Genomic DNA, 57,671 nt, shown 5'->3' on the forward strand with positions numbered 1-57,671 from the left:
CCCCAACTGGTCCCACGTGGCGCTGCCCACCAAGCCGCGCGGCCGGACCCGCCACCACCTCGGGTGGGCTCCCGACCAGACCGTCGTCCTGCACTCCGGGAACATGGGGCTCAAGCAGGGGCTGGAGGTCCTCGTCGGCGCCGCCCGGCTGGACCCGAGCGTCCGATTCGTGCTGATGGGCGACGGAAGCCAGCGCTCCGCCCTCGCCGACCTGGCGGCCGATGTTCCCAATCTCGACATCATCCCCCCTGCCGCGGACGGCGAGTTCCCGGATATCCTCGCCGCGGCGGACGTGCTCGCGGTCACGCAGCACGCCGCCGTGATGGACATGAGCGTGCCGTCCAAGCTGACCTCGTACTTCCAGGCCGGCCGTCCCGTCGTCGCCTCCGTCGCGGCCCTGGGCGGGACCGCCCAGGAAGTGGAGCGCTCGGGCGCCGGGGTGCTCGTACCGCCGGAAAACCCGGAGGCCCTGCTGAAGGCCGTGCGGGCGCTGGCCGAGGACCCCGCGGGAGCGGACGCGCTGGGGGCGGCCGGGCCGCGCCACGTGGCGGCGCACCTGAGCCGTGAGGCGGGCCTCGCCCGCATCGACGCACTGATGGACGAAGCACTTGGGGGTCCCCGGCCGTGATCGAGACCAACCGCCCGGCAGCGGCTCCGGCCGAGGACGAACCGGACCTGCTCCGGGACCAGTTCCGCCAGCTCCTGCGCTACCGCCGGCTCATCGGCGCGGGCGTGGGCATCGGCCTGCTCGGCGGGGTCTACCTCGGCGTCTCCACGGCGGACACCTACGTGGCCACCGCCGACATCGTGCTGCGCGCCCCCACCGACGACCCCTTCAACCCGAGCCTCGCCCCCGACAAGGCGATCAACATCGGCTCGGAGCGGCAGGTCGCGCTCTCCAGCTCCATAGCCAACGAGGCCGCGAAGAAGCTCGGGGTCTCGTCCGCCGACTTCTCGGCCCTGCGCGCCGGTCTGCAGGTGACCAACCCCCCGCAGACGATGGTGCTGCGCTTCACCTACACCGCCTCCTCCCCCGCCGAGGCCGCCAAGCGCGCCAACGCGATGACCGAGGCCTACCTGCTCAAGCGGCAGGAAGCCCTCGACGTCACCCGCGACAAGATGGTCAAGGGCTACCAGGAGCAGCGCGATCCGGTGGTCAAGCAGCTCGAGGAGCTGTCCAAGCAGATCACCGGCATGCCGGCCGGTCCGGCGCGGGACGCCGCGTACTCCGCCAAGACCGACCAGCAGGGCAAGATCAACACCCTCAACGGCAACATCGCCAAGCTCCAGGCCCTGGACATGACCCCGGGCCGGGTCACCAGCACCGCCGTCCCGCCGCACGGGGCCGACGGCCCCGGACTGCCCATGTCGCTCGCGCTCGGCGCGGCCGTGGGCCTCGCCCTCGGCCTGCTCGGCGCCTGGGTGCGCCTCGTCTTCGACCCGGCTCCGCGCTCCGAGGGCGACGTCGCCCGGGCCCTGCGGGCGCCCGTCCTGGGATCCCTGCCGCGGAGCAAGGCCGACGGCGGGCCGCTGCTCGCCGCGGGCGAGGAAGACCCCCGGCTGGCCGAGGAGTTCCGCTCGGTGGCCTTCCGGCTCGCCTACGACTCCCGCTTCGCGGACCGGCGCCGCCTCCTCGTGGTCGCCCCGCGCGGCAGCAGCGAGATCGCCGCCGCCGTGGCGGTGAACCTGGCCGCCTCCTTCGCGGAGACCGGCAAGGACGTGCTCCTCATCGAGGCCGACCTGCGCACCCCGGTACTGGCCAGCCAGCTGCCCACCGACGCCGCCGGCCGGCCGCGCTGGAGCCAGTCGCAGGGCGCCCCCGGCGCGCAGCACGGGGACACCGAGTGGCCCGACGGCCGCCAGCTCCTCGTGGACGCCGGGGAATCGGGCAGTTTCGACCTGATCCCGGGCGAGCGGGTGCGCAACGTGCCCCGCGCGCTGACCTCGCAGCGGGCCTCCCGGCTGATCTCCGAGGCCGACTCCCCCAACTCCACCGTCGTGGTGCTCGCCCCGCCCGTGCTCTCGTACGCCGACGCCCTCGCGCTCGTCGACCGCGTCGACGGGGTCCTGGTGGTCTGCAACCCCGGCGCGGTGCGCCGCACCGACCTCTCCCGCATCCGCGAACTGATCAGCGGGGCCGGCGGCACGGTGCTGGGCACCGTCCTGCACGCACCGCTGCCGGGCGAGAAGAAGCGCGGCCTCGGCCGGGCCCCCAAGGGCGGCGACCCCGCCGCCGAGGAGCCCCGGCCCGCGCAGCCCGCGCCCGCGCCCCCGCCCGGTGCGCGGGAGCCGCAGCCGATCCCGTACGAGGTCGCTGCCGCCGACGCCGCTCAGCACATCCCGGGCGACGGCACCGACACGGTCGCCCTGCGTACGGTCCGCACGGGCCGGCGGTGAGCCGGCGCGGCCTCGCGGCGGTCGCCTCGGTACTGGACCAGGCCGCGTCCAGCGCCACGAACATCCTGGTCCTGGTGCTGGCCGCCCGGCTCTCCTCGGCGGCCGGCTTCGCCGACTTCACGATGGTCTACGTGGCCTTCACCGTGCTGCTCGGCCTGAACATGGCCTACGTCGGCCAGACCCTGGTGCTGGAGAAGGAACCCGCCCGCCTCGCCGCGGCCTGCCGCTCGGGGCTCTCCTTCACCGGGGCCGCCTCGACGGTGGTCGGCGCCGTGGTGGCCCTCGTGGGCCTGCTGCTGCCCGGGGCCACCGGCCGGGCGTTCCTCGCGCTGGGACTCGTCCTGCCCCTGGTACTGCTCCAGGACGGGCTGCGCTACTGCTTCTCCGCGCTGCGGGCGCCCCAGCGGGCGCTGGCCGCCGACGCACTGCGCCTCGCCTGCGTGGTGCCCGCACTGCTGCTCCAGCCCGAGGGCGCGTCGGCCGGGCGCCTGGTCCTGGTGTGGGGGGCCTCGGCGCTGCCCGCGCTCGTGCTGGGCCTGTGGCTGCTGCGGCCCTCGGTGCGCGGCGCCGCCGCCGACCTGCGGCCGTACCTGCGGCGCGGGCACCTCGGGCAGCGGTTCGTGGTCGAGTTCGCCGTGGGCAACGGCTCCAGCCAGCTCGCCGTCCTGGGACTCGGCGTCTTCGCGACCCCGCTGGCCGTGGGCGCGCTGCGCGGCGCGACCACCCTCTTCGGGCCGCTCAACGTGCTGTTCAACTCCGCGAACTCCTTCGGCCCGCCGATCGTCGGCCGGGCGTCGGGGAAGCGGGGCGTGGTCCGGCTGACCGCACTGATGGGCGGCGCGCTCGCGGTGACCGGCGCCGCGTGGGGGGCCGTGCTGTACGCGCTGCCGGAGCGGGCCGGCCGCGAACTGCTCGGCGACACCTGGCAGGCGGCGGCCGCGCTGCTGCCCGCGACCGGCGCCCAGTACGCCGTCATGGGGCTCGGCACCTGTGCGCTGCTGACCCTGCGGGTGCTGAACCCGAAGGCCACCCTCTCGCTCCAGGTGGTCTTCTCGCTGCTCTCGGTCGGGCTGCTGCTGGGCGGGTACGCCGTCTGGGGCGTGGCCGGGGCCGCCTGGGGCCTCGCCCTAGGCTCCGCCTCGAAGGCCGCGGCGGGCTGGCTGCGCGTGGCCCGGCTGCCCGCCCCCGCACCGGACCCGGAACCGGCCTCCGCGGGCCCCTCGGACCAGGTCCGGGCGGCCTGAGGCCGGACTCCCCCCGGGGGGGGGCAGGCCGAGGCGTCGCCGTCGGGGCGGGGTGTCTTCGTCAGGCCGAGGTGTCGCCGAAGCCCGCTTCGATCAGGGCGAACAGCTCCCGCATGGCCTGGCGCTGGTCCTCCTGACCGCGGATCAGGCTCGCGGTGTCCATCACGAAGCGGGCCAGCGCGGCGGACCTGAGGTCTCCTTCGGGAGCGCCGGTCTCCTCCGCGATGGCGGCGGCGAGCGCGAACTCGTGGCGCCGCCACATCCGGTCCCGTCGCACACCCGCAGGTCAGCGCAGGGCGGTGGCCCTGTCCTGCCGGTACGTGGCCACGAGCGCCAGGCACATCGCCGCGATGGCGATCCGGCCCGAGGCCTGGAGCAGTGGCCCGCGCAGCAGGATGAAGGAGTACCCCGCGACCAGCGGGACCACCGTGGAGATCAGACTGCCGGGCGGCGAGCTGCGCCGCGCGCGCTTCGCGTAACGCCGGTCGACGCGGGCGGAGGCGTACCCCATCCCCAGGAGCCCCGCCCCCATGCCCAGCGGCCCGAAGTCGATCCACAGCTCGGCCCAGATCGGCGAGGAGAGGTTGGTGTTGACCGTGCCCATCCACTGGCCGACCATCACGCCGGTGTCGCGCGGCTTGCCCGACCACACCGAGCGCGGCACCGCGAAGAAGACCGATCCCGCGAGCTGGCGCCCGTAGGAATGGCCGGGGCCCGATTCGGCGAAGGTGATGGTGTTCGCGAACATGCCGATCTGGTCGTAGTCCTTGAGCGCCATCGGCTCCAGGAACGAGGTCGTCTCGACCGGCTTGTAGTTCTTCTCGTCGTAGCGGAAGCGGTCCGCGAACGGGAAGATCAGCAGGGCGATCACCACGGCCATGGACAGCGCCACCCGGTACATCGCGGCGCTCACCGGGAAGACGGTGAACAGCATCGCGAACATGACCGTGAGGAACCAGTAGCGCGGGTTCGAGATCGGGTTGTTGACGATCAGGTTGAGGACCATGAGCGCCGACCAGGTGACGATGATCGACATCTTGCGGCGGGCGAACTTCGAGGTGATCAGCCAGCGCGTGTACAGCAGCAGGGCCAACAGCGCGGGGACCGTGCCGAATCCGCGCAGCAGGGCCTGCCCGGCCTGGCCGTCCTGGGAGACGCCCGCCTCCTCGATGCCCGCGATGATCTCCTGGCGGCTGGAGAAGAACACCGCCGGACCGCCGAGCTTCACGATCAGGGCCGCCCCGCCCAGGAACGCCACGGCGGTCAGCACGTAGAGGCGCCTGCGGTGCGCCATGACCGGGCGCGGCTCCTTCAGCGAACCGCCCGCGCGGCCGGCCGGCCGGTGCCGGGCCAGCAGGACGCCCACGTCGAAGACGGCGCAGCCGAGCAGCACCAGGCCGATGGCGGCGGTGAGGTCGGAGCGCGGGCCGACGACGGGGGTCGGGACCTGGCCGAGCACGGCCTGCGCGAGGGGGGCCACGCCCATGGCCATGTAGACGAAGAGCCAGAAGGAGCCCTGGAGCAGCTTGCGGCGGCTGGTCAGGACCATCGCCGAGAGCCGGGCGCCCGCGTACATGGTGAGCAGGAGCTGGAGCCAGAAGGCGGCATCGTGCTGACCGGCTCCGGGCTGCACGGCGACGAAGAGGGGCAGGAAGACGGTGAATCCGAGGGCCAGCGGGACGGAGAGCGCCCGGGAGAGCAGGGTCCGCGGCGTGGTGACCCGGCCCCAGCTCTTCTCCTCGCCGGGCCGCGGCGGCACCGGCCTGACCGCCCTGGCAGCGGTCCCGCGCATGTCGGTCGCCACGCTTGCCCCCACCCCCTGTGCCTGATCCGGCCGCAGTCTAGTCTGAGCGGTCGGCGCCCGGGGAGGCGCCGTCGAAGGCGCCGTTGGGGGCCGCAGTGCGAGGGGGTGCCCGTGCGTGATCTTCCTGCCTTCACGCTGGCCGGATACGACAAGGGGCGCGGGCGGCTGACTCAGGCGCTCTGGTTCGCCGTGATGAACACGCTCTTCATGAGCTGGCTGTGCCCCGCCCGGCTGCGGGTCGCGCTGCTGCGCGCCTTCGGGGCGCGGATCGGTGAAGGGGTGCTGATCCGCCACCGGGTCCGGGTGCTGTGGCCCTGGAAGCTGACCGTGGGCGACCACGCGTGGATCGGCGAGGGCGCCTGGATACTCAACCTGGAGCCCGTGACGATCGGCGCGCACGCCTGCGTCTCGCAGGAGGCGCTGCTGTGCACCGGCTCGCACGACCACCGGGCCGCCGACTTCCGCTACCGCAACGCGCCGGTCACCGTCGAGGACGGCGCGTGGGTGGCCGTACGGGCCACCGTGCTGGCCGGGGTGACCATCGGCCGGTGCGCGGTCGCCGGCGCCGGGTCCGTGGTCCACAAGGACCTTCCCGCGCTGACCCTGCAGACCCAGGACGGGCACCGCCGCCCGGTCGAGGAGCCCAAGTGAACGCCCCGGCGAAGTCCGCGCTGAGAGTCCTGCACGCCGTCACCCTGCACTCCCCCACGCACGCCTTCGGCGGGCCGGTACGGGTCGCGCTGAACCTGGCCAAGGGGCTGCGGGCCCGCGGTCACGAGGCGAACCTGCTGGCGTTGGGCGAGGGGTTCCCGGAGCCCTGGCCCACCTCGGTGGAGGGGGTACCGGCGAAGCTCTTCCCCGCCCGGCGCCTGCTCCCCCTCGGCTTCAGCGGGATGACCTCTCCGGCCCTGCTCGCCTCCGCGGGCCGCCTGGTGCGGGGCGCCGACGTGGTCCACGTCCACCTGGCGCGGGACCTGGTCACCCTGCCCGTCGCCCTGGCGGCGCTGCGGGCCGGCAAGCCGCTGGTCCTGCAGACCCACGGCATGGTCGACCCGAGCGCGAAACTGCTGGCCAAGGTGCTGGACGCGGTGGCGGTACGCCGTCTGCTGCGCGGCGCCGACGCACTGCTGTACCTCACCCCGCACGAGCGCGAGGGCCTCGACGCCGTGGCCGGGGCGCCCCTCCCGAACGCCGTCCGCCTGGTCAACGGCACCCCGGCCCAGGAGGAGCGCCCCGCCCCGTCAGGGCCTCCGCGGATCCTCTACTCGGCCCGCCTGCAGGCCCGCAAACGCCCGGTGGACTTCGTGGACGCCGCCCCGGCCGTCCTGGCGGTGCACCCGGACGCGGAGTTCGTGGTGGCCGGACCGGACGAGGGCGAACTCGCGGCGGTGCGCGCCCGGATCACGGAGCTGGGCCTCTCCGCCCGGTTCACGGTCCCGGGCGCCCTGTCCGGCACGGAGGTCCTGACGGAGCTGCGCCGCGCCCACGTCTACGTACTCCCCTCGGTGGACGAGCCGTTCCCGATGTCGGTCCTGGAGGCCCTGTCGGTGGGCGTCCCCTCGGTGGTGACCCACTCCAACGGCCTGGCCCGCGACATCGCCCGCGCGGGCGCGGGCCGCGCGGTCGACCCGGGCCCGGCGGGCGTCGCGGAAGCGGTCCTGTCCCTCCTGGACCCGGCGGAAAACGCCACGACCTCGAAGGCCGCCCGCGAACTGGCCTCGTCCGCCTTCTCGATGGACGCCGTCCTGGACACGCTGCTGGGGGTCTACGAGGACACCAGCCGCTGAGAAGCGGAGCGCTACGAACGGGCTGCGAGCTTTCGGGCCTCGGCCATGACCTCCGCGTCGACTTCGGCCTCGGTTCTGTCGCCGTACTCGAGGGTCTCGTACTCGTCGTCGAGCTGGGCGAGCCGCTCGGTCAGGGGCAGCGCGTGGCCGTACCGGCGGTGGATTCGGAGTGTGAACTCCGACGGGGTGAACTCGCCGGCGAGCATGCGGCGGGCGAGCGCCGAGACTGCGGCCTCGCGGCCGGCCGCGCCGTCGCGCGGGTAGAAGGCGAGGCCGAGTTCGTGGAGTGCCGCGGGGAGCAGGTCGTGGACGTCGTAGTCCGCCTCGGCGCGCGTACAGGCCGCGAGGACGCGGAGGCCGGGGGTGTCGAGTCCGGCCACCAGCGCGTCGCAGGCGGCGCCGACGACATCGCTCCCACCGACTTCGCCGACGCTCCAGAGCGCGACGTGGTCCTGTAGGGCGATCGCTGCGGCTTCGGTCGGCATCATCGGCCCATCGTGCCTTCGCGGCCCGTCCGAGGCGAGTCGGTTTCGCCGAAGGTGCTGGTTGGCGGACTGTTCCGAGCTGCCGCCGGCCGCGGCGCCGGGCCCGGGTCAGAGGCCGCGGCGGGTTTCGTCGACCACCGGGAGGGCGCCGACGCGGCGGCGCTTGAGGACGCTCGCGTAGACCGCGAGGCCGATGGCGCCCGCGACCATCATGATGACCCCGACCAGGTCGAGGTTGACGCTCTGCAGCTGCCAGTCGCTCGCGAAGGTGAGGATGGCCCCCACCACGATCAAGCCTATGCAACCGCTGATGCCCCTCATCGCATTCGCCTCCAACCTCGTGGACGGGGTACAGCCCCGCCGTCTGGAAGCGCGGATGCCCCCGATGGAGGAACGAAAACACCCCCGCGGCCCGGGGGTTCGGGCTGCGGGGGCGTGACGCCCGGGCCGCGCGGGCCACCGCCGGACGGAGTCCGGCGCAGCGCGTCGAAGCCGGGGAGGCCCTCCAGGGCCGAGCCGCGCGAGGAGCGCGTCGGGAAGAGGGGCCACCCCCGCGGCCCGGGGGTTCGGGCTGCGGGGGCGTTCGGGGCGGGTGGAGGAGGGCTTACGCCGGGATCCAGGCGTAGCAGCCGTTCGAGACGAACTGGGCCGTGCCTGCCGGGATCTTGGCGGTGATCTTGTCGCCCGGCTTCAGCGGGGTCTCCGGGCCCGAGGCGAGGGCGGCGCCGTCCTTGCCCTTGGCCTCCCAGGTGCACGTCGTGCTCTGGGTCAGCGCGCGGTAGGTACCCGCCGCCGGGGATTCCTTCGTACCGTCCGGGAAGCCCTTCGCCGCCGCGTCGAGGACCGGCTTCTGCTCCGGGCAGAGGAAGGTGATCGCGTCCTTCGCGCCGGGGATCTCCCCGGCGACGAGGGCGCCGACCGCCGCGTCCTTGTCCCGCTTCGCCGTGCGCTCCACCCGCTGGCAGGCCTCCTGACCGCTCTGCAGGACGGCCGCCGGGTCCATCTTCTCCGGGACCCTGCCGCTCAGGTACTGCTTCTGCGGCGCGGTGAAGCTGCCCGTCTTCGGGACGAGCTGCGCGTCCGGCAGGACGGCACCCGTCGGCTTCGCGTCCGGGGAGGCCGGCGCCGGGGCGTCCGTGGCGTCGGCCGGGTCGGGGGCCGACGAGGCGGCCGGCGGCTTGGGCGAGGCGGCCGAGGCTTCGGCCTTGCCATCGCCGCCCGAACTGCAGGCCGTCAGCGTCAGGGCGGCGGCGAGCAGCACAGCGGCCGCTGCGGAGCGTCGGTACATGAGGTGGCTCCCGTACGTATGAGATGGGCGTGCGGGGCCCGGCCGTCGAAGCGGCCGGGCCCCGCACTCCGTCAAGCGGTTACTTCGCGCCGAAGGTGAGGGTCAGCTGCGGCTTGGCGTCCACGGCCGTGGACTCCGAGGACCAGATCCACAGCGGGTTGGTCCCCGTGCTCGTCAGGCCCAGGCTGTAGCTGCTGCCCAGCACCGCGGAGAGCGCGGTGGTGTCCAGCGGAGTGCTCTGGACCGCCGAACCGTCCGGTACTCCCGCGAAGGAGCCGAGCGGGGTGGTGCCCAGGGTGGGCTTGCTGTTGAAGGTCGTGCCCGCACCGCTCCACGTACCGGTGACCGGGACCACGGAGACGGTGTCGGTGGTGCCGGCACTCGCCACGGTCGTGGTCTTGACCTGGAGGGACGCGGACTTCAGCACCTGGCCGGCCGGGGCGGCCGGGATGTCGAAGCGCAGGTACGTCTCGTAGGCCGAGGTGCCGCGGACGGCCAGCGAGGCGGACGCGCCGTAGGCGGTGCTGGGGGCGCCCTGGTTGATGTAGGTGTCCTCGGTCGCGGTGACCTTGGAGACCGTGTCCGTGGCGGCCTTGGCCAGGTTGTAGTGGTTCTTGACCTGGGCCTCGGTCAGCACCTTCGGGTAGACGGCCGTCTCGTCGATCTGGCCGGCGAAGAAGTTGCTGGTCGGCCGGGAGGGCCAGCCGGCGAGGTTGTCGCCGCCGACGTGCCAGTAGCCCTCGATCGCCTGGGAGCCGGTGACGTTCAGGGTGCCCTTGGACTGACCGTCCACGTACAGCGCCATGCCGGCGGGACCCTGGGTCGCGACGACGTGGTGCCACTTGTTGTCGTTGTACGTGTCCAGCAGGCCGGTGGAGACGGTCTTCGTCGAGCCCGGGTTGACCCCGAAGAAGATCCGGCCGGTGTTGGTCATGTAGAGGTGCTTGTCGTACAGGTTGCTGTTGCGGTCCTGGTTGGTGCCGAAGCCGAGCAGCTTGCCGCCGCGCGTGCTGTTCGTCTTGAACCAGGTCTCCAGCGTGTAGCTGCTGCCGACGGTCTGGCGGTGGTCGCTGTACACCTGCTGGCTGGTGCCGTTGAAGCCCATGGCCGTGCTGGCTCCGGTGACCGCACCGGGGGTCTGGCGCAGCGCCGGGGCGTTGAGCTGGATGCCGCTGGTGTTGCCGGAGACCGAGGAGTCGGCCACGTACGGGCTGACGACGTCGTCGTAGCGCCAGTACAGGTTGGCGCCGTCCTCGCGGACCTGGTTGGGGTACGCGCTGACGGTGGCCGGGACCGAGACCGAGACGGTGGCCGACAGGGCGCTGGTGTTGCCCGCCGCGTCGGTGGCGGTGACCCGGTAGCTGTAGGACACGCCGGCCTTGACCGTGGCGTCCGTCCAGGAGGCCTGCCGGCGCAGCCACTCCAGGGAGTTCGCGCTGACGGTGGCGATCGGGGTCGCGGAGCCGTTGCGGTAGATGCGGTAGGTCAGCTTGTTGTCGTCCGCGTCGTAGCTGGCGCGCCAGCGGACCTGGACCTCGCCGGGCTTGACGCTGGAGACGCTCGCGACGGGGGTGGTCGGGGCGCCGACGTCGCCGGTGGAGGCGAAGCGGGTCAGGGCCTGCTGGGCCTTGCCGTTGATGAGGGTGAACTCACCGCCGACCCACATGTACTTGGTGGCGCCCGTCTCCGCGATGGCCATCACGCGCGGGCCGATGCCCTCGCCGAGGCCGTCGTTGGCGGTGGGGTGCCAGCCGAGCTTGCCCGGGCTGCGCACGAATCCGCCCACGGGCGCGGGGGCCTGGCCGCTGGCCCAGTCGGTGTTCTGCGCCAGCAGGAAGTGGCGCTTGCCGTCCGGGAACTCGCCCTCGGAGGTGCAGTTGTGCGCGTGCGAGGAGCTGTAGAGGACTCCGTCGTACGGCAGCACGAACTGGGTCGCGCCCAGGCACTGGTCGCGCCACTTCTCGTTGAAGTCGGTGGCGAGGGCGACGCGGCCGTCGAAGCCGCCGGTGCCCTCGGCGCCGGTGTAGTAGCCCGTGGCGTCGGCCGTGATGGACTTGATGACCGACATCGAGGGGATGGTGCCGTAGGTCTTGGTGACGGCTCCGGTGGTGGCGTTCACGACGGCGAGCGCGTGGCTCTGGGATCCGTTGACGGTGAAGAAGTCACCGCCCAGCAGGATGTTCTTGCCGTCGTTGCTGAGCTGGAGCGCGCGGCCGGGCTCGTCGGCGTTGGCGACGAAGGGCTTGAGCGCACCGGAGGTGGCGTCGACCGCGGCGAACCGCTGGCGGGCCGAGCCCTCGACGGTGCTGAAGTCTCCTGCCGCGTACAGGGTGCTGTCGGAGGCGACGAGCGCGCGCACGGTGGCGGGGAACTTCGGGTGGAACGAGGCCTTGGGGGTGCAGGTCGCGATGTCGATGGCGGCGACGCTGTTGACCGGTGTTCCGTTGACGGCGGCGAAGTAGCCGCCCGCGTACAGGGTCTTCTTGTCCTTCGAGACGGTGAGGGCGCGCACGGTCGCGCTGCCGTCGCCGATGGTGAAGGAGAGCTTGCAGGAGGTGGGGGCACCGGTCGCCGCGTCGAGCGCGACGAAGTTCACGGCTTCCTGCTCCGCGCCGGCGCCGCCGGTGGGCGGGCGGACGGCGGAGAAGGTGCCGCCGGCGAAGACGGTGCCGTTGGCCTCGGCCATCGCCCAGACGATCCCGTTGGGCTGCCACGTCGGCAGGTTGTCGGCGGTGAAGGCCACCGGCTGCGTGATGGCCGACGCCTCGGGTATCAGCACCAGGCCTATCGCGGTGCCGGCGCCGGCCAGTGACAGGGCGAGGGCAGCAGTCAGCCCTCTGGATCTACGCATGAGCCCCCCAGGGCAATTGCCCGGCTTGAATGGCTGGTTCGGCATCTTTCGGAACAGCCATATGTACTTGGCGCAGACTAGGGCTCAGCGAAGGGCCTGGTCACCACGCTTGACCCATTGCATACCAACTTGGAATCAACGGGTCCGGTCGCGGATGGAGCACTACGGACATACGGCGGATTTGCCCCGGCCAGGCCCGCCGTTGGCTGCGCGCATGACCGGGACAGGGCAAATCGTAGGCGAAATATAAGGCCTCAGCGGTCGATGCGGACGCTGGCCCCCGCCAGTTGGTCCTCGACCTGCCGGATGTCGGAATCCACCATGATCCTGGCCAGCTCGGCCACCAGGACCGTCGGCTTCCAGCCGAGCAGCTCGTGGGCCTTGGACGCGTCGCCGATCAGGGCGTCGACCTCGCTGGGGCGCTCGTACTTGGGGTCGTAGCGCACGTGCTCGTTCCAGTCGAGACCGGCGTGCGTGAAGGAGGCCTCGACGAACTCGCGGACGGTGGCGGCGACCCCGGTGGCCACGACGTAGTCGGTGGGCTCGTCCTGCTGGAGCATCCGCCACATGGCGTCCACGTACTCGGGGGCGTAGCCCCAGTCGCGGACGGCGTCGAGGTTGCCGAGGTAGAGCTTCTCCTGGAGGCCCGCCTTGATCCGGGCGACGGCGCGGGTGATCTTGCGGGTCACGAAGGTCTCGCCGCGGCGCGGGGACTCGTGGTTGAAGAGGATCCCGTTGACGGCGAACATTCCGTACGCCTCGCGGTAGTTCACGGTCGTCCAGTACGCGAACACCTTCGCGGCGCCGTACGGGCTGCGCGGGTGGAACGGGGTGGCCTCGTTCTGCGGGGGCGGGGTGGCGCCGAACATCTCCGAGGAGGAGGCCTGGTAGATGCGGGTGTCCACGCCGCTGGCCCGGATCGCCTCCAGCAGGCGCAGGGCGCCGAGGCCGGTCACGTCGCCGGTGTAGAGCGGGGCGTCGAAGGAGACGCGGACGTGCGACTGGGCGCCGAGGTTGTAGACCTCGTCGGGGCGTATCTCGCGGAGCAGGTTCACCAGGGCGACGCCGTCGGAGAGGTCGGCGTGATGCAGGACGAGGGAACGGTTCGCCGTCTGCGGGTCCTGGTAGATGTGGTCGATCCGCTCCGTGTTGAAGCTGGAGGACCGCCGCACGAGCCCGTGCACCGTGTAGCCCTTGGAGAGCAGGAGCTCTGCGAGGTACGAGCCGTCCTGCCCGGTGACGCCGGTGATCAGCGCGGTCTTGCCCATAGGGTCCCCCTGGGGATCGTTGCGGTGCGGTCGGGGCTGCGCCCCGGGTACGGATCGGGGTTGCACCCCGGGTCGGGGCTGCGCCCCGGGTACTGGTCGTGGCCGTGCCCCGGGTACTGGTCGTGGCCGTGCCCGGGAGTGCTGGTAGGGGCCGGGCCCCTGGTCCGCGGGTCGGGGCTGCGCCCCGGATGCTGCGGGGTTCCGCCCCCAGGGGGCTGGAGACGGGTACCAGACCGGTACCGTACACGCTCCGTCCGGACCCCCTCCCACCGGATCGGACCCCCGGCGGGCCGGCCCGGGGCCGGCATCTCCGGCGGGCGGTCCGGGCCCGGCCTCCCCCGTGAAACCGCGGCCGGCGGACTGGCATCATCGGCGGTATGACAAGTTCGCCGTTCCTGCCCCCGAACGCCCGCGTCTTCGTCGCCGGCCACCGCGGCCTCGTCGGGTCCGCGGTCGTCCGCCGGCTCACCGCCGACGGGTACGAGGTGCTCACCCGCGGCCGCGCCGACCTCGATCTGCGCGATGCCGCCGCGACCGGGGCGTACCTGCGGGACGTCCGGCCCGACGCCGTCGTCCTGGCCGCCGCCAAGGTCGGCGGGATCATGGCCAACAGCACGTTCCCGGTGCAGTTCCTGGAGGACAACCTCAAGATCCAGCTGAGCGTCGTCGCCGGGGCGCACGCGGCGGAGGTCGGCCGGCTGCTGTTCCTCGGCTCCTCCTGCATCTACCCCAAGCTGGCCCCGCAGCCCATCAGCGAGGACGCCCTGCTGACCGGCCCGCTGGAGCCGACGAACGAGGCGTACGCCCTGGCGAAGATCGCCGGCATCGTCCAGGTCCAGTCGTACCGCAAGCAGTACGGGGCCTCGTACATCTCGGCCATGCCCACGAACCTCTACGGCCCGGGCGACAACTTCGACCTGGAGACCTCGCACGTCCTGCCCGCCCTCATCCGGCGCTTCCACGAGGCCGCCGCCGAGGGGCGCGAGGAGGTCACGCTGTGGGGATCGGGCACGCCCCGCCGGGAGTTCCTGCACGTGGACGACCTGGCCGCGGCGTGCGCCGTACTGCTGCGCGAGTACGACGGCGCCGAGCCGGTGAACATCGGCTGTGGCGAGGACCTGACCATCAAGGCCCTCGCGGAGACCGTCGCCGAGGTGACCGGCTTCCGCGGCAGGCTCGCCTGGGACACCTCGAAGCCCGACGGGACGCCCCGCAAGCTGCTGGACGTGACCCGGCTGCGCGGGCTCGGCTGGAAGCCCGCGGTCCCGCTGCGCGAGGGCATCGCCGCCACGTACGCCTGGTGGCGCGAGCAGAGCAACGGGCAGGACGGCGCACGGAGCAACGGGCGGGACGGCGGGCAGAGCTGATCCCAAGGCGGGATCCCCGGTGCCTCAGTACGCTCCGCGACCGTCGACCACGGCGCGGAGCGTGCGGCCCATGACGTCGACGTCACTGGTGAACGACCAGTTGTCCACGTACTGCAGGTCGAGCTGGATCGTCTCGTCCCACGAGAGGTCGGACCGCCCGCTGATCTGCCACAGCCCGGTCATCCCGGGCCGCACCGCGAGCCGGCGCAGTTCGACCTCGTCGTACTCGGCCACCTCTTCCGGCAGCGGCGGGCGCGGGCCGACCAGCGACATGTTGCCCGCCACCACATTGATCAGCTGGGGCAGTTCGTCCATGGAGGTACGGCGCAGCAACCGGCCCACGCGGGTCACCCGGGGGTCGCGCCGCATCTTGAACATCAGGCCGTCGTTCTCGTTCGCCCCGGACAGCTCGGCCTTCCGCGCGTCGGCGTCCACGACCATCGTGCGGAACTTCCACATGACGAAGGGGACCCCGTCTCGGCCTATGCGCCGCTGCCGGTAGAAGGCCGGCCCGCGCGAGCCGCAGCGGATCGCCAGGACCATGGCGAGGAAGGCCGGCGACAGCAGGACCAGTCCGAGCGCCGCGCCCGCCCGGTCCAGTACGGACTTCAGCAGGGGCTGCATGCCGCGGCTCACCGGCGGCGCCACCCGCAGGATGGCCAGGCCGCCCGCGGACAGGGTCTCCAGCCGCTTGACGGAGACCTCCACCAGCCCGGGGAAGACCGCCAGTTCGAGTCCGGCGTCGTGCAGGGCCCAGGAGATCCGCCGCAGCCGCTCCCCCGCGAGCCGGGCACCGGGTGCGACGAGCACCAGGTCGGCGCGGTGGGCGGCGACGGCATCGAGCACGGCGGCGGAGTCCCCGTTCGGGGACTGCGCCATCGCGGAGCCGAGGCGCGCGGCCACGGGCACCCCGCTGTCCAGTCCGCCGGGACCCACCGGGACCACGCCGACCACCACGTAGGGGTGGTCGGTGCGCGCGGCGAGGTGTCCGATGACGGACTCGGCGGCGTCGGGCTCGCCGACGACCAGGACCCGGCTCACCGCCTGGGCTTCGCGCCGGGCGGCGGAGAGGTGTCGGTAGGTCAGCTTGTGGCAGGCGATGGTGACGAGCAGGGCGGGTACGAGGGCGCCGAGCGCGGACAGCCGGGGGGTGTTCTCGCCCGTGACCACGCGGGCCACGGCGAGTACGCCGATCAGAATCAGCCAGTCGTGCAGGACCGGCAGGACTCCTCGGGATTCGCCGAGCGCGCGGCCCGCGTAGCGCCGGCGCATCAGCTGCACGCCGGTCCAGGCGAGGGCCGTGCCGAGGGCGCAGAACAGCGGCCGTGCCTGCTGGGCGGCCTCGAAGACCAGGCCGACGGGGACTCCCGCGCCGATCAGGTCCGCGGCGACCGCGGCGGGCAGGTACCAACGGGCCTTGTCGCGAAGGCCCCTGGCCGGCGTGGCCGACGCCCTGGCCGAGCCGGCCACTCTTTGCACAGGTATATGGACATGCCTCATGAGGCCCCCCTGGCACGTGGTCTATGACGGTGGCGCGAGTCCGCGGCTTCCCCAAACCGTGGACGTCAGGCGCACCGGGAAACAGTACGACAAACGCCAGTACGGTAAATGCCGTTTCGGGGAACCTGACATCTTGTTGCCCAAGCGTTAGCGGCCGACCGTCCGCATTCCGACCGCGGGACAGACCCCTTTCTCATCCCAAAGTGAATGTTCCGCATACCGGATACGTCTCTTCGGACAACGAACGATTTCCGGCCAACATTTTGACGCGGCCCTGACATCACGGCGCCCAAGTGGCACTCTTCGACCGTTCTTCGCACCAGCCCGATCTGCCCGGAGGCCCACCCAGCCATCCGGAACCCCCCTTGCAGAAGGAGTCTGCGTTGAGTCCCACCCCCCAGCGGCGTGCCACCACGGCCGGCGCGCTTGTTGCCGCGGCCGCTCTCCTCGCCGTAGGCATCCAGACCGGATCCGCCAACGCCGACGCCACCGCGTCGCAGGCTGTTTCGGTCGCCCAGGTCAACCCCGGCGCGGAGAACCGCGCACTCAGCGCTTCGGAGCGTGCGACGCTCCTGGCCGAGGCCAACTCCACCACTGTGCAGGCGGCCAAGGCCCTCGGCCTCGGCGGCACGGAGAAGCTCGTCGTCCGCGACGTGGTCAAGGACGCGGACGGCACCACGCACACCACGTACGAGCGCACCTACGACGGCATACCGGTGCTCGGCGGTGACCTGACCGTCCACGCCAAGGGCGGCGTCACCAAGAGCGTCACCAAGGCCACCAACGCCGAGATCAAGGTCGCGGACACCAACGCCACCGTCACCCCGGCCTCGGCCGAGGGCCAGGCGGTCTCCTCCGCCAACGCCGAGGGCTCCAAGGACGCGAAGGCCTCCAAGGCCGCGCGCAAGGTGATCTGGGCCGCCTCCGGCGTCCCGGTCCTCGCCTTCGAGACCGTCGTCGGCGGCATCCAGCACGACGGCACCCCGAGCGAACTGCACGTGGTCACCAACGCCAAGACCGGCGCGAAGATCACCCAGTGGCAGGCCATCGAGACCGGCGTCGGCAACACGATGTACTCCGGCCAGGTCACGCTGGGCACCTCGGCTTCGGGCAGCAACTTCACGCTGACCGACGCCGGGCGCGGCAACCACAAGACCTACGACCTCAACGGGGGCTCGGGCAGCGGCACGGGCACCCTCTTCACGGGCCCGGACGACACCTGGGGCAACGGTCTCCCCTCGAACCGGGAGACCGCCGGCGCCGACGCGCACTACGGCGCCCAGCTCACGTGGGACTACTACAAGAACGTGCACGGCCGCAACGGCCTGCGCAACGACGGCGTGGCCCCGTACACCCGGGTCCACTACGGCAACGCGTACGTCAACGCGTTCTGGAGCGACTCCTGCTTCTGCATGACCTACGGCGACGGCACAAACAACGCCAAGCCGCTGACGTCCATCGACGTGGCCGCGCACGAGATGACCCACGGTCTGACCTCGGTCACCGGCAACATGACCTACTCCGGTGAGTCCGGCGGCCTCAACGAGGCGACCTCCGACATCATGGCGGCGGCCGTCGAGTTCAACGCCAACAACGCCAACGACGTCGGCGACTACCTGGTCGGCGAGAAGATCGACATCCGCGGCAACGGCACCCCGCTGCGCTACATGGACAAGCCGAGCAAGGACGGCTCGTCCAAGGACGCGTGGTACTCGGGCATCGGCTCCATCGACGTCCACTACTCCTCGGGCCCGGCCAACCACTGGTACTACCTGGCCTCCGAGGGCTCCGGCGCCAAGGTCGTCAACGGGGTGAGCTACGACTCGCCGACCTCCGACGGGCTCCCGGTCACCGCGATCGGCCGCGACGCCGCCTCGAAGATCTGGTTCCGCGCGCTGACGGTCGGCTACTTCAAGTCGACCACCAACTACGCCGACGCCCGCGTCCAGACGCTGAAGGCCGCCGCCGACCTCTACGGTGCGGGCTCGGTCACGTACAACAACGCCGCCAACGCCTGGGCCGCCATCAACGTCGGTGCCCGCATTCCCGTCGGCGTCTCGGTCACCAACCCCGGTAGCCAGAACACCGTCACGGGCAGCGCCGTCAGCCTCCAGATCCAGGCCAGCAGCAGCAACGCCGGCGCCCTGAGCTACGCGGCTTCCGGTCTCCCGACCGGTCTGTCGATCAACTCCTCGACCGGCCTGATCACCGGGACCGCCTCCACCGCCGGTACGTACAACACGACGGTCACGGTGACGGACTCGGCGAACCAGACCGGTACGGCGTCCTTCGCCTGGACCGTCGGCACCTCGCAGCAGACGGTGTTCGAGAACACCACCGACTACGCGATCGCCGACAACGCGACGGTCGAGTCCCCGCTCACCGTGAACCGCACGGGCAACGCCCCGAGCACCCTCAAGGTGGACCTCAACATCCTCCACACGTACATCGGTGACCTGAAGGTCGACCTCGTCGCCCCCGACGGCACCCTGTACAACCTGCACAACCGGACCGGTGGCAGCGCGGACAACATCATCAAGTCCGTCACGGTCAACGCCTCCTCCGAGGTCGCCCAGGGCGTGTGGAAGCTCCGGGTCAACGACAACGCGAACCTCGACACCGGAAAGATCGACAGCTGGAAGCTCACCTTCTGACCCCCACCGGGGCCGTCCGTGAACCAGAGCTGAACCGCTAGACCACGGGGCCGCCCGGGAGAAGACCTCCCCGGGCGGCCCTGTTCCATTGGGCCCCGGCCGGCGGGGTCCACGTACCCCCAGGGCCGGGACCTTCGGCGCCCGTCGTCCGGCCGGGCCGGCGTCATAGTGGAAATCAGCGAACCTACGGAACCGTAGGTTCGGGTGATTCCGAGGACGTGACCCATGCCGCAGACCCCCACGAACGCCCCCGCCGCGCAGCACCCCTGGCTGATCCAGGGCGGCATGGGCGTCGGCGTCTCCGGCTGGCGGCTGGCCAGGGCCGTATCCGGCGAAGGCCAGCTGGGCGTGGTCTCCGGCACGGCCCTGGACGTCGTACTGGCCCGCGTGCTGCAGACCGGCGACCCCGGCGGCCACGCCCGCCGGGCACTGGCGGCCTTCCCGCTGCCGGAGCTCGCCCAGTCCGCCCTCGACCTCTACTTCCGCGAGGAAGGCCTCGCGGACGGCGTCGCGATGCGCACCACCCCGCGGCTGCGGGCGACGGGCGGATCGCAGGCCGAGATCCTCACCGTCCTCGGCAACTTCGTCGAGGTCTGGCTCGCCAAGGAGGGACATGACGGTGTCGTCGGCATCAACTACCTGGAGAAGATCCAGCTCGCCACAGCCCCCGCAATGTTCGGCGCGATCCTGGCAGGCGTCGACTACGTGCTCGTGGGTGCGGGAGTCCCCGGTCAGATCCCTGCCCTCGCCTCGAGACTGGCGCGCTACGAACGCTGCGTGACCAACATCCACGTGGAGGCGGGGCCCCACGGGGACGAGCCCCTGGAGCACCTCTTCGACCCCGCAGCCCTGCTCGCCGGGCACCTGCCCGGCCCGCTGCGCCGCCCCCACGTGCTGGCCATCGTCTCGCTCCCGGTGCTGGCCACCTACCTGGCCCGGGACGAGATCACCCGCCCCGACGGCTTCGTGATCGAGACCAGCCAGGCCGGCGGGCACAGCGCCCCGCCGCGCGGGCCGATGAAGCTCGACGAGGACGGTGAGCCGGTCTACGGCCCGCGCGACAGCCCCGACCTCGCCAAGATGGCGGCGCTCGGGCTGCCGTTCTGGCTCGCGGGCGGCCAGGCCAGCCCCGAGGCCGTGGCCGGGGCGCTCGCGGAGGGCGCGGCCGGGGTCCAGATCGGCAGCGCGTTCGCCCTGTGCGAGGAGTCGGGGATGGCCCGCCACCTGCGCGAGGAGCTGCTGGACCAGGCCCACGCCGGCACCCTCTCGGTCCGCAACGACCCCGAGGCCTCCCCGACGTCGTTCCCGTTCAAGGTGGCGGACCTGCCGGGGACGGTCTCCGAGCCGGAGGTCTCCGAAGCCCGGCGCCGGGTCTGCGACCTCGGCTTCCTGCGCACTCCCGTACGCGGTCCGCGCGGTGTGGTCTACCGGTGCGCGGCCGAGCCGGTCGCCGCGTACGTCCGCAAGGGCGGCCAGGCGTCCGACACCAAGGGCCGCCAGTGCCTGTGCAACGGCCTGCTGGCCACGATCGGACTGGCCCAGCGCCGGCCGCACGGCCGGGTGGAACCCCCGCTGGTGACGATCGGCAAGGACCTGTCGTTCCTCCCGCGGCTCGCCCCGAACGCCGAGCCCTACACGGCCGCGGACGTGGTGCACTGGCTCGCGGCGGGCGCGGACCGGACCGCCGGCCGCTGAGGCCCCGAGGCGGATGAAGGGCCCGGCTCCCCTGGGGGAGCCGGGCCCTTCACGGGTCCGCGGGGTCAGCCGATGGAGCCGAAGACCGAGTCGAGGATGGCCGAGGTCTCGTCGGCCGGTGCGGCGGCGGCGCGCCCGCCGATGCTGCGGTCCTCGTCGTCGCGCCAGTCGTCACGGCCGTCGTCGTCGTGCCGTCCGTCGTGGCGGCCGTGGTGGTCGTCGTCGGTCGGCTTGAAGAACACCGAGCGGACCGCCAGGTCGTCCGCCCGCTCGCCCGGCTCCAGCGTCTCCACGGCATGGCCGCCGCAGGAGCGGTCCTCGAACAGCACCGCCAGCGATTCCGTGTCGTTGCGCACCTGGAAGGCCGGGTGGTTCCGTGAAGCGTTCGTCAGCTGGTAGCAGGTGTCGTTGTCGGCGGGCTCGATCCGGCCGTGCCGCGTGTCACCGTTGTCGCTGTACCGGTAGTGCAGCGTGCCGAGGTTCTCGCGATCGTCGTGGTCGTTGGCGTACGACAGCCCGGCGGTCGGCAGGACCAGCGCGAGGGCGCCTAGGAGTGCGGTGGCGGTGGTGCGAAGACGCATGGGGGGAGTCCGTTTCTCGGGTTCCTCGGGTTCCTCGGATGCCTGGTGCGGTGGGCATCCGCGGGCAGCGTAGGAGCGGGCGCCCACGAAGAAACGATTCGGCACGGCAGCACGTTCGAAGGTTCACCCTCACGGTCCCCTCCGGAACCGAACGCGCGAACGCCCCGGATCCGGGCTGGATTCGGGGCGTACGGACCACTCAGACGGCGGCGCTTCCGGCCGCCCGGTCCACCGCGTCCGAGGTCCGACCGGGCACCGGGGCCGGAGCCCCGGCGGGAGCGGGAGCGGCACCAGCGGCAGCGGGAGCAGCCGTGGCGGCCGGCCGGCGGACCAGCACGAACAGGACCAGCGCCCCCGCCAGACCCATCGCCCCCGAGACCCAGAAGGTGTCGCGCAGCCCGCTCGCGAAGGCCGCCTCCACCCAGGAGCCCCCCCGGAACGGTGTCCAGCAGCCGCGCCGCCCCGCCGCCGGCCAGGGCCGGGGAGATCAGCCCGACGCCCACGCCGGTGACGGCCAGGCCCGGCGCCGCGCGGAGCGGCTGCGGGAGGAGTGCACGCTGTACGTGGAGACAGTGCCGGGGACCCTTGGCTTCGAGGCGGAGACCGCCCTGATGGATCGGCGCGGTGGACGGGGTGGGGCAGGTGGAGGTGATCCCGGCCCTGCGCAGCGTCAAGCGGGCCGGGATGCTGGTGGAGGACGGGCGGCTGGTGGATCCGCCGCCCGCCCCCTGAACGGGCCGGGGCCGTCAGCCGAACGGCCGGAGCCGTCGGCCGAAGGGCCGGGGCCGTCAGCGCAGCACCACGCCGCCTCCCGCGTCGGTGTCGGCGCCCGTGGCCGGGCCCGCGACCAGGCCCAGTTCGGCCGGGGTCGCCAGCAGCGGGTGCGCCGGCAGGATCCGTACGGTGTAGCCGAAGGGCCCCGTACGGTCGAGGGCGAGCGGGCCCTCGTACAGCCAGCGGCCCTCCAGGTCGGGTCCGCCGGCGGGCTTGAGCGGGAAGGCCCGCCCGCTCTGGATCACGTCCTGCGCGTCGACCCGGCCCGCGACGGCCTGGACCTCCACGTCCTCGGGGGCGAGGGCGTCGAGGGAGACCTGCACGCGCAGGGTGAGGGTGGCCCCGAGTTCGGCGGTGCCGCCGACCGGGCCCGCCGTCAGGGCTTCCACGTGCTCGACGGTGAGCTGCGGCCAGGCCGCGCGGACCCGCCCCTTCCACCAGGCGAGGTCCCGGGCCGCGTCCGGGGTCAGGGCGCGGTGGGAGAGCGCGGCCGGAGCGTAGAGCCGCTCCACGTACTCCCGCACCATGCGCCCCGCGAGCACCTTGGGTCCCAGCGAGACGAGGGTGCGCCGGACCATCTCGATCCACCGCACCGGGAGTCCGGCCTGTCCGGCACGGTCGTAGAACCGGGGGGCGACCCGGCCCTCGATCAGGTCGTAGAGGGCGTTCGCCTCCAGGTCGTCGCGGCGGTCCTCGTCCGCGCCGAGTCCGTCGGCGGTCGGGATGGCCCAGCCGAAGTCCGGCTCGAACCATTCGTCCCACCATCCGTCCAGGACGGACAGGTTGAGGCAGCCGTTGAGGGCCGCCTTCATCCCGCTGGTGCCGCAGGCCTCCAGCGGGCGCAGCGGGTTGTTGAGCCAGACGTCGCAGCCCGGGTAGAGCTTCTGGGCCATGGCCATGCCGTAGTCGGGCAGGAACACGATCCGGTGGCGCACGCGGGGGTCGTCCGCGAACCTCACCAGCTCCTGGACCAGCCGCTTCCCGCCGTCGTCGGCCGGGTGCGCCTTGCCCGCGACCACGATCTGCACGGGCCGGTCCGGGTCCAGCAGCAGGCGGCGCAGCCGGTCGGGGTCGCGCAGCATCAGCGTGAGCCGCTTGTAGGACGGCACCCGTCGGGCGAACCCGATGGTCAGCACGTCCGGGTCGAGCACGGAGTCCACCCAGCCCAGTTCGGCGGCGGCGGCCCCGCGCTGGCGCCAGGAGGCGCGCAGGCGGTCCCGTACCTCTTGGACGAGCTGTTCCCTGAGTACCCGGCGCAGGTCCCAGACGTCCTGGTCGGGGATGTCGGCGACGGCGTCCCAGCGCTGCGAGCCGCCGACGGAGAGCGCGTCCTCGGTGCGGCCAGCGCCGATCTGCTTCGCGCCGAGCCTCACCACTTCGGGCGCCACCCAGGTCGGGGCGTGCACGCCGTTGGTCACCGAGGTGATGGGCACGTCGACGGGGTCGAATCCCGGCCACAGGCCGGCGAACATCTCGCGGCTGACGGCGCCGTGCAGGGTGGAGACCCCGTTGGCCCGCTGGGCGAGCCGCAGGCCCATCACCGCCATGTTGAACACCCCGGGGTCGCCGCCGGGGTACGTCTCGGCGCCGAGGGCCAGGATCCGGTCGACGGGTACGCCGGCCAGTTCGCCGCCGTCGCCGAAGTGGCGGGCGACCAGGGCCCGGTCGAAGCGGTCGATGCCGGCGGGGACGGGGGTGTGCGTGGTGAACACGGTGCCGGCCCGGACGGCTTCGACGGCGGCGTCGAAGCCGAGTCCCTGCGCTCCCTCCAGTTCCCTTATGCGCTCGAGTCCCAGGAACCCGGCGTGGCCCTCGTTGGTGTGGAAGACCTCGGGGTCGGGATGCCCGGTGATCCGGCAGTAGGCGCGCACCGCCCGGACCCCGCCGATGCCGAGGAGCATCTCCTGGAGCAGCCGGTGGTCGCTGCCGCCGCCGTAGAGCCGGTCGGTCACCTCGCGGGCGACGGCGTCGTTGTCCTCGACGTCGGAATCGAGGAGCAGCAGCGGCACCCGGCCGACGCGAGCCTGCCACACGTGTGCGTGCAGGGCCCGGCCGCCGGGGAGGCTCAGGGACACCCGCGCGGGGGTCCCGTCCTCCTCGCGCACCAGCGCGAGGGGCAGTTCGTTGGGGTCGAGCACCGGATAGTGCTCCTGCTGCCAGCCGTCCCGGGAGAGGGACTGGCGGAAGTAGCCGTGCCGGTAGAGCAGTCCGACGCCGATGAGGGGGACGCCGAGGTCGCTGGCGGCCTTGAGGTGGTCCCCGGCGAGGATGCCGAGTCCGCCGGAGTACTGGGGCAGGGCGGCGGTGATCCCGAACTCGGGTGAGAAGTAGGCGATGCCGGCGGGCAGCTCGGCCGCGGCCTCGTGGCTCTGGTACCACCTCCCGCCGTGGACGTAGTCATCGAGGTCGGCGGCGGCGACGGCGAGCCGGCGCAGGAACCGCCGGTCCCCGGCGAGCTCGGCGATCCGCGCGGCGGACACGGCGCCGAGCAGCCGGACGGGATCCCCGCCGGCGGCTTGCCAGCCCTCGGGATCGACGGATTGGAAGAGTTCACGGGTCTCGGCGTGCCAGGACCAGCGCAGGTTGCGCGCGAGGTCGGCGAGCGGCGAGAGGGTCTCGGGGAGGACGGGGCGCACGGTGAATCGACGGATAGCCTTCACGCGTTCCACCTTCGCAGGGGATTACGGATCGGAGCGGCCGCACCACGCTGTGCACCGCGAGCGTCACCCTCGGAAGGCTAGCGCCCTCCCTCCTCCCGGACCATGCCGCCTCCAGCGCGCCTCCACCGGGTGCCCGCGGGCCGGTGGACATCCGGTAGTCCTCTCCGAGTTGACGGAGCATGGGCGGGTGTCGGGCCGGGGAGACCGGGCAGGCGTTCCACTACGTACGAGTAGTTAACCGAGCACCCGGGTTGGGCCGGGCTGGAGTGGGAAGGGCTCCCCGGGTACGCGCACGGCGCACCTCCCCCCGACCTCTCCCGCCACCCGAGTGAACGCGGACAGGAGCGGCCATGCCCGCAGCCCAGCCGTCTTCCGAGCGGCTAGAAACAGAGCGAACAGAGCGTGCACTACCAGCTGCCTTGCCGGCTGGCCTGTTGTCACCGAGCCCTGCGAACTGCCCCCAGGTGATCCCATCATGATCGGTCGCATTCCCGTGCTGGACGTCCGCCCCGCCGTCGACTGCGGCGTCAGACCCGCCAAGGCGGTCGTGGACGAGGTCTTCGAGATTTCCGCCACCGTGTTCCGCGAGGGACACGACGCCGTGGCGGCCCATGTCGTGCTCCGAGATCCGAGCGGGCGGCTGCGGCCACCCGTGCCCCTGTCCGAGCTCGCTCCCGGCACCGACCGGTGGGGGGCCCGGGTGTCCGCCGAGGTCGAGGGGAGGTGGACTTACACCGTCGAGGCGTGGAGCGACCCGGTGGGCACCTGGCGGGCCCACGCGGCGGTGAAGATCCCGGCCGGGATCGACACCGGGCTCACCCTCCTGGAAGGCGCCGAGCTCTACGAGCGGGCCGCAGCGAGGATTCCCAAGCGGGACGGCCGCGAGCACGTGCTGGCCGCGGCGGACGTGATGCGCGACGAGGACCGGCCCGTCGCCGAGCGGTACGCGGCCGCCCTCGGCCCGCGGATCGACGCGCTGCTGGCGAAGCGCCCGCTCCGGGAGCTGGTGACGGCCTCCAAGCCGCTGCCGCTGCTGATCGAGCGCAAGCGGGCCCTCTTCGGTTCCTGGTACGAGATGTTCCCCCGGTCGGAGGGGGCGGTGCTGGAGCCCGGCGAGGCTCCGGTCAGCGGGACCTTCCGGACCGCCGCCGAGCGGCTTCCCGCCGTCGCCGCGATGGGCTTCGACGTGGTGTACCTGCCGCCGATCCACCCGATCGGGAGCACGTACCGCAAGGGTCCGAACAACACGCTTTCCGCGGGGAGTTGGGATCCGGGCGTGCCCTGGGCCATCGGCTCCACCGAGGGGGGCCACGACGCGGTCCACCCCGAGCTCGGGACCCTGGAGGACTTCGACGCCTTCGTCGCGAAGGCCCGCGAGCTGCGCATCGAGGTGGCGCTCGACTTCGCCCTGCAGTGCTCCCCGGACCACCCGTGGGTGGAGAAGCACCCGGAGTGGTTCCGGCACCGCGCCGACGGGACGATCGCGTACGCGGAGAACCCGCCGAAGAAGTACCAGGACATCGTCCCGATCCACTTCGACGCCGACATGGCCGGCATCGTCGGGGAGACGGTGCGGATCCTGCGGCACTGGATGGAGCACGGCGTCCGCATCTTCCGGGTCGACAACCCGCACACCAAGCCGGTGGTCTTCTGGCAGAAGGTGATCGCGGACATCAACAAGTCCGACCCCGACGTGATCTTCCTCGCCGAGGCCTTCACCCGCCCCGCGATGATGCGGACGCTGGCCGCCGTCGGCTTCCAGCAGTCCTACACGTACTTCACCTGGCGCAACACCAAGGCCGAGCTGACCGCGTACCTGACCGAGCTCGCGGACACCCGCTCCGCCTCCGTCATGCGGCCGAATTTCTTCGTCAACACCCCCGACATCCTGCACGCCTACCTTCAGCACGGCGGCCGCCCCGCCTTCGAGGTCCGCGCGGTCCTCGCCGCCACGCTCTCCCCCACCTGGGGGGTCTACGCCGGTTACGAGCTCTGCGAGAACACCCCGGTCAAGGAGGGCAGCGAGGAGTACCTGAACTCCGAGAAGTACGAGCTGCGCCCGCGCGACTGGGCCGCCGCCGACCGCGAGGGCCGCACCATCGCCCCGCTGATCACCTCCCTGAACCGGCTGCGCCGGCGCAACCCGGCGCTCCAGCAGTTGCGCGACATCCATTTCCACCCGACCGACAACGAACAGGTGATCGCCTATTCGAAGCACGCGGGGAGCAATTCCGTACTGGTGGTCGTCAACCTCGATCCGCACCACACCCAGGAGGCGACGGTCTCGTTGGACATGCCGGTACTCGGCCTCGACTGGCACGGGTCCCTCGCGGTGCGCGACGAGCTCACCGGCGAGACCTATCACTGGGGCAGGGCCAACTACGTGCGCCTGGAACCGGGCCGCACGCCCGCGCACGTACTGGCGGCCCTGCGACCGTCCCCGCCCACCGGAGGGTCACCCATCTCATGATGATCAACGATCCCGTCCCCGACACCTTCGAGGACACCCCCGCCAAGGACCGCGATCCCGACTGGTTCAAGCGGGCGGTCTTCTACGAGGTCCTCGTACGGTCCTTCCACGACAGCAACGGCGACGGCGTGGGTGACCTCAAGGGGCTCACCGCCAAGCTGGACTACCTCCAGTGGCTCGGCGTCGACTGCCTGTGGCTGCCGCCGTTCTTCGCCTCTCCCCTGCGCGACGGGGGCTACGACGTCGCCGACTACACCTCCGTGCTGCCCGAGTTCGGCGACCTCGCCGACTTCGTGGAGTTCGTGGACGCGGCGCACACCCGCGGCATGCGGGTGATCATCGACTTCGTGATGAACCACACGAGCGATCAGCACGAGTGGTTCCAGCAGTCCCGCAAGGACCCGGACGGGCCCTACGGCGACTACTACATGTGGGCCGACAACGACAAGCAGTTCCAGGACGCCCGCATCATCTTCGTCGACACCGAGACGTCGAACTGGACGTACGACCCGGTCCGCAAGCAGTACTACTGGCACCGGTTCTTCTCCCACCAGCCGGACCTCAACTACGAGAACCCGGCCGTCGTCGAGGAGATCGTCTCCGCGCTGCGCTTCTGGCTCGACCTCGGGATCGACGGCTTCCGCCTCGACGCCGTGCCCTACCTGTACGCCGAGGAGGGCACCAACTGCGAGAACCTGCCGCGCACCCACGCCCTCCTCAAGGCGGTCCGCGCCGAGATCGACGCGCACTACCCGGACACCGTGCTGCTCGCCGAGGCGAACCAGTGGCCCGAGGACGTCGTCGACTACTTCGGGGACTTCGAGAAGGGCGGGGACGAGTGCCACATGGCCTTCCACTTCCCCGTCATGCCGCGCATCTTCATGGCGGTCCGAAGAGAGTCCCGCTACCCGGTCTCCGAAATCCTGGCGAAGACCCCGGCGATCCCGGACCGCTGCCAGTGGGGCATCTTCCTGCGCAACCACGACGAGCTCACGCTCGAAATGGTCACGGACGAAGAGCGCGACTACATGTACGCCGAGTACGCCAAGGACCCGCGGATGCGGGCCAACATCGGCATCCGGCGCCGGCTCGCCCCCCTGCTGGACAACGACCGCAACCAGATGGAGCTGTTCACCGCCCTGCTGCTATCGCTGCCCGGTTCTCCGGTGCTGTACTACGGCGACGAGATCGGCATGGGCGACAACATCTGGCTCGGCGACCGCGACGGCGTGCGCACGCCGATGCAGTGGACCCCGGACCGCAACGCCGGTTTCTCCTCGTGCGATCCGGGCAGGCTGAACCTGCCGGTCATCATGGACCCGGTCCACGGGTACCAGGTGACCAATGTCGAAGCGGCGATGGCCTCACCGTCTTCGCTGCTGCACTGGACCCGCCGGATGATCGAGGTCCGCAAGGCCAACCCGGCCTTCGGACTGGGCTCGTACACCGAACTGCCCTCGTCCAACCCGGCGGTGCTCGCCTTCCTCCGTGAGTACGGGGACGACCTGGTGCTGTGCGTGCACAACTTCTCGCGCTTCGCGCAGCCCACCGAGCTGGACCTGCGGTCGTTCAACGGGCGGGTCCCGGTGGAACTCACCGGCGACGTCCGCTTCCCGCCGATCGGCGAATGGCCGTACCTGCTGACCCTGGCGGGCCACGGCTTCTACTGGTTCCGCCTGCGCTCGGAGTGAAGTCCCGCTCGCAGTGACGACGCACGAGGGCGGGCGAATGGGTCAATCGCCCGCCCCTGTACGGACCTTTCTGACCCGACACTCGCTCACACCGGAGCAGCACACACCGCGATCCGGGACACTCTGCGCATTCTTTGACGGCCCGGGGAAAGGACGCGACGCCATGTCGGAGGCTGCATCCGCCCGGGATCGGCTCACCGCCGACCGGGCCGCCGGGCTCGGGCTCGGACTCGGTCTGGGACCGCTGGAGCCGATGCTGCGGGCCTGGCTGCCCGCCCAGCGCTGGTTCGCGGGCAAGGGCCGCACCATCGGACGGCTCAGGACCATCTCAGCGGCCGAACTACTGCCGCCCGGATCCGCCGCCGGACTGCTGCACCTGCTGCTGGACGTGGACGGGGACTGCTACCAGCTCCTGCTCGGCATCCGTCCGAGCCCGCTGCCGCCCGCCCTCGCGCCCGCGCTGATCGGCCGCGCCGAGCAGGGCCCGTACGCCGGCCTGGCGGTCTACGAGGGACTGGGCGATCCACGGCTCGCCTCGCTGCTGCTGGAGCGGCTGCGCTCCCCCGGCACCCTCGGACCGCTCCGCTTCGACCGGGATCCGGCCGCCGTGATCCCCGAGGCGCCCACCCCCCGGCCGCTGTCCGGGGAGCAGACCAACTCCTCGCTGATCTACGGGGATTCGTACATCCTGAAGATCTTCAGACGGGTCGGCCCCGGGGTCAATCCCGACCTGGAGCTGCCCCGGGCCCTGGCCGCCGCCGGCTGCGCCCGGGTGCCCGCGCCGGTCGCCTGGTACGAGGCCGAGCTGCCCGGCTCCGAACCGCTGACCCTGGGCGTGCTCCAGCCGTACCTGCGCGGCTCCGACGACGGCTGGCAGCTCGCGCTGCACCGGCTGCGCACCGGAGCCGACTTCACCGCCGAGGCGCACGCGCTCGGCCGGGCCACCGCCGAAGTGCACAGCGCGCTGGCCGGGGCCCTGCCCACCGTCGCCCTGGGCCCGGAGCAGACGGCCCGGCTGGCCGCCGGCATGACGGCCCGGCTCGCCGCCACCGCCCGCGAGGTACCGGCCCTGCGCCCCTACGAGGCGGGGCTGCGCGGCGCCTTCGACGCACTGGCCGCCTCCCGCGGGACCGGGGTGTCCGCCCAGCGCATCCACGGGGACCTGCACCTGGGCCAGACCCTGCGCACCACCGACGGCAGCTGGGCGCTGATCGACTTCGAGGGCGAGCCGGCCCGGCCGCTGGCCGACCGGCGCCGCCCCGAGCCGGCGGTCCGGGACATCGCCGGGATACTGCGCTCCTTCGACTACGCGGCCCGCTCTCACCGGCCGTTCGCCCCCGCCTGGGCGGACGACTGCCGGGCCGCCTTCTGCGAGGGCTACGCCCGCACGACCGGCCGGGACCCGCGCGAGGACCCCGTGCTCCTGCGCGCCTACGAGACCGACAAGGCGGTGTACGAGGCCCGCTACGAGTCCCGGCACCGCCCCGACTGGCTGCACGTGCCGATGGCGGCGATCCGGCGGCTCTCGGAGCCGCAGCGTCCGCCGTCGCACCGCACGCAGCTCCCCGCCCCAGGATCCCCCACCCTCCACCCGAAGCCCCCGAGGAGGCCGCTCGCGTGAGCGCCGCACGACAGCCGTCACCGACCGTCCGCGACGAAGCCAAGAGTGCCGTTGAAGTCCCCGGCACCTCCGTCGAAACGAGTGTGAAGAAGCCCCGGGCACCCAGGGCCCGGCGGGCGGCCCCGGCGCACGGGGTCCGGCCGGCGCCGGCGCTGGGCGCGGAGGAACGGGCCCGGCTGCTGGAGGGCCGTCACCACGATCCGCACGGGGTGCTCGGGGCCCGTGCCCAGCGGGGCGGGGTCTCCTTCCGGGTGCTGCGTCCGTACGCGAAGTCGGTCACCATCGTCGCCAAGGGGCTGCGGGCCGAGCTCCTCGACGAGGGCGACGGGCTGTTCTCCGGGCTGCTGCCGCTGGCCGGGGTGCCGGACTACCGGCTGCTGGTGACGTACGACAGCGACGAGGTGGAGGTCCACGACCCCTACCGGTTCCTGCCCGCGCTCGGCGAGCTCGACCTGCACCTGATCGGCGAGGGTCGGCACGAGGAGCTGTGGACGGCGCTCGGCGCGGAGCCGATGGAGCACCAGGGCGTGGCGGGCACCCGGTTCACGGTGTGGGCGCCGAACGCGCAGGGGGTGCGGGTCAGCGGGGACTTCTCGTACTGGGACTCGGTCGCCTACCCGATGCGCTCGCTCGGGGCGACCGGCGTGTGGGAGCTGTTCCTGCCCGGCGTCGGCGAGGGCGCCCTGTACAAGTACGACATCACCCGCCCGGACGGCTCGCACACCCTGCGCGCCGACCCGATGGCCAAGCACGCCGAGGTCCCGCCGGCCAACGCCTCGGTGGTGACGGCCTCCTCCTACGTCTGGCAGGACGCGGAGTGGATGGCCCGGCGCGGGGAGCGCCCGCCGCACCAGGCCCCCTTCTCCGTGTACGAGCTGCACCTGGCGTCCTGGCGGCCCGGGCTCTCGTACCGGCAGCTGGCCGAGCAGCTGCCCGCGTACGTGACGGAGCTCGGCTTCACGCACGTGGAGCTGATGCCGGTCGCCGAGCACCCCTTCGGCGGCTCCTGGGGCTACCAGGTCACCGGCTTCTACGCGCCGACCTCCCGGATGGGCACCCCGGACGACTTCCGCTTCCTGGTGGACGCGCTGCACCGGGCCGGGATCGGGGTGATCGTCGACTGGGTGCCGGCGCACTTCCCGCGCGACGACTGGGCCCTCGCCGAGTTCGACGGGCGGCCGCTGTACGAGCACCACGACCCGCAGCGGGCCGCGCACCCGGACTGGGGGACGCTGGAGTTCGACTACGGGCGCCGGGAGGTGCGGAACTTCCTGGTGGCCAACGCCGTGTACTGGTGCCAGGAGTTCCACGTGGACGGGCTGCGCGTGGACGCGGTGGCCTCGATGCTCTACCTCGACTACTCGCGCAAGGACGGCGAGTGGACGCCGAACGAGCACGGCGGGCGGGAGAACCTGGACGCGGTGGCGATGCTCCAGGAGATGAACGCGACCGTCTACCGGCGCTGCCCGGGCGTGGTGACGATCGCCGAGGAGTCCACGGCGTGGCCGGGCGTCACGCAGCCCACCGACACGGGCGGGCTCGGCTTCGGCCTGAAGTGGAACATGGGCTGGATGCACGACACCCTGCGCTACGCGTCGAAGGAGTCGGTGCACCGCAAGTACCACCACCACGACATGACCTTCGGGATGGTCTACGCGTTCAGCGAGAACTACGTGCTGCCGATCTCGCACGACGAGGTGGTGCACGGCAAGGGCTCGCTGGTGTCGAAGATGCCCGGCGACTGGTGGCAGCAGCGGGCCGCGCACCGGGCCTACCTGGGCTTCATGTGGGCCCACCCGGGCAAGCAGCTGCTCTTCATGGGGCAGGAGTTCGCGCAGGGCTCGGAGTGGTCCGAGACGTACGGTCCCGACTGGTGGCTGCTGGACTCCTCGTACGCGGCGGCCGGTGACCACCGGGGCGTACGCAGCCTCGTGGGCGACCTGAACCGCACCTACCGGGCGGCTCCGGCCCTGTGGGAGCGGGACACCGTGCCGGAGGGGTTCGCGTGGGTGGAGGCGGACGCGGCGGAGGACAACGTGTTCGCCTTCCTGCGGTTCGCGCAGGACGGCTCGCAGCTGCTGTGCGTCTCCAACTTCTCGCCGGTGGTCCGGCACGGGTACCGGATCGGGGTCCCGGAAGAGGTGCCGCTGTGGCGGGAGGTCCTCAACACCGACCAGCAGCTCTACGGCGGCAGCGGCGTCCACCACACCCAGCCGGTGCGCCCCGAGCCGGTCCCCGCCCAGGGCCGGGCGGCGAGCCTGCGCCTGACCCTCCCGCCCCTGGCGACGCTCTGGCTCAGCCCGCTGCCACGCCGCTAGCGCCTCGTCGCAAGGAGCGGGTTCGGAGGCCCTCGCCACCCCCGTGAGCGAGGGCCTCCGCCTCATGGAGCACGGAGGGGACGGGTGGCCGGTTCGGATCGGTCGGGTCATGTGAGGGGGATCACGCACGGGGCTATCGCTTCGGGCGGCCGGAAACGTACGCTAGGAAGTGGATCACGATTCGCCCCGATTACCGGACAGTCGCAGGGAAAACCGTCCAAAGCCCTTAACTCCATAGGACGTTCCTACGAGTTATGGGCTTGTTTGTTTGGTCTGTAGTCGCCGCGCCTCGGCCACTCCTACGGTGTGCCATGTGCACTCCAGCCCCCCTTTCAATGCCCCCGCCGCGCGTCGTCTCCGCGCGGCCCTGGGCATGGCTCCCGGTCATGTCGCCTACGGCCTGCGGGCCCAGTACGGAATGCTCGTCACTCCCGAGACCGTGATGGCGTGGGAGCGTGGCGAGATTTCGCCCACCTCCGCCGAGCTCACCGCCCTGGCCGGCGTGCTCTGGTGTGCCCCCGGCGAGCTGCTCGCCGAGCCCGTCACCCTGCGGGAGCACCGCATCGCCCGGGGCCTGGCCCCCGAGGACCTGGCCCGCCGGGTCGGGGTGGAGGCGGGTGCCTACCAGAAGATGGAGGACACCGGCCGTTGGAAGGGCAACGAGCGGCAGTCCGCGGCGCTGGCGACGGCGCTGGGGCTGACCCTGGCCCAGTTCGTGACGGCGACCGGCAAGCACGAGGAGCTGGCCGAGCTGCTGCGCAGCGCGGTGACCACGCGCTGGCAGGCGTACGTGAAGCCGCTGACCAAGCTGCTTCCGGTGCCCAAGGCACACCTGGAGCGGGTGCTGGAGCAGCTGCACGGCGAGTACCAGTCGCGGATGGTGGCGACCCTGAGCTGGGGCGGCGGCCAGGGCGAGGCCGGCAGCGGCGATTCGGGACGTGAGTACCTCACGGACATCGTGGAGCGGTTCTGGTCCCTCGCCGGGGGTGCGGCGTAGGACACATTTCGCCCTCGGGCTCCCTACGGGAAAGGCCCCGACCGCGTCCAGACGAGGACGTGATCGGGGCCTTTCGGCGTTCGAAGTCGGGGCGGAGGTCCCGCCCCGGGGGCCGGTCGGCAGCTCCCCGGGCGACGGTTCCCCGGGCGACGGCCGCTAGTGCGCCGGCAGCGGCGCGTACACCACGCTCGCCGCGATGCCCGCCTTGGCGAGGTCCTTCGTCAGCCGGTCCGCCACCGTGCGGTCGCCGACCAGGATGGTCGGTGCGGCGGGGCCCTCGGCGAGCGCCTTCTTCAGGTGGACCAGCGAGGTGTCGTACAGCGTCGCGAACTCCCGCTTCTGGGCGTCCTTCGCGGTGGGCGGGCCGCCCATCTGGACGTAGAAGATCTCGTACAGCGCCACCATGTCGCCCGCCCGGTGGTTCAGGAGCTGGGCGAGGAAGGTGGACTTCAGGTTCAGGTACGAGTCGTTGGAGTACAGGGCGATCACCGGGCCCGGCCGGTCCTTGAGGTCCCGCCCGACGAGCGCCCGGGCCGGCGGGCCCATGTCGCTCCGGCCGCCGCCCTTGGCCCACTTGATCATCGGGCTCTCGTGGAAGGCCGAGGTGGTGTTCAGCCGGTCCGCGAAGCTGGTCCACCCCGAGGGGACCCCGAACTGCACGCCGCCGAACAGTGCGAGCGCGGTGACCGCAGCGAGACCGGACTGCAGCAGCCGCTCCACCCGGCGGCGCCGGGGGGAACCCTCGGCCTGTTGCCCGGGCGTCAGCAGGAGTCCGACCAGGCCCAGCGAGATCAGGCTGATCACCAGTCCGGCGGCGGCCAGCTTCTCGAAGTAGTACGAGAGGTAGCCGATGGTCTTCGTCTGGTAGACACCGAACAGGGTGAGCATCGCCATCGCGCCGAGGACCAGGACCAGGACCATCTGTCCGGTGGCGGTGCGCCGGTTCGCCCGCAGCGAGGCGGCCAGCAGGGCCGCCAGGGCGCACCCGATGAGCACCGGGCGGTCGGGGACGACCATCGGGCCGGCGAGGTTCGAGGTCTTGGAGACGTCCAGCTTGGTCAGCACGGAGAAGATGCTGGGCAGTCCCGCGAGCAGCGTGCCTCCCGCCAGGACCGTGAGGAGCAGCCCGCGCCGGGGGGCGAAGCGCCGCCGGTGGACGACGAGGACCGCGGCCAGGCCGAGGCCGAGCAGGGCACCGTAGAGGTTGTAGACGAAGGTGACGGTCACCAGGCCGGCCACCGCGACGAGGGCGAACTCGGCCCGGCCCATCGCGGGCCGCACGAGCAGCGCCAGTCCGACGGCGAGGAACAGCAGCCCGACGATCTCGGAGTCGAACCCGCGCTCGACGAGGGTGGACATGGAGCCGATCAGCATCACCGCCATCACGGTGGCGCAGACCGCCGCGGCGCGCCAGCCGCGCAGGCGCGGGCCGCCGATCCAGCGGGCGGCCCAGACCAGGACGGCACAGAGCAGCGCGTAGGCACCGATGACGTACAGGAGGTACCGGTTCATCATCTCGGCGGCGGGGCCGCCGTCGGTCGAGGACTTCACGAGGACGTCGATCCACGCCAGCAGGAAGTGGGTGCCCTGCGGGTAGACGGCCTCCGACGGGGTCATCATGAACGTCTTGGCGGCCTCCTGGTGGAGGAAGTTGTAGCCGCCCACGTGGTGGATGCCGTCGAAGTACGAGAAGTGCCCCATCCGGTCCTCGGACGTGACGAAGAAGGCCAGCCGCTCGGTGATCGACTTATCGGCGAGCGGGTGGTGCATGTAGTGCCAGACCACCCCGAAGGTTCCGAGCACCAGCGCGTCCGTGCCGCGCAGCCGCAGGGGGATGTGCGGGCGCCGGCCGGACAGCCAGCCGCAGACGGACACGACGGTCAGCAGGAAGCCTGCGCCGGGGACCGGGGCCAGCCCCCACGGCCAGACGGAGAAGAGCAGACCGAAGGCCATGACGGCGCCGCACAGGAGGAAGGCGGAGACGACCAGGCGGTCGAGGAGGCCGCCGCCCACCCGGATCAGGGAGGCGATCGCCAGGACCAGGACGGGTATCAGCACCACGTCCAGGCCGGTTGCGTCGAGGAGCAGCGGCAGCGCCCAGGAGAGGCCGACGGCCGCGGCGAGCACGGGCCAGCGCCGCTGTGCCGGGGCCGGTGCCGCGGCCGGACCGCCGGGCTGTCCCGCCTGCGGGTTCTCGGCGTTCCTACTGGTCAAAAGGGCAGGGCGGGTCGCCACGGGAGACGGGAACCTTCCATCGAGCGCACGGGAGCCGGATGAGGGGCCTGGACTGCGCGGCCCGATCCGGCCATGTGCGGCTCGGCCGATCAATCCCCCAACGGCGGAGTCTTCGGATCATAACGCGGGGAGGGGGCCGAACGAGGCGTGGCCCGTCCCCGTCCCGGTGGGGACGCGGACGGGCCGTCCGGGCGTGGCGGCCGGTCTCCGCGGCCCCGGAGGGGGGTTGCGGACCGGGCCGTTCGGCGGCGGAATTCGGGACGGAAGTCCCGGCCGGGGCCGGTCAGAAGACGGACTCGGCCTCGTACATGCGGTCCTCGGGGACGGTCTTCAGCTCGGTGACGGCGTGGGCCAGCGGGGCCATGACGATGTCGGTGCCGCGCAGGGCGGTCATGTTGCCGAAATCACCGCGGTGGACGCCCTCGACCGCGTGCCAGCCGAAGCGGGTCGCGAGGACGCGGTCGTAGGCGGTGGGGGTGCCGCCGCGCTGGACGTGGCCGAGGATGACCGGGCGGGCTTCCTTGCCCAGGCGCCGCTCCAGCTCGACGGCGAGGCGGTTGCCGATGCCGGCGAACCGCTCGTGACCGTACTGGTCGATCGCGCCCTTCTCGTAGGGCATGGAGCCCTCGGCCGGGTGCGCGCCCTCGGCGACGCAGATGACGGCGAACTTCTTGCCGCGGGCGAATCGTTCTTCCACCATCTTGACCAGGGCGTCCACCTCGAAGGGACGCTCCGGCAGGCAGATTCCGTGGGCGCCGCCGGCCATGCCGGACTCCAGGGCGATCCAGCCCGCGTGCCGGCCCATGACCTCGACGACCATCACGCGCTGGTGCGATTCGGCGGTGGTCTTGAGGCGGTCGATGGCCTCCGTGGCGACCATGACGGCGGTGTCGAAGCCGAAGGTGCGGTCGGTGGAGGAGATGTCGTTGTCGATGGTCTTCGGTACGCCGACGACCGGCATGCCGGCGTCCGACAGCATCCGGGCGGCCGTCAGGGTGCCCTCGCCGCCGATCGGGATCAGGGCGTCGATGCCGTAGCGCTTCGCCAGTTCGACGGCGTTCTCGGCCGCTTCGTGGAGGCGGGCGCGCTCCATGCGGGCCGATCCGAGGATCGTGCCGCCGCGGGCGAGGATGCCGCTGACCGCGTTGATGTCGAGGGGGCGGAAGTTGCCGTCGAGGAGGCCCTTGAAGCCGTCCTCGAAGCCGATGACCTCGTCCCCGTGCCCGACCACGGCACGGTGTACGACCGACCGGATGACAGCGTTCAGGCCCGGGCAGTCGCCGCCTGCGGTGAGAACTCCGATACGCATCGTGCTGTGTCTCCTGCTCCTGGTCGTACGTGACTGTTCGCGTGCGGGCGAGCAGTCGTACATATGAAGGGCGTATTGATGAAGCCTGTCCGATTGTTCCACGGGGCCCGGGTGGCGCGCGCTCCGTGGCGCGCCACCCCAGGGCGCCCGCAGGGCCTTTCGGCCCCCTCCGGCAGGCCCTTCTCCCGGCGGGCGTCCTAAGGAATCACAGGGGTATTGTCAAGAGGTCAAGCCCACATTAACTGGGACAACCGACTCGAATTGGGACGGAGAGCACGCGTGACGCGCAGCGTGTACGTGACGGGGATCGAGCGGGGGGACGGCCGCCAGGTCGTCGAGCTGGGCATCATGGAGCTCCTGACCCGCCAGACAGGCCGGGTGGGCGTGTACCGCCCCCTGTTGCACGACGGGCCCGACCGGCTGTTCGACCTCCTCAAGGGCCGGTACCGGATCGACCAGGACGCCGCGACGGCCTACGGCATGGAGTACCACGAGGCCTCCGCCATCCTGGCCGAGAAGGGCACCGACGAACTGGTCTCCCAGCTCGTCGGCCGCTACCACAAGGTGGCGCGCGACTACGAGGTCATGCTGGTCCTCGGCACCGACTACGCCGACACCAACCTCCCGGACGAGCTGGCGCTCAACGCCCGCCTCGCCAACGAGCTGGGCGCGCTGGTCATCCCCGTCGTGGGCGGCACCAAGCACCCGGCCGAGGCCGTGCGCGCCGAGACCCGCAACGCCTACCGCGCCTACGAGGCGCTGGGCTGCCACGTGGGCGCGATGGTCGTCAACCGGGTGGCCGCCGAGGACCGCGAGGTGATAGCCGAGCGCCTGGCCGCCAGGCTCCCCGTGCCCTGCTACGTCCTGCCGGACGACAAGCACCTGTCCGCCCCGACGGTCGCCCAGATCACCCGGGCGCTCGGCGGCGAGGTGCTCCTCGGCGACGAGGCCGGACTGGCCCGCGACGCCCTGGACTTCGTCTTCGGCGGGGCCATGCTGCCGAACTTCCTGAACGCGCTGACCCCCGGCTGCCTGGTCGTCACCCCCGGGGACCGCTCCGACCTGGTCATCGGCGCGCTCGCCGCGCACACCTCCGGCACCCCGCCGATCGCCGGCGTGCTGCTGACGCTGAACGAGCGTCCGGGCAAGGACATCCTGACGCTGGCCTCGAAGCTGGCTCCGGGCACCCCGGTGGTCTCGGTCGCGGGCAACAGCTTCCCCACGGCCGCCGAACTCTTCTCGCTGCAGAGCCGGCTGAACTCCGCGACCCCGCGCAAGCTGGAGACCGCGCTCGGCCTGTTCGAACGCCACGTGGACACCGCCGAGCTGCGCAAGGTCCTCTCGGTGGCCCGCTCGGAGCGGGTCACGCCGATGATGTTCGAGAACCAGCTGCTGGAGCAGGCCCGCGCCGAGCGCCGCCGCGTGGTCCTCCCCGAGGGCACCGAGGAGCGCGTGCTGCGCGCCGCGGACGTGGTGCTGCGCCGCGGGGTCTGCGACCTCACCCTGCTGGGCGAGGAGCAGGCGATCCTGAAGAAGGCCGCCGACCTGGGCATCGACATCTCGGCCGCCCAGCTCATCGACCCGGCGACCTCCCCGCTGCGGGAACGGTTCGCCGAGTACTACGCCAAGGCCCGCGCCCACAAGGGCATGACGGTCGAGCTGGCCCACGACGTGGTCACCGACGTCAACTACTTCGGCACCCTGATGGTCCAGGAGGGTCTCGCCGACGGCATGGTCTCCGGCTCGGTGCACTCCACCGCCGCCACCATCCGCCCGGCCTTCGAGATCATCAAGACCAAGCCCGACGCGTCCATCGTCTCCTCGGTCTTCTTCATGTGCCTGGCCGACAAGGTCCTCGCGTACGGCGACTGCGCCGTGAACCCGGACCCCAACGCCGAGCAGCTCGCCGACATCGCCGTCCAGTCGGCCACCACCGCCGCCGCCTTCGGCCTGGAGCCGCGGATCGCGATGCTCTCGTACTCGACCGGCACCTCCGGTTCGGGCGCCGACGTGGACAAGGTCCGCAAGGCCACCGAGATCGTCCGCGAGCAGCGTCCCGACCTGCTGATCGAGGGGCCGATCCAGTACGACGCCGCCGTGGAGCCCTCGGTCGCCGCGACCAAGCTGCCCGAGTCCGAGGTGGCCGGCCGCGCGACGGTGCTGATCTTCCCCGACCTCAACACCGGCAACAACACGTACAAGGCCGTGCAGCGTTCGGCCGGCGCCGTGGCGGTCGGCCCGGTCCTGCAGGGTCTGCGCAAGCCCGTCAACGACCTCTCGCGCGGCGCCCTGGTCCAGGACATCGTCACCACCGTGGCCATCACCGCGATCCAGGCCCAGTCCCAGCCTGTGGCCGGCTGAGCCCGTGACTGCCTGAGCCCTCCCCCACCGAGCCCCCACCGCAAAGGAAAGACCCTCATCGTGACCGCATCGCGCGTACTCGTCCTCAACTCCGGCTCCTCGTCGGTCAAGTACCAGCTGCTCGACATGGCGGACTCCTCCCGCCTCGCGGTCGGTCTGGTGGAGCGCATCGGCGAGGAGACCTCCCGGCTCACGCACGAGCCGCTGACCGGTCCGGGGGCCGCGGGCGGCAAGCGCGTGACGGAGGGCCCTATCGCGGACCACGCCGCCGCGCTGCGTGCCGTCTCGGCGGAGCTCGCCGCCGACGGGCTGGGCCTGGACTCCCCCGAGCTGGCCGCCGTGGGCCACCGGGTGGTGCACGGCGGGACCAAGTTCACCCACCCGACGCTGATCGACGACGCGGTCCTGGCCGAGATCCGCGCCCTGATCCCGCTCGCCCCGCTGCACAACCCGGCGAACGTGACCGGCATCGAGGTGGCGCGGGAGCTGCGCCCCGACCTGCCGCAGGTCGCCGTCTTCGACACGGCCTTCCACTCGACCATGCCGGAGCACGTGGCGCGGTACGCGATCGACGCCGCGACGGCCGACAAGTACTCCATCCGGCGGTACGGGTTCCACGGCACCTCGCACGCCTACGTCGCCCGGGCCACGGCCCGGCTCCTCGGCAAGGCCGAGGAGGACGTGAACGTGATCGTGCTCCACCTGGGCAACGGCGCCTCGGCCTCGGCCGTGCACGGCGGGGTGTGCGTGGAGACCTCCATGGGGCTGACCCCGCTGGAGGGCCTGGTCATGGGCACCCGCTCGGGCGACCTGGACCCTGCGGTCGTCTTCCACCTGGCACGGGTGGGGGGCATGTCCATCGACGAGATCGACTCGCTGCTCAACAAGAAGAGCGGTCTGCTGGGTCTGTGCGGCGACAACGACATGCGCGAGGTGCAGCGACGGGCGGAAGAGGGCGACGCCTCCGCACGCCTGGCACTGGCCTCGTACATCCACCGTCTGAAGAAGTACATCGGCGCCTACTCGGCGGTCCTCGGCCGGGTGGACGCGGTCGCCTTCACGGCGGGCGTGGGCGAGAACTCCTCCCAGATCCGGGAGATGGCCCTGGCCGGTCTGGCCGAACTGGGCCTGGCGCTCGACCTGGAGGCGAACTCGGTACGGTCCCCCGAGCCGCGCCTGGTGTCCGCGGAGTACGCACGGGTGGCCGTGGCCGTGGTCCCGACGGACGAGGAACTGGAGATCGCCAGCCAGACGTACGCGCTGGTTACCGGGTAGTCACTTTGGACTTTCCACCAGACGGAATATTCCGCTACGAAACAAACCGATAGGATCCGCTCCATGCGCCGTTCCAAAATCGTCTGCACGCTGGGCCCCGCCGTCGACTCTTACGAGCAGCTGAAAGCTCTCGTAGAGGCCGGTATGAACGTGGCCCGATTCAACTTCAGCCACGGCTCCCAGGCAGAACACCAGGAGCGGTACGACCGCGTCCGGAAGGTCTCCGAGGACACCGGGCGTGCCGTCGGCGTCCTCGCCGACCTCCAGGGCCCGAAGATCCGCCTGGAGACCTTCGCCGAGGGTCCCGTCGAGCTCGTCCGCGGTGACGAGTTCACCATCACCACCGAGGACGTCCCGGGCGACAAGTCCATCTGCGGCACGACCTACAAGGGTCTGCCGGGCGACGTCTCCAAGGGCGACCAGGTCCTGATCAACGACGGCAACGTCGAGCTCCGGGTGACCGAGGTCGAGGGCCCCCGGGTCAAGACCATCGTCATCGAGGGCGGTGTCATCTCGGACCACAAGGGCATCAACCTGCCGGGTGCCGCCGTCAACGTCCCCGCCCTGTCGGAGAAGGACGTCGACGACCTCCGCTTCGCCCTGCGGATGGGCTGCGACATGGTCGCCCTCTCCTTCGTGCGTGACGCCAACGACGTCAAGGACGTCCACAAGGTCATGGACGAGGAGGGCCGCCGGGTCCCCGTCATCGCCAAGGTCGAGAAGCCCCAGGCCGTCGCCAACATGGAGGGCGTCGTCGCGGCCTTCGACGCGGTCATGGTCGCCCGTGGCGACCTCGCCGTCGAGTACCCGCTCGAGAAGGTCCCGATGGTGCAGAAGCGCCTCGTGGAGATGTGCCGCCGCAACGCCAAGCCGGTGATCGTCGCGACCCAAATGATGGAGTCGATGATCACCAACTCGCGCCCGACGCGCGCGGAGGCCTCCGACGTGGCCAACGCGATCCTCGACGGCGCGGACGCGGTCATGCTGTCCGCCGAGTCCTCGGTCGGCGCCTACCCGATCGAGACCGTCAAGACGATGTCGAAGATCGTCGAGGCGGCCGAGGAGGAGCTCCTGTCCAAGGGCCTGCAGCCGCTGGTCCCGGGCAAGAAGCCCCGCACCCAGGGCGGCTCCGTCGCCCGCGCGGCCTGCGAGATCGCGGACTTCCTGGACGGCAAGGCCCTCGTCGCCTTCACCCACTCCGGTGACACCGCCCGCCGCCTGTCGCGCTACCGCGCGAACCAGCCGATCCTGGCCTTCACCACCGACGTCAACACCCGCAACCAGCTCACGCTGAGCTGGGGCGTCGAGTCCTACGTGGTCCCCCACGTGGACAACACCGACTCCATGGTCGACCTGGTGGACGTGGAGATGCTCAAGCTCCAGCGCTACAACAACGGCGACACCATGGTCATCACCGCCGGCTCGCCCCCCGGCGTCCCGGGCACGACCAACATGGTCCGGGTCCACCACCTGGGCAGCGGCGCCCGCGACTGATCCCGCACCGCCGCACGGTTCCACCCGTAAGACTCTGCCGCACAGAGACCGAGGGCGGCACCCCGATCCGATGAGGATCCGGGGTGCCGCCCTCGGTGCGTGCGGCCGCGCGAGGCCGTACGCGTCTACTCCGCCGGGCCGATGTAGTTCTTGAGGCCCGGGACGGTCAGGGTGCCGCCGAACTGGCCGGCCTGGACGACCTTGACGTTCGTGAAGAACGCGAAGGGGACGTTCAGGGGCGGCGGGCTCTTCGGGGTGAACTCGATCGGGATGATTCCGAAGAGGTTGCCCTTGAGGCTCTCGGTGTACATCGTCACCTTGGCCCCGCGGATCTTCGAGGTGGACCCCGGGCGGGACTTCAGGTGGGCGACGTGCTTGCCCTTGCCGACCGTCTGGTAGAGGTCCTTGATGTCCAGCGAGTCCGCGGTGAACTTCAGGACGGTCTTGGTCTTGCCGCCCGCCGTCTTCACCTCGACGATGCCCTCGTAGTCGAGGCCGTAGAGGGTCAGCAGCGAGCTGTCCAGGTACCAGGGCTCGTCCGGGAGCAGCGGGATGCCCTGCTCCATTTCGGCGGCGGCCAGCGCCTTGGCGTCGTAGGTCGGGCAGGGGAAGGGTTCCTTCCCGTTCTTGCCCTTCGCGCCCTTGCCCTCGCCCTGCGTCGCCGTTTCCGGAACCGGCTTGGGCTTCGGCGGGGTCGTCCTGCCCGTCTCGTCCTTCGGGGTGGTCGCGGTGCCCTTGACCTCCTCGGAGAGCTCCGAGACGGTGACGCCCGCCGTCTTCGCGGCGTCGCGGATCGCGGCCGCGGCCGGATCCGCGGCGGGCGCGGCGGTGGCAGCGCTCGCGGTCGGGGTCGGCGCGGCCGGGGTGCCCGTGAGGGGCTTGCCGAGCTCGTCGACCAGGCCCTTGATCGCGTCGCCGACGCCGAGCGGGTCCAGCGGGTTCGCCGCCTTGGCCGGAGGCACCGCCGCCGGCATGAGGCCGGGCTTCTCGACGGGCTTCGACGCGGGCTCGGTGGCCGACGGGCTCGGGTTCGGCGAAGGCACCGCGGTGGGCGACTTGCCCGGTGCGGGAGTCGTCCGAGGAGTCTTCGGAGGAGTCTTGGAAGGCGTCTTCGCCGACGGGGACGCCGACTCCGCGGGCTCGTCGGACCGCGTCACGCACGGTCCGGGCGCGAAGGGGATGTCCTTTTCGTCGGCCACGGCCAGCTTCGGCGCCATGCTCATGCCGACGAAGACCGCGGTCGGCATGGCGGCCAGCGCCATCGTCTTGCCGACGGGTATCTGGATCTTGGTCAGCAGCGACTTCCTGGGCGCCGCGTGGCGCGGGCCCTTCCTTTCACGGGACTCCGCACCCGGAGCCTCGCCCCGTTGCGTTTCGTCACCCCGCACTGTTCCTCCCGCCATCGGCGTGGGCAGTCGTCTCGCTCGCATATGCGGTCGTTTCCGTTTCGCGCTGTCCCGGGAAGGCCTGGGGGACCGTCTGCTGCGTCTCCTGCGGCAGCGAACCCCCCGCGTCCTTGCCGAGGTCCACGGCCTGTGCCTGCACGGCCTCGGCCGGCCCGCCCGGCACCCAGGCCAGCGCGAGGCCGCCGCCGACCAGCGCGAGGGTGAACCCGACGCCGAAGCCACCGAGGTTCGACACCGGCAGGGACACCAGCGCCAGCAGGATCGCGGCGACTCCGGCGAAGATCCGGATGCCCTGCTGGAACCAGAGCGCGAGGCCCAGGGTGACCAGCAGGACGCCGATGATCAGTGAGCCGGCGCCGGCCGTCGTCGCCATCGCGAAGGTGACGTTGCCGAGGCGGACGTCCGCGTACGGGATGTAGCCGATCGGAAGGCCACCGAGGAGGGTGACCAGACCGGCCCAGAAGGGGCGGCGACCGCTCCAGGCGTGGAAGTGGTAGTACGCCACCGTGAGCCAGGCGTCGTCTTCGGCGCGCACGTAAACCGGGGCCTGGGGGTTCATGGACAACAGCTCCCTGAAAACGGGTGGTACGGAGAACGATGTGGAGCCCGGACGGGCCGACGACGACGGTGGCCGTCGCCCCCGGCCCGTCCGGTCAGGAGTCCGGACGGACTACTTCTCGTCCTGGTAGCACGGCTTGTCGCCGCCGTACAGGCGCAGGTTGAGGTCAGGCAGGGTGAAGGTACCCGCCGTCGTCGCCCACGCCTTCTGGCGCACCTTCGTCAGCGTGGCCGTCTTGGCGCGCTGCGAGAACAGGGCACCGTCCGCCAGCGTGCCCTCCTTCGGCTTGGTGGCGTGCGAGCCGTCACCAGCCGCGACACCGATGTCGAGGTCGCCCAGGACGGCGTCCGCGTCGAGCTCGGCGACGTCGAGGTAGATGTTCTTCGCAACGGCGGGCGAGCCCTTGTGGCCCGTCTTCAGCTGCATGGTGATGTTGCCGAGCGGGGTCTTCGTGACCAGCGACTGGCACATGTTGGTGATCTTGGCTTCCTTGAAGCCAGAGATGATCACCGGGTGGTAGGACTTCTTGTCCGACTCCAGGGTCGCGCCCTGGGCCACACTGCCGTACTGGATCATGTCGGTACCGACGAGCGAGTCGGCACTGACCTTGAAGTCCTGGCCCGAGACGCTGAAGGACGCCGCGAGGGCACCCTGCGCCAGACCCACTCCGACCGCCGCCGTGGCAGCGATGCTCGGCACCATGACGAGCGCGAAGCGCTTCCATCTGGTCCCGCCACGAATCTGGGAAATCATGTTCGTTCCTCCTTCTCGGACGTACATCTCCGGTCCGGGCGGTGCCCGTCCTGGGATGGGAGAAGTGCTACGTCCTCGGGAAGGAGCGCGAGCGGCCGAGCCGCGGCAATGCCGCGTCCGTACACCGGCGTTCACCCCCGAGCGACAACCACTTGGCCACGCGTTCGCGCAACCTGGGGGGACAGGCCCCGCCGTGCGACGGAGACCCCCCTGTCCCACGGCCGGTGCCACTGCCACCGGCCGGCCCGGTGGGGACCCTCCACCGCGGCTCCGGGATGAGCGGCTCTGCGGGAAGGACCGAGCGTCGCCGATCGTGGTCCATTCACGGCCGGGGCACAAGGGGGTTCGTTACTGGCGGGTAACGGCCAGATAACCTGAGGGAGTCCCCACCCTGTCGGGCAGCAACACAGGGTGTCACCAAGGGCCACGACAGACCGGGGGAAGAGTGAACACACCGGACAGTTCACGGGGTTCGATTTACTGCGAGTAACAGCGGCCGCGATTACCAAGTTTTGGCAAAGCGCGGCCGCTGTTTATCTCCGTGTCAACAAATCACCGGTGGTGTGCCGGTGCTGTGTCGGTCCTGTGCCGGTGCTAGAAGAGCACCCGCGCCAGCGCCGTACGGGCCGAGGTGACGAGCGGGTTGTCCGGCCCGACCACTTCGAACATCTCCAGCAGGCGCACGCGCACCGCGTCGCGGTCGTCACCGAACGTCACCTTCACGGTGTCCACCAGCCGCCCGAAGGCGTCCGCCACGTGACCGCCGGCCAGATCCAGATCGGCCGCGGCGATCTGCGCCGCCGGATCCTTCGGGTTCTCGGCCGCCGCGGCGCGCACCGCCTGCGGGTTCATGTCCTTGACCCGGACGAACAGCTCGGTCTGGGCGAGGCCCAGCTTGGCGTCGGTGTTGGACGGATCGGCCGCCAGTACGTTCTTGTAGGCGCGCACCGCCCCGTCGAGGTCGTCGGCGTCCAGCGCCGCGATCGCCTCGTCGAGCAGCGCGTCGTACGGACCGGCCGGCTCCTCGGCCTCCACCGCGCCCTGACCCGGGGCGGCGGCGCCCTCGGCGCCGGGGTCCACCTCGACGCCGATGACCCCGAAGCGCTCCTCGGCGATCTGGACCAGCTGGGCCAGGACCCCGCGGACCTCGCCCTCGGACGGGAGGTCCTGGAACAGCGGCATCGCCTGGCCGGCGACCACGGCGAAGACGGCCGGGAGGGCCTGGATGCGGAACTCGCGGATCAGGTTCTGGTTGGCGGCGACGTCGAGCGCGGCCAGCGCGAGGCGGCCGTTCGCCTCGAGGGTGAGCCGCTCCAGCAGCAGGCTCAGCTCCCGCCCCTGCTCGAAGCCCTCGGCGCGGAAGTCGAGGATGACCGGAACCTCACCGGAGAGCGGGACGACGTGGCTCTCGAAGCGGGTCTCGTCGGTGTCGAAGACGAGCGCGGACGGCGGAACGGCCCCGGCGGGCGCGGGCGCACCGCCCTGAGCGGCCTTCCGGGCCGCCTCGGCGCGGGCCTGCTCGGCCTTGGCCTTGGCCTCACCGGCCGCCTTCACCGCGGCGAGGTCGACGACGCCGCTCATGGACATGTTTCTGGGCTGCATGCGTACATCCTCCCCCGAGTGCGCGCGCCGACGAAAAAGATCGGCCGAAACGAACCGATCGCCGTACCTGCCGTGCCGTGTCCGTACTGCTGTGCCTGTCCAGGCATGCCCGTCGTGCTGTGTTTGTCGTGCTGTGCCTGTCGTGCTGTGGCGCCGGGTCCCCACCTGGCGCCGGTAGCTCTTCGCGTGGTTGTCGCTCTTACGCTACGAGTCGTAGCGTAACTCCCCCTGCCCTCCCGCGGGCCGTGATCTGAAGCACACGCCCGGGGTGCCGATCGGTCCTGCTACCGGCGGGTATGGTCTCGGCCATGCGCAACCCCAGCTCGGACACCTCCTGCCCTCCCGGCCGCACCGGACGCCCGCGCAGCGCCGCGGCGGACGCCGCGATCCTCGCCGCGACCCGGGACGCACTGGTGGAGCTGGGCTGGTCGAAGCTGACGATGGGGGACGTCTCGGCGCGGGCCGGGGTCGCGAAGACCACCCTCTACCGGCGCTGGTCGGGCAAGAGCGAACTGGTCGTGGACGCAGTCGCGGAGCTCTTCGACTCCCTCGAACTGCCCGACCGGGGCTCGCTCGAAGCCGACATCGAGTACGTGGTGCTCCAGTTCGCGGCACTGCTGCGGCGCCCGGAGGCCCGTACCGCCCTGATGGCGGTCGTCGCCGAGTCCACTCGGGACGAGGCACTGAGGGACCGGATCCGGTCGGCGATCGTGGACCGGCAGAAACGTCTCGTCGTACTGGGGCGCGAACGGGCGCAAGCCCGGGGCGAACTCCCCTACGAGGAGGACGCGTCCCTCGCCTCCCACACCACGGACCTGATCTTCGACGTGATCGCGGGAACGGTGGTCCACCGGGCACTGGTGAGCTCCGAGCCGGTGGACGAGCTGTGGGTGGCCACCTTCACGGCACTGCTCATGTACGGCCTCCAGGGTTCCGCCGCCGGCCCTTCCGGCCCCGCTCCGGCGGTGTGACCACGGCGGGCCGGCCGCCGTCCGACAGGGGCAGGAAGTCCTCGCACCAGGCCGGTGCCGAAGCGATCAGCGCCTCCGAGCGCGGGTTGTGGCCCGGCCAGGGCCTCGGACGCCCCGGCCAGTCGGCCCAGCGCAGGCTGTCGGCCTCCTCGGGCGGCAGCAGGCCGGAGGCCACCAGGGCCGCCCGGCCCGCTTCGAGCCCGGCCAGCCTGTAGCCGTACTCCGAGGAGTCCACCTCGTGGACGCGGGCGTCGGTGAGCAGCACCGAGGCCGCCACCCCGTCGAGGCCGCGCACGATGCCCGCCCGCACGCAGGAGGCGTACACCTCGGGCAGCCGGCGGTCCGCCGGCACGGCGTTCAGGACCTCCGTCAGCCCGTCCCGGCCGGGCGGCTCGAAGTCGGCGGCGATGTACGCGTACGGCCCGCAGTTGGTCTGCATGAGCACGCGGGCGGTCACCCCGTACACGGGGACGGGAAGGCGGCGGCCTGTCATGGCCGCCACCTTAGGGCGTGGACGTCACGTGCGACGGGGCGTCAGAAGCCCGGCGGCTCCGTGTACGTGCCCCACTCGTCCCGCAGCAGGTTGCAGATCTCGCCCATCGTGGCCTCGGCGCGCACCGCGTCCAGCATCGCCGGGATCATGTTCGATCCGTCGCGGGCGGCGGCCAGCATGGCGTCCAGCGCCGACTTCACCTTCGCGTCGTCCCGGCCGGCCTTGCGCTCGGCGAGTTCGCGGACCTGTACGGTCTCCACCTCGTGGCTGACCCGGAGGATCTCCAGGTCCCCGGTGACCGAGCCGTGGTGGCAGTTGACGCCCACGACCCGCTTGTCGCCCTTCTCCAGCGAGCGCTGGTACTGGAAGGCCGACTCGGCGATCTCCCCGGTGAACCAGCCGTCCTCGATGCCCCGCAGGATGCCCGAGGTGATCGGACCGATCGGGTGCTGCCCGTTCGGGTGGGCGCGCAGCCCGCGCTCCTTGATCTGCTCGAAGATCTTCTCGGCGTCGGCCTCGATGCGGTCGGTGAGCTGCTCGACGAACCAGGAGCCGCCCAGCGGGTCGGCCACGTTGGCCACGCCCGTCTCCTCCATCAGCACCTGCTGCGTGCGCAGGGCGATCTCGGCGGCCTGCTCGCTCGGCAGTGCGAGGGTCTCGTCGAGGGCGTTGGTGTGGAGGGAGTTCGTGCCGCCCAGGACGGCCGCGAGCGCCTCCACGGCGGTGCGCACGACGTTGTTGTAGGGCTGCTGGGCGGTGAGGGAGACCCCGGCCGTCTGGGTGTGGAAGCGCAGCCACATCGTCTTCTCGGACTTCGCCCCGTACACCTCCTTCATCCAGCGGGCCCAGATGCGGCGGGCGGCGCGGAACTTGGCGATCTCCTCGAAGAAGTCGAGGTGCGCGTCGAAGAAGAAGGAGAGCCCGGACGCGAAGTGGTCCACGTCCAGCCCGCGCGAGAGGCCGAGCTCCACGTACCCGAACCCGTCGGCGAGGGTGTAGGCGAGCTCCTGCGCGGCCGTGGCTCCGGCCTCGCGGATGTGGTAGCCGGAGACGGAGAGCGGCTTGTAGGCGGGGATGCCGTTCGCGCAGTACTCCATGAGGTCGCCGATGAGGCGCAGGTGCGGCTCGGGTTCGAAGAGCCACTCCTTCTGGGCGATGTACTCCTTGAAGATGTCGGTCTGCAGCGTCCCGTTGAGGACGGCCGGATCGACGCCCTGGCGTTCGGCGGCCACCAGGTACATGCAGAAGGCCGGGACGGCCGGACCGCTGATCGTCATGGAGGTGGTCACGTCGCCGAGCGGGATGTCCTTGAAGAGGATCTCCATGTCGGCGGCGGAGTCGATGGCCACCCCGCAGTGGCCGACCTCGCCGAGCGCGCGGGGGTCGTCGGAGTCGCGCCCCATCAGGGTGGGCATGTCGAAGGCGACGGAGAGCCCGCCGCCGCCGGCGGCCAGGATCATCTTGTAGCGCTCGTTGGTCTGCTCGGCGTTGCCGAACCCGGCGAACTGCCGGATGGTCCAGGTCCGCCCCCGGTAGCCGGTGGCGTGCAGACCGCGGGTGTACGGGTACTCCCCGGGCCAGCCGATGCGCTCGAAGCCCTCGTACGAGTCTCCGGGCCGCGGGCCGTAGACGGGGTCGACGGGGTCGCCGGAGAGCGTGGTGAAATCGGCCTCGCGCGTGCGGGCCTTGTCGTACCGGGCCTGCCAGCGACGGCGGCCTTCCTCAATGGCGTCAGCGTCCATGCCTCTGAATTTACTAGGACGTCCTAGTAAATGTCGATGGCAAACCCCCGGGGAGTCACCCCGGGGGTCAGTGGATCACCGCAGGTGGATCACCCGAGGTCAGGCGCGGGCGGCCGCCGGACCGCCGACGACGAGGGGCTCGACCTCGGCGCGGATCTTGCGCTCGACGAAGAACGCGGCCAGCGGGATGGTGCCGGAGACCAGGACCCAGAGGAGCTTGCCGAACGGCCACTTGGCCTTGGAGCCCAGGTCGAAGGCGAACACCAGGTAGATCATGAACAGCACACCGTGCGCCTGCGAGACCGCGAAGGTCAGGTCGGCGCCGGTGTCGAAGCCGTACTTCGCCACCATGCAGGCACAGAGGATGAGGAGCATGACCGCGGTCACGTAGGCCATGACGCGGTAGCGGGTCAGCACGCTTCGTTTCATGCCGTCGAGCCTAGCCGTCCGGTTTGCACGATCTTGACGGGGGCCGGGTTGCCGGCCCGGGCCGCGCCGCCCGGGTCAGCCGGCTCCGGGCGGCGGCGCCGGCTCCGGGTTCCGCAGCGGGGGCCGGGACCAGGGCGCGTCCACGGCGTCCGACTCCGGGCGCAGCCCGAGCTCGCGGAGCTGGTTGACGGCCATCATGGCGGTGAACAGCGCGTTCGGGTTGGCGCCGCCGATGCCCAGGTCCGCGACGGCCCGGCCGAAGCGGGCGGTGAAGGCGCTCGCGTCGACGCGGCCCCCTCTGTCCGCGCCCTCGGCGCCCTCGGCGCCCCCGAGCTCCTCCGTCAGCCCGAGCCCCGCCTCCTGCAGGGCTGCGGCCGAGCTCAGCAGCCGGTCCAGGTGGGACACCGCCTCGGCCCCGCGCCGCACGGCGAAGGTGTGCCCGTCCGTGAGGAGCCCCGCTTCCCCCGCCTCGAAGAGGACGGCCGCGGAGCCCAGCACGGTCTGGATCTTGAGCTGGTCGGCGTCGGCCATGGCGCCGCAGGGTCCGTTGCCCTCGTCGGACAGGTGCAGGACGCCCGGGTCCCGCAGGTGCACGATCACGTGCCCGGCGCAGTGCCCCTGGCTGCGCAGCACGCGGACCGCCCCGTCGGCGAAGGTCCAGCCGGTGAACCGGAGCGGGCCGATCCGGATCTGCTCGGGCGGCCGTTCCTCGTAGGTCCGGGTCGTCTGGCCGAAGGGCCGCATCGGCTGGAAGAGCGAGACCACCCGGGCCGCGGTTCCCGCGGGGTCGGTCAGCGCCGCGGGCCCGGCGACGCTCTCGAAGGCCCGCACCCAGTAGCCCACCGGGTCCCGCATCTGGGCCACGTCGGGGGCGGGGACGCAGTGCTCCGCCGGTACGCCGAGCCCGTCGGCCAGGTCGTTGTTGCCGACGTGGTCGAGGTGGCCGTGCGTGGTCAGCACCAGCGCCCGGGACCAGGGGCCGACCCGGCCGGCCGCTTCCAGCAGCGCCGTGCGGAAGTCCTCCGTGACCCCGGTGTCGACGAGCACCAGGGTGTCGCCGGCCCGGTGCACCAGGGCGTTGGCCACGTCCGGCTGTCCGCGGCCGAGGTCCAGTTCCTGCCCGAGGACCAGTACGGTCCTGTCGTCGATCTCGATCAGGTCACCGAGCGCGGTCATCGGCCCTCCGCGGTCCCGTCCGGGCCCACCCCTGCCGAGCCTACGCCGCCGTCGCGGGCGCCGCCCTCGCAGGCGCCGCCGCCCGCATCAGGCGGCGGTCAGTGCTCCTCGAAGTCGGCCGCGGCCACCCGGAGCGGGCGCAGGAGCGCGAAGATCTCCCCGCACTCCTCGGCGTCGTAGACGCCCAGCCCGAAGTCGATCTCCATCAGCGCCTTCGTGGCCGCCTCGACCACCTCGCGGCCCTTGTCCGTGATCGACGCGAGCGTGCCGCGCCCGTCGTTGGGGTTCGGGCGCCGGGCGACGAGCCCGGACTTCACCAGCCGGTCCACGGTGTTCGTCACCGACGTCGGATGCACCATCAGCCGCTCGCCGATCTTCGACATCGGCAGTTCCCCGGCCTTGGAGAAGGTCAGCAGCACCAGCGCCTCGTAGCGCGCGAAGGTCAGGCCGTACGGCTTGACGACCGCGTCGACCTCGCCGAGCAGGATCTGGTGCGCCCTCATGATCGAGGTGATCGCGGCCATCGAGGGCACGGGACCCCAGCGCTGCTGCCAGAGTTCGTCGGCGCGGGCGATGGGGTCGAAGGGAAGGCTGAGCGGTTTCGGCACGCAGCAGACCCTACCGGGCGGTCATTTGGCTGCGGGAACCGTCTCACGCCTCGGCCCGGCAGGCTCCTGCCCGTCCGTCCGTCGCACCTCGGCGAGCAGCAACAGGACGACCCCGGTGCCGAGTACCGCCGCCGACGCGACCACCACGTGGACGGGCAGGAACTCCGCCGCGACTCCGGCGAGCGCCATGCCGACGCCCTGAAGGGTCATCAGCCCGGTGCTGAGCAGGGTCATCGCCCGGCCGCGCAGCTCCTCGGGTACGGCCTCGACGTACCACTGGTCGAGCCCGAGGGTGTACGCGTGGGCCAGCCCGGCCAGCACGAGCGCGCCCACCAGGAGCGGCAGGCCGGGCCGGACGGCGTACGCGAGCAGCGGCAGCAGCGAGACGGCCGCGAGCGGGGCCGTGATCCGCGAACGCGTTCGGGCGGTGAGCGCGGAACCCGCCCACACCTCCCCGGCGATGGCCCCGACGGGCATCGCGCACATCAGCAGCCCGAGCCCGGCGGTGGAGGCACCGAGGCCGGTGGCGTACGGGGTCAGCAGCGCCTCGGGCACGACCACGAAGAGCGGCGGCAGCCAGGACAGCAGGGTGAGGGCCCGCAGCCGGCGGTGGCCCAGGACGGCGCGCAGCCCGGCGAGCGGGGAACTCCGGTCCGGCCGCCCCCCGGCGCCCGCACTGCGGGCGGGCCGGGCCCGGGTGCCCAGGCGCAGCAGGACCGCGGAGCCGAGGAACCCGGCGGCCGTGAGGAGGATGGCACCGCGCGGGGCCAGCACCGTGAGCAGCAGGCCGCCGAGCCCGAAGCCGATGAGCTGGGCGCTCTGCGCCACCATGCGCAGGAGCGAGCGGCCCAGGACGTACGCGTCGCCGGCGCCGAGGACGTCGGCGAGGGAGGCGCTGCGGGTGCCCTGGAACAGCGGCGCGACGAAGGCCATCGCGCAGCGCAGTACGAGGAGCAGCGCGACCGGGGTGCCGGGCGCGGCCATGGCCGCCGCGCAGGCCGCGCAGACGAGGTCGCAGCCGACGAGCACGCGGCGGGCGGGGAGCCGGTCGGCCAGCGGCGCGAGGAGGGTGCCGCCGAGGGCGTAGGGGAGGAAGCCGAGGGCGAAGGTGAGCGCGCTCAGCAGGGGCGAGCCGGTGGCGCGGTACACCAGCACGGTGAGGGAGATCTCGGCGATGACGACGCCGAGCACGGACAACAGGTGCGCGGCGAAGACCGGCCGGAACTCCCCCACCCGGAACACGGCCCGGTACCCGACGGGCTCCGGCGCGCCCGGACCGGGGGCGGCGGCGACCGGGGCCCCGCCCTGCCCGGACGACCCGCCGGAAACGGGGGCGGACGGGCCGGGGGCCGTGGTCGCGGGGGACGAGGACGGGTCTGCGGTGGTCATACGGTGCACCCTGGCGGCGCCTAGGCTGGGGTACCAGAGATTCGCCCCCACCCGAATCACCCGCCGCCGGGACGGGCAGGCGCGACACCACGACAGCCGAACACCCCGGTCCGGCACCCCGTCCATCCCGCCCACCCCACCTGTCCAGCCCGGCACCCCGCCCGTCCCGCCCACCTGGCCCGCCTCGCCCGGCACCCCGTCACGCACCTCGCCCTCCTCGCCGGGTACACCGCAGCCCGGCACGGCACCCCGTCGCCCCACCCGCCTGGCCCGGCACCCCGTCGCCCGCCCCGTCCACCTCGCAGGCCTGGCTCGGTACCCCGCAGCCCGGCACGGTGGCCCCGCGCCACCTCGCCCGCCCCGCCCCGCCCCGCCCCCGGAGGGACCCGTGCCGTTCCACTTTCGCTTCGGCCCCGCCGACCTGCTGCGCTGCCGGTTCTCGATCTCGCCCCGCTGGGAGACCCAGGAGGCCGTACGGGTCCTGCTCGACCAGCGCCGCCACGCCTACCACCTGCCCTGGCTCCGCGGGATCCGCACGGCGGCCGCCGGGCTGGACCTGCGGCCGCTGTGGCTGCTGATGCCGCGCACGGGACACAATCCGGACTTCCTCAGCCCGCCCCCGACGGGCCCGTCGGTCACCTTCGAGGAGGAGCTCGCGCGGGTCCGGGCCGCCGATCCGCAGGAGGCGCGGGAGGACCTGCGGCGCTCCCTGGTGTGCACCCCGGGCGCGCTGGAGAGCGCGGCCGGGCAGCGGATGCTGGCGGACCCGGAGCGGGCGGTCCAGGAGCTGGCCAACCTCTACGAGCAGGCCTGGCGGGCGCTGGTCGCCCCGCACTGGCCCCGGCTGCGCGCCCTGTTGGAGGCGGACATCCTGTTCCACTCCCGGCGGCTGGCCGCGGGCGGGCTGGAGGCCCTCTTCGACGGCCTCCACCCGGATCTGAGCTGGTCGGGGAACACCCTCAGCATCGCCCGCCGGGGCCACCACGACCGCTCCCTCGACGGCCAGGGCCTCCTCCTCATGCCGAGCGCCTTCGTCTGGCCGGAGGTGGTGGGCGGCTACGACCCACCGTGGCAGCCCACCCTGGTGTACCCGGCCCGGGGCATCGGCGCCCTCTGGACCGCTCCCGAGGGCCCGGCCCCCCACGCCCTGGCCCGCCTCCTGGGCCGCGCCCGCGCCGACGTCCTGTGCGCCCTGACCGAGCCGGCCTCGACCACCGCCCTGGCCCACCGCCTGTCCCTGGCCCCCTCGACGGTCTCCGCCCATCTGAAGACCCTCCAGCAGGCCGGCCTCCTCATCCCGTCCCGCCGCGGCCACCAGATCCTCTACGAACGCACCCCGCTGGCCATCGCCCTGACGGGCGGCTCCGACGAATCCAGCCCCGCCGGCGTTTGAGGCGCGGGGGTCCGGGGGCGGAGCCCCCGAAGGGGTCCGGGCGCAGCCCGGGGAACGGCGGAAGGGCGGGTAGGGGACAGCACCGCGCAGCGCCACACCCTCCCCCCGCCCGGCCGCACTCGGCGGTGTCGCACCCCGCCCTGACTGCCCGTTATGTCACGATGACCCGGCCCTCAGCCGCGCCCGCCGCCCGCCCCTTCGCCCCGAGGAAGCCGGATGCCAGCCCCCCGCAGCCGCCCCGCCACCCTCCTCACCGCAGCCCTCGCCCTCACGGCGGCAGCCGCCTGCGCGCCCGCCCCCACCGCCCAGCCGGAATCCGCACCGCCCCACCACCCGGCAGGGGTCGGCCTCGTCGACGAGTCCCCGTTCTGGGTGGACCCGCAGAGCGACGCCGCCCGCCAGGTCGCCGCCTGGGAGGCGCAGGGCCGCAACAGCGACGCCCAGGTGTTGCGCCGCATCGCCGACCGGCCGATGGCCCTGTGGGGCCCGGCCGGTGACCCCGGTCCGGAGATCCGCCGGGCGAGGGCGAGCGCCCGTGCGGCCGGCCGCACGCTGGTCCTCGTCGCGTACAACATCCCGTACCGGGACTGCGGGCAGCACTCGGCGGGCGGCGCCCGGGACGCCGCCGCGTACCGGAGCTGGATCGGCGCCTTCGCCGACAACATCGCCGACACGAAGGCCCTGGTCGTCCTGGAGCCGGACGCGGTCCCGCACCTCGTGGACGGCTGCACCCGGGCCGGCCACCGCGACGAACGGCTGCAGCTGCTCTCCGAGGCCGTCGACCGGCTCAAGCGCAACAAGAACACCAAGGTCTACCTGGACGCCGGCAACCCGGCGTGGATCCCGGACCCGAAGAAGCTGGTCGATCCCCTCTACAAGGCGGGACTGGACCGCGCCGACGGCTTCTCCCTCAACGTCTCCAACTTCCAGCCCAGCTCGGCCGGCCGGGAGTACGGCGCCGCCCTCTCCAAGGCCACCAAGGGCAAGCACTTCGTCATCGACACCAGCCGCAACGGCGACGGCCCGCTCCAGGGCGACCGCAGCCAGGCCTGGTGCAACCCGCCGGGCCGGGCGCTGGGCACACCGCCGACCGACGGAACGGGTGACCCGCTCGTGGACGCGTACCTCTGGGTCAAGCGGCCGGGCGAATCGGACGGCACCTGCCGCGGCGGCCCCCCGGCCGGGAAATGGTGGCCGGACTACGCCCTGGGCCTGGCCCGCCGCGCCACCGACTAGGCCGGCACGGTCCCTAACTCAGCCAGCCGTCCCGCGAGGCCGCCGACGGCGGCTCCGGCTCCGGCTCCGGAGCCGGCCGCACCCGGATCCACTTCGCCACCGACGGGGTGCCGTCCGCGCCCGTCACGAACAGCATGTACCAGCCGGGCGGCACCAGCGTCGGGTCCGCCGGCACGGTGACCGTCACCGTGCCGGCGGTCTTCTCCAGCCCGAGTTCGATCGAGCGCTGCTCCACGTCGGTGGTGTGCGTGACCGCGCTCGGCCGCATCAGCCGGGCCCGCTGGATCCGCTCCGCCTGCGGTGCCCGGAAGGTGGCGCTGCCCCCGAGCCCGACCTCCTCGGGCCCCTCGCCCAGCACCGGCCGCAGCGCCGGGTCCCGGTGCAGGTAGGGCGGGCTGTACACCTCCAGCCGGTGTTCGAACCTGCCCAGCCTGGTGTTGTCCTTGTCCGCGAAGAGCGGGTCGGAACCGAAGGTCGCCACCCGCCCGTCGGGCAGCAGCAGCGCCTCGGAGTGGTAGTTGCGCCCGACCTTCGGGGCCGCGGCGGCGACGAAGGTGTCGGTGCGCGGGTAGTAGAACTGCGCCTTGCGGATGTCGCTGGCGCCCCGGCCGCGGTAGTCGGAGGAGCCGCCCGTGGTGAAGACGGAGTCGTCGGGCAGCAGCACGCTGCTGAGGTAGCGAACCCCCTGCGGCAGCCGGGCCGTCGAACGGAAGACCGGCACCTCCGCCTTGAGGTCCACGACCGCCGTGCGGTCCGTGGACAGCCTGGACTCGCCGACTCCGCCGCCGCCGAGCACCATCACCTTCTGGTCCTGGGCCGGGGGGAGCAGGACGGACGAGGAGGTCTCCAGCTGGTCGGGGTCGGCGAGTCCGCCGACCTTGCGGTACTGGTTCGTCGCCAGGTCCCACACGCCGGGCTCGCGGCCCTTGCCCTTGGGCCCGTAGCCCGCGTTGGAGCCGGTGTAGAGCAGTTTGCCGCCCTGGGTGAGGAAGAGGGCGGGGTAGGTCGGGAAGTAGCGGAAGGGCCCCTTGGACCACTTCTTGGTCTTCGGGTCGTAGTACTCGTTGTCGCCGGGTACGACGTCGCCCACGTCGTTGAGCCCGGACACCGCGAGGACCCGTCCGTCCTGGAGGCCCACCAGGGTCGGGTACCAGCGGGCGTCCCTCATCGGGTCGACCGGTACGTACTTCTCCGCCAGGGGGTCGAACTCGTAGGCGGACTTGATGCCCTGGAAGTCCTGCTTGCCGGCGCCGAGCCGCTCCGCGAGCCCGTAGACGTCGGCGGCGTCCCTGCCGGTGAGCCCGGCCACCGTGTACTGGGCGGCCTGGGTCGTCAGCCCCGCGGCGCCCTCCCGGACCGCTTCCACGAAGACGCGCGCCTCGGCGGCGACCACCTTCGTCTTCCACGGCATCATCTGCCCGCCGCGCCCGTAGTCGATCTCGAACCGCCGGGTGGCCTTGGGGACGGTGACGGCGAACTTCGACACGTACTCGACTCCGGAGGGGGACCGGAACACGGTGCCCTTCGGCAGCCTGACCGCCTTGTCGGGACTCTCGTTCTTGACCCGCATGCCGCCGCCGGCCCGGGTGACCTTCCCGCCGAGCACCTCGTAGCGCGCGGTCCCGCCGGCCACCAGGAGCTGTCCGTCGGGGAGTTGGCTGTGGCCCGAGCAGAAGAAGTCCTCCGGGGTCGGGATCTTCTTGAAGCTGTCGTCCTTCGGGTCCCACAGGACGGTGGAGAAGGAGCCCTTGTCGAAGTTGCGCTGGTCGTTGCCGGAACCGGCGATCA

At 72.1% G+C, this 57,671-nt stretch carries 43 protein-coding genes (2 of these 43 only partly in view); 19 read left to right on the plus strand and 24 right to left on the minus strand.

Annotated features, from left to right (window positions below; all coding sequences use genetic code 11):
• The 3 genes in view from ACE1OC_RS12960 to ACE1OC_RS12970 are tightly spaced (each overlapping or abutting the next) and all read left to right on the plus strand, a layout consistent with a single transcriptional unit that may run on beyond the window.
• Positions 1–628, plus strand: the 3' portion of a protein-coding gene (locus ACE1OC_RS12960) for a glycosyltransferase (protein ID WP_407841547.1). 578 nt of this gene lie to the left of the window's left edge; 628 of the gene's 1,206 nt are visible here — the last part of the coding sequence; the start codon falls outside the window, past its left edge; the stop codon is at positions 626–628.
• Positions 625–2,397 (plus strand): lipopolysaccharide biosynthesis protein, encoded by a 1,773-nt coding sequence (locus ACE1OC_RS12965; protein WP_407837143.1) that lies wholly within the window; start codon positions 625–627, stop codon positions 2,395–2,397. The genes ACE1OC_RS12960 and ACE1OC_RS12965 overlap by 4 nt, the downstream gene beginning before the upstream one ends.
• Complete coding sequence (locus tag ACE1OC_RS12970) at positions 2,394–3,641, plus strand: hypothetical protein (protein ID WP_407837144.1); 1,248 nt, start codon at positions 2,394–2,396, stop codon at positions 3,639–3,641. The genes ACE1OC_RS12965 and ACE1OC_RS12970 overlap by 4 nt, the downstream gene beginning before the upstream one ends.
• 61 nt (positions 3,642–3,702) lie before the next feature.
• Here the strand turns inward: ACE1OC_RS12970 and ACE1OC_RS12975 are convergent, their stop codons facing one another.
• Positions 3,703–3,918, minus strand: coding sequence for a hypothetical protein (locus ACE1OC_RS12975; RefSeq protein WP_407837145.1), 216 nt, complete (start codon positions 3,916–3,918; stop codon positions 3,703–3,705).
• A gap of 9 nt (positions 3,919–3,927) precedes the next feature.
• Positions 3,928–5,433, minus strand: coding sequence for a hypothetical protein (locus tag ACE1OC_RS12980; RefSeq protein WP_407841548.1), 1,506 nt, complete (start codon positions 5,431–5,433; stop codon positions 3,928–3,930).
• 123 nt (positions 5,434–5,556) lie between these two features.
• Between ACE1OC_RS12980 and ACE1OC_RS12985 the strand changes: the two genes are divergently transcribed.
• Both ACE1OC_RS12985 and ACE1OC_RS12990 read left to right on the plus strand, forming a co-directional pair.
• Positions 5,557–6,096: a WcaF family extracellular polysaccharide biosynthesis acetyltransferase gene (locus ACE1OC_RS12985; RefSeq protein ID WP_382970782.1), complete on the plus strand. Its 540-nt coding sequence runs from the start codon at positions 5,557–5,559 to the stop codon at positions 6,094–6,096.
• 20 nt (positions 6,097–6,116) lie between these two features.
• Positions 6,117–7,232: a glycosyltransferase gene (locus ACE1OC_RS12990; RefSeq protein WP_407841549.1), complete on the plus strand. Its 1,116-nt coding sequence runs from the start codon at positions 6,117–6,119 to the stop codon at positions 7,230–7,232.
• A gap of 11 nt (positions 7,233–7,243) precedes the next feature.
• On the opposite strand, the gene ACE1OC_RS12995 is transcribed toward ACE1OC_RS12990, so the two are convergent.
• The 5 genes from ACE1OC_RS12995 to gmd all read right to left on the minus strand — a co-directional run bounded on the left by ACE1OC_RS12995 (position 7,244) and on the right by gmd (position 13,124).
• A complete protein-coding gene (locus ACE1OC_RS12995; protein ID WP_407837146.1) occupies positions 7,244–7,720 on the minus strand; it encodes a hypothetical protein in 477 nt (158 codons plus the stop codon).
• Positions 7,721–7,825: 105 nt separating this feature from the next.
• On the minus strand, positions 7,826–8,038 hold the full coding sequence (locus ACE1OC_RS13000) for a hypothetical protein (RefSeq protein WP_250744801.1): 213 nt from the start codon (positions 8,036–8,038) through the stop codon (positions 7,826–7,828).
• Positions 8,039–8,321: 283 nt separating this feature from the next.
• Positions 8,322–9,005, minus strand: coding sequence for a hypothetical protein (locus tag ACE1OC_RS13005; protein WP_407837147.1), 684 nt, complete (start codon positions 9,003–9,005; stop codon positions 8,322–8,324).
• A 79-nt stretch (positions 9,006–9,084) separates the two neighbouring features.
• Positions 9,085–11,856, minus strand: a complete 2,772-nt coding sequence (locus tag ACE1OC_RS13010; protein ID WP_407837148.1) for a DUF7594 domain-containing protein — start codon at positions 11,854–11,856, stop codon at positions 9,085–9,087.
• A 254-nt stretch (positions 11,857–12,110) separates the two neighbouring features.
• On the minus strand, positions 12,111–13,124 hold the full coding sequence (gene gmd / locus ACE1OC_RS13015; protein ID WP_407837149.1) for a GDP-mannose 4,6-dehydratase: 1,014 nt from the start codon (positions 13,122–13,124) through the stop codon (positions 12,111–12,113).
• 377 nt (positions 13,125–13,501) lie between these two features.
• On the opposite strand from gmd, the gene ACE1OC_RS13020 reads away from it, so the two are divergent.
• Entirely contained in the window at positions 13,502–14,491 is a 990-nt protein-coding gene (locus ACE1OC_RS13020) for a GDP-L-fucose synthase family protein (RefSeq protein WP_407837150.1), read from the plus strand.
• Between the two features lie 24 nt (positions 14,492–14,515).
• Here ACE1OC_RS13020 and ACE1OC_RS13025 read toward each other — a convergent pair whose 3' ends face one another.
• Complete coding sequence (locus ACE1OC_RS13025; RefSeq protein WP_407837151.1) at positions 14,516–15,991, minus strand: sugar transferase; 1,476 nt, start codon at positions 15,989–15,991, stop codon at positions 14,516–14,518.
• 383 nt (positions 15,992–16,374) lie between these two features.
• Between ACE1OC_RS13025 and ACE1OC_RS13030 the strand changes: the two genes are divergently transcribed.
• The gene (locus ACE1OC_RS13030; RefSeq protein WP_407837152.1) at positions 16,375–18,645 is read left to right on the plus strand and encodes a M4 family metallopeptidase; all 2,271 of its coding nucleotides are present in this window, start codon (positions 16,375–16,377) and stop codon (positions 18,643–18,645) included.
• A 225-nt stretch (positions 18,646–18,870) separates the two neighbouring features.
• Complete coding sequence (locus tag ACE1OC_RS13035; RefSeq protein ID WP_407837153.1) at positions 18,871–20,340, plus strand: nitronate monooxygenase; 1,470 nt, start codon at positions 18,871–18,873, stop codon at positions 20,338–20,340.
• Positions 20,341–20,405: 65 nt separating this feature from the next.
• Here the strand turns inward: ACE1OC_RS13035 and ACE1OC_RS13040 are convergent, their stop codons facing one another.
• The 3 genes from ACE1OC_RS13040 to glgP form a co-directional block, all read right to left on the minus strand.
• Positions 20,406–20,921 carry a hypothetical protein gene (locus ACE1OC_RS13040; protein ID WP_407837154.1) on the minus strand — a complete coding sequence of 172 codons (516 nt, stop codon included), beginning with the start codon at positions 20,919–20,921 and terminating at the stop codon, positions 20,406–20,408.
• 199 nt (positions 20,922–21,120) lie between these two features.
• Positions 21,121–21,342 carry a hypothetical protein gene (locus ACE1OC_RS13045; protein WP_407837155.1) on the minus strand — a complete coding sequence of 74 codons (222 nt, stop codon included), beginning with the start codon at positions 21,340–21,342 and terminating at the stop codon, positions 21,121–21,123.
• Positions 21,343–21,709: 367 nt separating this feature from the next.
• Positions 21,710–24,355, minus strand: a complete 2,646-nt coding sequence (gene glgP / locus ACE1OC_RS13050; protein WP_407837156.1) for an alpha-glucan family phosphorylase — start codon at positions 24,353–24,355, stop codon at positions 21,710–21,712.
• Positions 24,356–24,830: 475 nt separating this feature from the next.
• Here glgP and ACE1OC_RS13055 point away from each other — a divergent pair, with 475 nt between their 5' ends.
• The 5 genes from ACE1OC_RS13055 (at position 24,831) to ACE1OC_RS13075 (ending at position 33,452) form a co-directional block, all read left to right on the plus strand.
• Entirely contained in the window at positions 24,831–26,825 is a 1,995-nt protein-coding gene (locus tag ACE1OC_RS13055) for an alpha-1,4-glucan--maltose-1-phosphate maltosyltransferase (RefSeq protein WP_407837157.1), read from the plus strand.
• Entirely contained in the window at positions 26,822–28,516 is a 1,695-nt protein-coding gene (gene treS / locus ACE1OC_RS13060; protein WP_407837158.1) for a maltose alpha-D-glucosyltransferase, read from the plus strand. The genes ACE1OC_RS13055 and treS overlap by 4 nt, the downstream gene beginning before the upstream one ends.
• A gap of 163 nt (positions 28,517–28,679) precedes the next feature.
• The gene (locus ACE1OC_RS13065; protein ID WP_407837159.1) at positions 28,680–30,137 is read left to right on the plus strand and encodes a maltokinase N-terminal cap-like domain-containing protein; all 1,458 of its coding nucleotides are present in this window, start codon (positions 28,680–28,682) and stop codon (positions 30,135–30,137) included.
• Positions 30,134–32,455 carry a 1,4-alpha-glucan branching enzyme gene (gene glgB, locus ACE1OC_RS13070; protein WP_407837160.1) on the plus strand — a complete coding sequence of 774 codons (2,322 nt, stop codon included), beginning with the start codon at positions 30,134–30,136 and terminating at the stop codon, positions 32,453–32,455. The genes ACE1OC_RS13065 and glgB overlap by 4 nt, the downstream gene beginning before the upstream one ends.
• A 373-nt stretch (positions 32,456–32,828) precedes the next feature.
• Positions 32,829–33,452, plus strand: a complete 624-nt coding sequence (locus ACE1OC_RS13075; RefSeq protein ID WP_407837161.1) for a helix-turn-helix domain-containing protein — start codon at positions 32,829–32,831, stop codon at positions 33,450–33,452.
• Positions 33,453–33,608: 156 nt separating this feature from the next.
• Here ACE1OC_RS13075 and ACE1OC_RS13080 read toward each other — a convergent pair whose 3' ends face one another.
• Together ACE1OC_RS13080 and ACE1OC_RS13085 are read right to left on the minus strand one after the other, a co-directional pair.
• On the minus strand, positions 33,609–35,666 hold the full coding sequence (locus ACE1OC_RS13080) for a hypothetical protein (RefSeq protein WP_407837162.1): 2,058 nt from the start codon (positions 35,664–35,666) through the stop codon (positions 33,609–33,611).
• Between the two features lie 304 nt (positions 35,667–35,970).
• Positions 35,971–36,996 carry an ATP-dependent 6-phosphofructokinase gene (locus ACE1OC_RS13085; protein WP_407837163.1) on the minus strand — a complete coding sequence of 342 codons (1,026 nt, stop codon included), beginning with the start codon at positions 36,994–36,996 and terminating at the stop codon, positions 35,971–35,973.
• A 279-nt stretch (positions 36,997–37,275) separates the two neighbouring features.
• Here ACE1OC_RS13085 and pta point away from each other — a divergent pair, with 279 nt between their 5' ends.
• From pta to pyk, 3 genes are all read left to right on the plus strand, one after another.
• Positions 37,276–39,357, plus strand: a complete 2,082-nt coding sequence (gene pta / locus ACE1OC_RS13090; RefSeq protein ID WP_407837164.1) for a phosphate acetyltransferase — start codon at positions 37,276–37,278, stop codon at positions 39,355–39,357.
• Positions 39,358–39,417: 60 nt separating this feature from the next.
• Positions 39,418–40,632, plus strand: coding sequence for an acetate kinase (locus tag ACE1OC_RS13095; RefSeq protein WP_407837165.1), 1,215 nt, complete (start codon positions 39,418–39,420; stop codon positions 40,630–40,632).
• Between the two features lie 63 nt (positions 40,633–40,695).
• The gene (pyk, locus tag ACE1OC_RS13100; RefSeq protein WP_250744782.1) at positions 40,696–42,126 is read left to right on the plus strand and encodes a pyruvate kinase; all 1,431 of its coding nucleotides are present in this window, start codon (positions 40,696–40,698) and stop codon (positions 42,124–42,126) included.
• A gap of 125 nt (positions 42,127–42,251) precedes the next feature.
• Here the strand turns inward: pyk and ACE1OC_RS13105 are convergent, their stop codons facing one another.
• The 4 genes from ACE1OC_RS13105 to ACE1OC_RS13120 form a co-directional block, all read right to left on the minus strand.
• Positions 42,252–43,514, minus strand: coding sequence for a hypothetical protein (locus ACE1OC_RS13105; protein WP_407837166.1), 1,263 nt, complete (start codon positions 43,512–43,514; stop codon positions 42,252–42,254).
• Positions 43,504–44,091 carry a DUF6114 domain-containing protein gene (locus ACE1OC_RS13110; protein ID WP_407837167.1) on the minus strand — a complete coding sequence of 196 codons (588 nt, stop codon included), beginning with the start codon at positions 44,089–44,091 and terminating at the stop codon, positions 43,504–43,506. The genes ACE1OC_RS13105 and ACE1OC_RS13110 overlap by 11 nt, the downstream gene beginning before the upstream one ends.
• Positions 44,092–44,202: 111 nt before the next feature.
• A complete protein-coding gene (locus ACE1OC_RS13115) occupies positions 44,203–44,844 on the minus strand; it encodes a DUF6230 family protein (protein ID WP_407837168.1) in 642 nt (213 codons plus the stop codon).
• Between the two features lie 594 nt (positions 44,845–45,438).
• Positions 45,439–46,446, minus strand: coding sequence for a tetratricopeptide repeat protein (locus ACE1OC_RS13120; RefSeq protein ID WP_407837169.1), 1,008 nt, complete (start codon positions 46,444–46,446; stop codon positions 45,439–45,441).
• Between the two features lie 308 nt (positions 46,447–46,754).
• Here ACE1OC_RS13120 and ACE1OC_RS13125 point away from each other — a divergent pair, with 308 nt between their 5' ends.
• Complete coding sequence (locus tag ACE1OC_RS13125; protein ID WP_407837170.1) at positions 46,755–47,417, plus strand: TetR/AcrR family transcriptional regulator; 663 nt, start codon at positions 46,755–46,757, stop codon at positions 47,415–47,417.
• Here the strand turns inward: ACE1OC_RS13125 and ACE1OC_RS13130 are convergent.
• The 6 genes from ACE1OC_RS13130 to ACE1OC_RS13155 form a co-directional block, all read right to left on the minus strand.
• Positions 47,359–47,910 (minus strand): hypothetical protein, encoded by a 552-nt coding sequence (locus tag ACE1OC_RS13130; protein ID WP_407837171.1) that lies wholly within the window; start codon positions 47,908–47,910, stop codon positions 47,359–47,361. The two genes, ACE1OC_RS13125 and ACE1OC_RS13130, sit on opposite strands and share 59 nt — an antisense overlap.
• Positions 47,911–47,951: 41 nt before the next feature.
• Positions 47,952–49,652, minus strand: a complete 1,701-nt coding sequence (locus ACE1OC_RS13135; protein WP_407837172.1) for an acyl-CoA mutase large subunit family protein — start codon at positions 49,650–49,652, stop codon at positions 47,952–47,954.
• Between the two features lie 99 nt (positions 49,653–49,751).
• On the minus strand, positions 49,752–50,081 hold the full coding sequence (locus tag ACE1OC_RS13140) for a DUF3817 domain-containing protein (RefSeq protein WP_407837173.1): 330 nt from the start codon (positions 50,079–50,081) through the stop codon (positions 49,752–49,754).
• A 75-nt stretch (positions 50,082–50,156) separates the two neighbouring features.
• Positions 50,157–51,257 carry an MBL fold metallo-hydrolase gene (locus ACE1OC_RS13145; protein WP_407837174.1) on the minus strand — a complete coding sequence of 367 codons (1,101 nt, stop codon included), beginning with the start codon at positions 51,255–51,257 and terminating at the stop codon, positions 50,157–50,159.
• A 98-nt stretch (positions 51,258–51,355) separates the two neighbouring features.
• Entirely contained in the window at positions 51,356–51,865 is a 510-nt protein-coding gene (locus tag ACE1OC_RS13150; protein WP_407837175.1) for a MarR family winged helix-turn-helix transcriptional regulator, read from the minus strand.
• Between the two features lie 21 nt (positions 51,866–51,886).
• A complete protein-coding gene (locus ACE1OC_RS13155) occupies positions 51,887–53,254 on the minus strand; it encodes an MFS transporter (RefSeq protein WP_407837176.1) in 1,368 nt (455 codons plus the stop codon).
• 388 nt (positions 53,255–53,642) lie between these two features.
• Between ACE1OC_RS13155 and ACE1OC_RS13160 the strand changes: the two genes are divergently transcribed.
• Together ACE1OC_RS13160 and ACE1OC_RS13165 are read left to right on the plus strand one after the other, a co-directional pair.
• Entirely contained in the window at positions 53,643–54,647 is a 1,005-nt protein-coding gene (locus ACE1OC_RS13160) for an ArsR/SmtB family transcription factor (RefSeq protein ID WP_407837177.1), read from the plus strand.
• 216 nt (positions 54,648–54,863) lie between these two features.
• Positions 54,864–55,883, plus strand: coding sequence for a glycoside hydrolase family 6 protein (locus tag ACE1OC_RS13165; protein WP_407837178.1), 1,020 nt, complete (start codon positions 54,864–54,866; stop codon positions 55,881–55,883).
• 13 nt (positions 55,884–55,896) lie between these two features.
• Here ACE1OC_RS13165 and ACE1OC_RS13170 read toward each other — a convergent pair whose 3' ends face one another.
• A protein-coding gene (locus ACE1OC_RS13170) for a galactose oxidase-like domain-containing protein (RefSeq protein WP_407837179.1) crosses the window boundary here: on the minus strand, positions 55,897–57,671 show its 3' portion. The gene runs 241 nt beyond the window's last position; only the last 1,775 of its 2,016 coding nucleotides appear in the window; the start codon falls outside the window, past its right edge; it ends in the stop codon at positions 55,897–55,899.

The organism is Streptomyces stoeckheimensis (assembly GCF_045822005.1).
In the GTDB taxonomy this organism is placed as follows: domain Bacteria; phylum Actinomycetota; class Actinomycetes; order Streptomycetales; family Streptomycetaceae; genus Streptomyces; species Streptomyces stoeckheimensis.

Excerpts from the sequence above, each read along its gene's own strand:
- ACE1OC_RS12980 (WP_407841548.1), bottom strand. The coding sequence starts at position 5,433 with ATGCGCGGGACCGCTGCCAGGGCGGTCAGGCCGGTGCCGCCGCGGCCC.
- ACE1OC_RS12995 (WP_407837146.1), bottom strand. The coding sequence starts at position 7,720 with ATGATGCCGACCGAAGCCGCAGCGATCGCCCTACAGGACCACGTCGCG.
- ACE1OC_RS13000 (WP_250744801.1), bottom strand. The coding sequence starts at position 8,038 with ATGAGGGGCATCAGCGGTTGCATAGGCTTGATCGTGGTGGGGGCCATC.
- ACE1OC_RS13005 (WP_407837147.1), bottom strand. The coding sequence starts at position 9,005 with ATGTACCGACGCTCCGCAGCGGCCGCTGTGCTGCTCGCCGCCGCCCTG.
- ACE1OC_RS13010 (WP_407837148.1), bottom strand. The coding sequence starts at position 11,856 with ATGCGTAGATCCAGAGGGCTGACTGCTGCCCTCGCCCTGTCACTGGCC.
- gmd (WP_407837149.1), bottom strand. The coding sequence starts at position 13,124 with ATGGGCAAGACCGCGCTGATCACCGGCGTCACCGGGCAGGACGGCTCG.
- ACE1OC_RS13020 (WP_407837150.1), top strand. The coding sequence starts at position 13,502 with ATGACAAGTTCGCCGTTCCTGCCCCCGAACGCCCGCGTCTTCGTCGCC.
- ACE1OC_RS13025 (WP_407837151.1), bottom strand. The coding sequence starts at position 15,991 with ATGAGGCATGTCCATATACCTGTGCAAAGAGTGGCCGGCTCGGCCAGG.
- ACE1OC_RS13035 (WP_407837153.1), top strand. The coding sequence starts at position 18,871 with ATGCCGCAGACCCCCACGAACGCCCCCGCCGCGCAGCACCCCTGGCTG.
- ACE1OC_RS13040 (WP_407837154.1), bottom strand. The coding sequence starts at position 20,921 with ATGCGTCTTCGCACCACCGCCACCGCACTCCTAGGCGCCCTCGCGCTG.
- ACE1OC_RS13055 (WP_407837157.1), top strand. The coding sequence starts at position 24,831 with ATGATCGGTCGCATTCCCGTGCTGGACGTCCGCCCCGCCGTCGACTGC.
- treS (WP_407837158.1), top strand. The coding sequence starts at position 26,822 with ATGATGATCAACGATCCCGTCCCCGACACCTTCGAGGACACCCCCGCC.
- ACE1OC_RS13065 (WP_407837159.1), top strand. The coding sequence starts at position 28,680 with ATGTCGGAGGCTGCATCCGCCCGGGATCGGCTCACCGCCGACCGGGCC.
- ACE1OC_RS13075 (WP_407837161.1), top strand. The coding sequence starts at position 32,829 with ATGGCTCCCGGTCATGTCGCCTACGGCCTGCGGGCCCAGTACGGAATG.
- ACE1OC_RS13085 (WP_407837163.1), bottom strand. The coding sequence starts at position 36,996 with ATGCGTATCGGAGTTCTCACCGCAGGCGGCGACTGCCCGGGCCTGAAC.
- pyk (WP_250744782.1), top strand. The coding sequence starts at position 40,696 with ATGCGCCGTTCCAAAATCGTCTGCACGCTGGGCCCCGCCGTCGACTCT.
- ACE1OC_RS13110 (WP_407837167.1), bottom strand. The coding sequence starts at position 44,091 with ATGAACCCCCAGGCCCCGGTTTACGTGCGCGCCGAAGACGACGCCTGG.
- ACE1OC_RS13115 (WP_407837168.1), bottom strand. The coding sequence starts at position 44,844 with ATGATTTCCCAGATTCGTGGCGGGACCAGATGGAAGCGCTTCGCGCTC.
- ACE1OC_RS13120 (WP_407837169.1), bottom strand. The coding sequence starts at position 46,446 with ATGCAGCCCAGAAACATGTCCATGAGCGGCGTCGTCGACCTCGCCGCG.
- ACE1OC_RS13125 (WP_407837170.1), top strand. The coding sequence starts at position 46,755 with ATGCGCAACCCCAGCTCGGACACCTCCTGCCCTCCCGGCCGCACCGGA.
- ACE1OC_RS13130 (WP_407837171.1), bottom strand. The coding sequence starts at position 47,910 with ATGACAGGCCGCCGCCTTCCCGTCCCCGTGTACGGGGTGACCGCCCGC.
- ACE1OC_RS13135 (WP_407837172.1), bottom strand. The coding sequence starts at position 49,652 with ATGGACGCTGACGCCATTGAGGAAGGCCGCCGTCGCTGGCAGGCCCGG.
- ACE1OC_RS13140 (WP_407837173.1), bottom strand. The coding sequence starts at position 50,081 with ATGAAACGAAGCGTGCTGACCCGCTACCGCGTCATGGCCTACGTGACC.
- ACE1OC_RS13145 (WP_407837174.1), bottom strand. The coding sequence starts at position 51,257 with ATGACCGCGCTCGGTGACCTGATCGAGATCGACGACAGGACCGTACTG.
- ACE1OC_RS13155 (WP_407837176.1), bottom strand. The coding sequence starts at position 53,254 with ATGACCACCGCAGACCCGTCCTCGTCCCCCGCGACCACGGCCCCCGGC.
- ACE1OC_RS13165 (WP_407837178.1), top strand. The coding sequence starts at position 54,864 with ATGCCAGCCCCCCGCAGCCGCCCCGCCACCCTCCTCACCGCAGCCCTC.